This window comes from Sphingobacterium siyangense, from assembly GCF_007830445.1.
GTDB lineage: Bacteria > Bacteroidota > Bacteroidia > Sphingobacteriales > Sphingobacteriaceae > Sphingobacterium > Sphingobacterium siyangense.
Genome location: NZ_VLKR01000038.1, coordinates 1 through 53698 on the forward strand (window position 1 = coordinate 1; position 53698 = coordinate 53698).

The following is a 53698-nucleotide window of genomic DNA, read 5'->3' on the forward strand; positions in this document are numbered from 1 at the left end:
GGTTGGTTGGTTGGTTGGTTGGTTGGTTGGTTGGTTGGTTGGTTGGTTGGTTGGTTGGTTGGTTGGTTGGTTGGTTGGTTGGTTGGTTGGTTGGTGCACAAAAGAAATAGATGTTGGATTAAAGAAAATTACAGGAGCTGCCTTTTTTGAGACAGCTCCTGTAAAATGCTTATTACCAGATTTTGATTCTTTCTTCCGGTGACTTGTACAGTTTGTCTCCTTGTTTAACATCGAAAGCTTTATAAAAAGCGTCAACATTGATCAATGGACCAAAACTTCTGAAATATCCTGGAGAGTGTGGATCAGTTTTAACTTGGTTGACCATATATTTTTCACTGGATAGGGTTCTCCATACAGTTGCCCAGCTTAGGAAAAAGCGTTGATCTTGCGTGTATCCACTTATTTCACCTGGGTTTCCCTTATCTTTTAAATATAGTTGAAGTGCATCGTAAGCAATGTTTACACCTCCTAAATCCGCGATATTTTCACCGTTTGTAAATGTTCCGTTGACGAAAGTGCCTTTTACAGGTTCATATTTATCGTATTGAGCTGCGAGTGTTTTTGTTGCTTTTTCAAAATTGGCTTTATCTTCTGGTGTCCACCAGTCTACCAAGTTTCCGTCCGCATCAAATTGTGCGCCCGAATCGTCAAATCCGTGGCTCATTTCGTGGCCAATTACCGCACCTATACCACCGAAATTGACAGCTGCGTCGGCTTGTGGGTTGAAAAATGGCGGTTGAAGAATAGCTGCCGGAAACACGATCTCATTGTTTACGGGATTGTAATAGGCATTTACTGTTTGTGGAGTCATTCCCCATTCTGATTTGTCAACAGCCTTACCAATTTTAGCCAGATCCTTTTCATATCGCCATGTGGTGATATTTTGGAGGTTAGCATACAGATTGCCGCCTTTATTTTCAGATAGAATACTCAATTTAGAATAATCTTTCCATTTGTCCGGATAGGCAACTTTTACAGTAAATTTGTTTAATTTTTCAAGCGCTTTTCCTTTTGTAGCCGAAGACATCCAGCTTAAATCGTTGATATGGACTGCAAAACTTTTCTTTAAATAGTCGATCAATTCGACCATTTGTGCTTTAGCCTCAGCTGGAAAATATTTTTCGACATATAATTTTCCGAAAGCTTCACCTAATGTGGAATTGATCAGTTCAAATCCTCTTTTATTTAATGCTCTTTGTTCTTGTTGACCTCTTAAATACTTACCATAAAAAGCAAATCGCATGTCTCCTAATTTTTCGCTTAAATAAGAGGCACTACCGTTGATCATATGGAATTTTAAGTAATCTTTAATAACAGGAAGGTTTTGTGCACTGACCAATTTATCGAAGTTCTTGTAATAACCTAATTCCCCAATGATTACTTTTTCTGTATTGACACCTACTTTTTTAAGGTACTCAGGTAGATTTACATTTTTAACCAAGGCGGTTAACTCTGCCATGGTCTGTGGATTGTACTGTAACGTATTATCACGGCTTTGTTCATTGGTCAAGTAGGTCTTCGCAATGCTTTTTTCGTAGTCAACGATTCCTTTTGCGGCAGCATCAGCATTTTTATAGCCCAATTCTGTTAACATGGAAGCTACATATTTTTGATACTCGGCAATAGCTTCGGTATTTTTTTCATTTTCTTTCTGATAATAATCTCTTCCTAGCCCTAAGGAGGCATCTCCTAAGTAGACCGCGTTCATTTTTGAATCTTTTAAATCAGCGTAGACACCCCAGCCATAGAAATTATTCTCACCTTCTTTTGTTACGGAAGTTAAATAATTCTGAAGATCTTTTAGGTTTTTAATCGCGTCAATTTTGTTTAAATTTCCCTGAATCGGCTTAATACCGTCTGCATTTCTTTTCTTTAAGTTCATGTAAGAAGCGTACAGGTCCTGTATTTTTTTTCCCTCACTTCCTTCAGGAAATTTATCTTTTAAAAGTGAGTTCAGAATTTTCATCGAATTGTTGTCCGTATCTTCTGCCAATTTATTGAAGCTTCCCCAAGTGGGTTTGTCGGAAGGAATTTTAGCCGTTTTCATCCAGGTTCCGCTTACGTAGTTGTAAAAGTCATCCTGTGGACGTACAGATTTGTCCATTAAGCTCAGATCAAGTCCTTTGTCGGGTCCTGTACCTGCTGTCTGTGCTTCCGCATGCTGTGTGTAGACTCCAGCCAAGAAAATTAGGGCGAGTGTTAATTTTTTCATTGTTGTTTTAATGTTGTATGATTTTCAATAATTCAATCTGGGAGTACGCACAAATTACGGATAAAATAGGTTATGTTATTTGCTCCGTGTAATTCGATTTGTAGCAGCCATGTCAATAATTAGCTGTGATTTTTTTAAAGCTAAAAAAATCATTTACACAAATGACGGAAAATTCTAATTCAGCAACAAGTAAATTTGATCATTATCTGTCATTTTATTAAACTAATCGGGTAAATTAACATGTTATTCGTTTGTTAACGAATAACATGGATATACTTTTTAAAGTACATCCTTTGATGTGTTGGTGAACGCTCCGCTATCTGACTTAGCTAAGCTATTTTAGGACAAAAAGAAATACTAAACTTAATATGGAAATACTAAACTTAATATGAATTTAGTTTAGTATTAATAAACGATGTTTAATATTGCTTACATTTTCATCTATAAGTAAGCGATTATGTTCAAACTATCCTATTCAATTTCACCTAAAGTTACTGGCCTAACATTGTCATTGGCCATGCTGGCTGCACAGGGGTTTAGCCAGACCCGATCGTTCCAGGGGAGACTGGTCGATTCATTGAGTCAAGGCGCTATTCATGGCGCAACAATTCGTAATTCTCATTTAGCTAAGCTTGTTTCATCGGATCATTCCGGTAAGTTTGTGATCGATGCACATATCGGTGATACGCTAAGAATTGGCTACATGGGGTATCTTCCCAAGGTTTTCATTGTTGGTAATCAACCTTCATCCGTTATTTCGCTTATACCGAACCAACAATCCCTCAATGAGGTGGTTGTAACTGCGCTTGGTATCAAAAAAGAAAAGCAGGCTATTGGCTATTCAGTGCAGGAAGTAAAAGGTAAAGACATGGTTAAAGCTCGGGAACCAAATGCTATTTCTGGTTTAGCTGGACGCGTGTCTGGCTTAACAATTACACCGAGTACAAACTTATTTGGAGACCCGGGTATCACGTTACGTGGTCGGAGCAATATTCTTATTGTGGTCGATGGCATGCCGATTAATACCGATTCATGGAATCTTAGTCCGGATGATATCGAATCCTATTCTGTCTTAAAAGGGGCAAATGCTGCGGCATTATATGGGAACAGAGGTCAAAATGGAGCGATTGTGATAACGACAAAACGAGCAAAATCACAGGATAAGGGCTTCCAGGTTGAATTTAACTCAAGTACACAATTGCAGACGGGGTATAATGCCATACCAAAAATTCAAACCGAATATGGCCCGGGTTCAAATTATCAATATGCTTTTAAAGATGGTCGTGGGGGTGGAATCAATGACAACGATTACAACATTTGGGGACCCCGATTTGAAGGACAACTTATTCCGCAATATAACAGCCCGATAGATCCAAAAACAGGACAGCTTATTCCCTTACCTTGGGAGGCCAGAGGAAAAGATAATTTGAAGAAATTTCTTCAGAATGGTCTTTTGAGTACAAACAATATTGCTATATCGACCAAAAATGATCATGGTGATCTACGCTTATCTGCGTCTCAGATGTTTCAACGGGGAACTACGCCTAACACGAAATTGGGAAGCACCAATATAAATCTTACCGGAGGCATTAACGCTGGTAGTAAGCTCCGTTTCGATGCGAGCATAAATTACAATAAGCAGTCTTCACCAAATTATCCAAATATTGCTTATGGACCAAATAGTCCTATTTACATTCTTACGTTATGGGGAGCGGCAGATTATGATATTGATGATCTTCGCAACTATTGGCAGCCTGGGAAAGAAAATGTACAGCAGTACAATCGTGAATACACCATTTATGACAATCCTTGGATGACGGCTTATGAAAATTTGAGGACTTATGATAAGGATGATATCTACGGTTACGTGTCGGCTAATTACAAGTTTAATGATAAATTGTCATTAAATGCACGTACCAGTGCTAGTACCTGGAATCGGAATAGAACGATTAAAATTCCAATTTCTGCCAACCTATATAATTATACTATCGGTGGAAGCCGTGTTGGTGGTTATCAGGAAACCTATGATACTTTTTGGGAAAATAATACAGAGGTTTCCTTAAAATACCAAAATCGTATTGCCGAGGACATAGGCTTCTCAGGCTCAGTATTTGGTAATTTAAGAACCGTCAGTGTCAAATCGCTGTTTGCACGTACAGATCGTGGATTGACTGTGCCCGGTGTTTATGACTTAAGTAATTCGATCATGCCCACGGTGTCTACTAACGATCGCGCCCTGCGCCAGGTCGGAAGTGTTTATGGATTCATGGATATAGACTATAAAAGCATGTTATTCTTAAATCTAACGGGGCGATTTGATAAATCTTCGACGATGCCGGTAAAGAATAACACCTACTTCTACCCATCGGCTTCACTAAGCGCTGTGATTTCACAGATGGTCACTTTGCCCAAGGTTATTTCCGCATTAAAAATCCGTGGAGCATATGCTAACGTTGCGAGTGATTTCGTCAATGAATCGGCCCAGTACGATATTTATAAACTTTTGCCGGCATACAGTAACTATGGACGTTGGGCCAATTCAATGACCGGCGTAACATATACCGATGTATTACCTAACCCAGATCTCGTGGCAGAGCGTGTGAAGACGGCGGAAATAGGTTTGGAAACTCGTTTATTTAACAACCGTCTGGGTTTCGATTTTGCTTTTTTTAGAAACCTGGAAGGTCCCAGGATTATCGAATTGGCTACGTCGGTTACTTCGGGTGTAAGAGCCAGACAAACCAATGGGTTGACTTTATTGCGTAAAGGTATCGAGCTGAGTATCGATGGGACTTTGATTCAACAGAAAGATTTTAGCTGGAATGTAATGGTCAATGCATCAACAAATCATGCCTGGCTACATGACATCGATGGGCATCAAACGCGATCGGGGAATGTTCGTGTTGGTGAACGATGGGACGGATATTACGTGAATGATTTTCAGCGTGATGAAAAAGGAATGCCAATTGTGGGTACAAACGGTTTACCAGCTTACAATCCTTATGTGAGCAGAATAGGTTATAGCGATAATAAATTTACGGCCAGTATCAGCAATAGTTTCCGATACCGTGATTTCAGTTTTAGTTTTCTTGTGGATGGCCGCTTTGGCGGTTTAATAAAAAATGTGCAGGATGCCAAACAGTGGGGATCGGGAACACATCCCGAATCAGCAAATGAATATCGTCTAAAGGACTGGGAAAATAGGGACGTCAAAGGTTATAAAGGAACTGTCATGACCAATGGGTTAAAAGTAGTCAAGGGGCAGCTCAATACAGATCAGGATGGTAAGATAATCTCCGATACAAGAGAATTTGCCCCAAATGACATTGCTGTGTTGTGGCAAAATTGGGCCACTAATTACTATCAGTCGGGACCAATGACAGCCAAAAGCCGAACCTTTGTCAAATTACGGGAGATCGTTTTCAGTTATAATGTGCCTGCCAACTTGTTGAAAAATTCCAGATTCTTCCGCAGTGCAAGTGTTTCAGTGGTCGGTAGGAATTTGCTGTATTTCACTGGAAAAGGTACCCGAAATATGGATTTGGATCAATTCACCAGTGCTAGCTCAGACTACCAGACACCATCAGTAAAGAGCTTTGGCCTAAATCTCAATGCATCCTTCTAAAAACTTAGTCAAAATTTTTAAAAATGAAGTACTTTAAATCCACTCTCATTCTTCTCCTGTTCGGGTGTTCTTTCAGTTCCTGTAAAAAGATAACGGATCTACAAAAAGACCCTGCGGCTGTATATAATCCTGCTCCAAAACTTTTGTTTACGGGAATACTCATGCGTTCTTATGATGCGCCATGGAGTGAAGATCATCGACATAATCAGTATATGACACAAAATGAAGCCTATTATGCGGGGCAGCCTTATGGATGGACTACAGGCTCTTTTGAAACGCCCTATGGTATAATGCGTGATGTGTACCGTATGGAAATCGAAGCTGCGAAAACTCCTGAATTGAGTGCTGCTTATATGACCATGGCCAAATTTTTCAAGGCTTATTTCTTTGCTCGAACGACTGAAATGTTTGGTGATATTCCATTGACAGAGGCTCTGCAAGGTGAATCAGCTGGCAATTTTGCCCCCAAATACAATACCCAGTTGGAGGTATACCAGCAGGTGCTTAGCTGGCTTGAGGAGGCGAATAATGAACTGGCAAATCTAAAAGAAAAAGGCAATACATTAGATGGCGATTTCTTTTACAATGGCAAGCCTGAGCAGTGGCAGAAACTGGTCAACTCATTTAAGCTACGTGTTTTAATTAGCCTCAGCAAACGTGCCGATGATAGTCCCGCATTGCGGGTGAAGGAACGCTTTGCTGAAGTTTTGGCGAATCCAACCAAATACCCACTGATTCTTGAAAATCGGGATAATTTTCAACTCCTTTACAATAATATTAACACCTATCCGCTGTGGCCAACAGACGGTGTGATTATAAAAAAGGATGTGCGCAACACATTGGGAGCAACCTACCTGAATATTTTAAAGACTTTACAGGACCCAAGATTGTTGATTCAGGCACTGCCGGCTTCGGCGATGCCTTCTGATCCTACGCGCCCCTTCGACGCATACAATGGCGGGAAAACAGGCGACCTACAGAGTACCTTGCTAAAACAAGCTGCGGATGGACAGCTATCTATGATCAATTTCGATTATTGGCTCGCTTCGCCGTCTGGGGTTCCGTCTATTCAACTTGGTGCCTCCGAAGTCCAATTTGCCCTGGCAGAAGGTATCAATCGCGGTTGGGCTAGCGGAGATGCTGCGGTAAGATTTCAGTCAGGGATAAGTCAGTCGATGCTGTTCTACGGAATTTCTCAAGACAAGATCAATTTGTTCTTACAGGCAAATCCTTACAAAGGGAACAATATGGAAGGGTTAAAGCAGATCCTAACACAAAAGTATGTGGCATTTTTTGAAAACTCAGGAAAACAGGCATTTTTTGAGCAGCGCCGGACAGGAGTGCCAGTTTTTGATATAGGACCTTCGAATGCCAATAATAACCAGATACCGAAACGGTGGGCATACCCTAAGACCGAATACAGTACCAACGAAACTTACTTGAAAGAAGCTTTGCAACGTCAGTTTAATGGATCAGATACCCAAAATGACATTATTTGGCTTATTAAATAAAATACAAAGTAAGCGTAATTAGTTATGGAAAGACCTCTTGGATTTGTGTCCGAGAGGTCTTTTTACGTAGACAATTGTTTCTATAAATCGTTTATTGCTTCTCTTTGATGGTCAACATACGTATCAGGAGATCTTGTATGGAGAGACTATCAAGCTCTTTTCCAATAAATACCAGTGTATTCATTTTTCTTTCATCCTTTTTCCAATGGTTACCATAGTCCATATCGACACGTGAACCGACGGTCTGTATAATGATTTTTTTGTTTTCATCTTTTTTATAACCAATTCCCTTCATTCGGTAAATTTTGTTTGGATATTTGCCGACGAGTTTGCTCAAACCGAGAAATAGGTTTACGAAATTAAATTCTTCAGCAAAAGTATAGACGCGCGTTGCAATATCGCTCAGATGTTGTTTTGCCAGACTTGATTTGCCAAGTATCAGTGAACTGCTTAGATTAACGTTCTTCAGAAAAGAAAAGGCTTCTATTTTTTTTGTGTACTTTATTTCCTCAATTATTTCGAAAGGAAACCCCTCCGTTACTGTTGACTGGAGAGTTTTCGCTAATGGGTTTACATGTGCTAAGTAGTTGCTTAAATAGCTCAAATATGCTGAATGTACCGCTTCGGTTTTGTTGATGACAATGACGTCGGCAGCTGTGATTTGCCGTAACACTTCATCCCTTTCCTTGATCTGATCTTCAATAAGTGCAGCATCAACCAAGCAAATAATCTTTTTTAATGGGAAGTAGCTCTTAAACACTGGATGCCTTGTAAAAGGTTCTGTTATAGCATCGGGTATGGCAAGACCTGTACATTCAATAACGAGTTCATCAAAGCTGTCTTGTTTTTGATAGAGCGATTCGAGTGCGGTGTAAAGTTCATCGTTCAGCGTACAACAGATGCACCCCTCTTGGAGCGCTACCAATTGTCCATAGTTTTCATTGAGCAAGGAACTATCTATATTTAGTTGTCCTATCTCATTTTCAATGATAGCAAAACGTTTTTTCGGATAGGATTTCATTAAGGCATTTAGAAAAGTCGTTTTTCCTGCACCTAAAAAGCCAGTTAAAATGGTTACTGGGCGAGCATGGGCTGTATTCATTTGCGATGATTATACATTTAATCTGCTTCTGGTATCATCCCAACGAAAGTCGGGGAAAAGCAGATCTTATTTCAATAAATTGAAAAATTCGTTTCGTTTACTTTCTGATAAGAATATACCGCTGTATTCCAGCGTTGTTGTACAGCTGCTGGTGTCTTTGACACCCCGGGCGGAGACACAGAGATGATCGGCATCAATCACAACAATGATATCATCTGTTGCTAAGGTGGATCTGAGCTCATTGTAAATCTGTAAAGTAAGGCGTTCCTGCACCTGTGGTCGATGCGCATAGTAGTCTACAATACGGTTTATTTTTGACAGTCCTATTACGCGGTCTTTGGGGATATAGCCTATATGTGCCCGCCCTACGATTGGTAAAAAATGATGTTCACAGGCTGAATTTACCCGTATGTCTTTTTCCATCAATAGCTTATTGTAGCCATAGCGATTTTCGAAGGTGGACAGCTTGGGCTTGTTAACCGGGTTAAGGCCATAGAACAATTCGTTGATATACATTTTTGCTACACGATGGGGCGTTCCGCTCAGACTGTCATCTTGGAGGTCGAGGCCAAGTTCATACATGATGTCCTTAAAAAGTTGAGATATCTTGCTGATTTTTTCTTCGTCTGTTCGATCAAATGCATCGGGTCGCAGGGGAGTATCCATTGAAGTCATCATGTGGTGGTCTCCTAAATCTTCCGGATTGGATGCTGTATCTTTTTTTAATAATGTGTTCATAAATTAATTTTTATCAAATCGTACTGATTATACCTCTTGTCTATTGTCAAATGGAGTTGCCATTTCATAGCGCTATTCGTGTTATAAATATAGTTAAAAAACATCAAATGCAATATAGTTGCTTTTACTGTTTTTTAACTATATTTGATAGGTAAATCTTTAATACGTTATGTTTAAGCAATTTATTCTAGTTTTTTTGTTTGTTATTGCAGGAAGTAAAACTAATCCAGTCTTTTCTCAAGGGGTAACGGAATCACAATATTTGGTAGATCATAAGCCTTTGATGAATGAGGTTTGGAAAACCTTTGACACCATGCTCTATAAAGTTAACAAGGTTAATGGCAAGACGGTTTACACTCCCTATTTTCCGAGTAAGCTGGTGAAACTGGATGGAACAAGTGTAGAGTTACAAGGCTATATGGTACCGTTAAAGGCCGGTCTTCGCCATAATAGGTTCCTTTTGTCGGTTTTGCCAGTGCAGCAGTGTATGTTTTGTGGACAAAATGGTATTCCACCCATGGTGGAGGTTACGCTGAGCGACAACAATAAAGTGTGGTTAAAAGAGAATCCTGTTATTGTAAAAGGCTATGTCAAATTAAATGAGAAAGATCGGAGCAGGGTTGAAATCTTTATCAGAGATGCAGCTCTTTTAAAACAGTAGGGATTATCAAAAGCTAACGATTCCGCCAGGTCCACCAAAGAATGATTCCATAGATAAGAACAGCGACCGCAAGCAGTAAAAATAGTTCGAAACTTGTCTCCGGAAAACTAGTCGATTGTGAAAGAAAGGCGGATATTAATAAAATGCCGAGTATGCCTGAGGTTATGCTCACAATGAGTTTTTGAGCTTTGTTTAACGCGGGTTTTGTTTGTTGTGCTACTTTCTTCTCGAGGATCTCATGTACAGGTTCGGTTTCCTTCAATAGTGCAATATCGAGATCAAGCTGCACTGCCATTAAATTGAGGGTATAAGCCCTTGGTAGAACTTCAGCTTTTTCGATGCGCTGTACAGATCGAAGATTCAGTTTGACAAGATCAGCAAGTTGCTGTTGGGAATATCCTTTACTGATACGGGCATTTTTGATCAAAAGCGCTATTTTCTCTTTGCTGGATTTATTGGTCATTTTATGACATTTTGCGGCGTATTCAAATGTCGTGAAATTAAATGATTTAAGGCTATAGCTTTGTGTAAAAAAAATCATGATCGCTATTGCTCTGGAATTGGTCATCTCCCAGTTTTTGCTGGGTTATTTTTGCAAGCGGAACCTCCAGGTTCTGGGGTTTTCCTCAAAGGTCGGATCTTTCCTCTTTTGTCTGTTTGGTCCCATAATATATGTTACTGCTCTCTATTTGAGTATTGCTTATTTAGTCGGAAACCCGTATCAACTAAATCCGAATTATACGGTATCTGATTTTTTTGGTAGTTTTTATTATGTATCAAAAGCAGTGGTATTTGAGGAATTGATCTTTAGGGGAGCCGTATTATATATTCTTATGAGACGCTGTGGTCAGGGGAAAGCTGCATTGATCACGGCGCTGGCTTTTGGCATTTATCACTGGTTTTCGTACGGTATCGTGGGGCAGATTTTTAATATGCTGGAAGTTCTTGTATCGACCGGTATAGTGGGGTATTTATTTGCACGAATTTGTATTAAAACAGGTAAAATAGTGCATCCGATCGTTTTACATTTTGGTTATAATTTTGCAACGATGATTCTATTTTCGAAAGAAAAAAATATCGGACTGCAGCTCCTGATAAAAACGTATGCGGTAGACCCAGTCAAACCCGAGGGGATTTTGCCTTTGTTCGTCCTCGTTAGTTATTATATCGGTTTTCCGCTGTTGTGCTATATTTTTCTTAAACAACTAAAAGCTGCAAATAATTTGTCCTGACTGCCTGCTAGTACCTATCATTTGCTCGCTTTATTACTTGCATATTGCGGAACGGGTTTCTTTTTTTGTGATTTATTTACATTGATTATCATCTAAATGCGTTTATTGTTTTGTTTTAATCATTTGATTAAAACAGTTGTTTGTTTTTAATTCTTTTTTCTATATTTGCATAATACAAGGAAGTTTAATCGGGATGAAAGAGAAGAAAATAGATCTGTCGACGGAAACGAAAATTAAGGAAGCGGCGAGGGTTGTATTCTATAAAAAAGGTTTCTCAGCAACCAGGACAAGGGATATTGCCGAAGAAGCAGGGATCAATCTTGCTTTGCTCAATTATTATTTTCGGAGCAAAGAGAAGCTTTTTGAAATTATTATGTTTGAAACCTTTTCGGCTTTCGTACAGAGTATGGCTGTTATCCTTAATGATGAAACAACCAATCTTGAAAGTAAAGTTGAATTGATAGCCAATAGATATATCGATTTTATCATCAGAGAACCGGAGGTGCCTACTTTTTTGATTTCGGAAATCAGAAACAATCCTCAGGAACTCCTCGAAAAGTTGCCAATCAAACAATTGCTAAACAATTCTGTTTTTTTTAAACAGCATCATGAAGCCGTAACACAGGGCTTTATTATGGAGCCACATCCTTTACATTTTTTAATGAATTTATTGGGGTTGGTTGTGTTTCCTTTTATCACAAAGCCTTTGATTATGGGGGTACAAGATCTCGATATCGAACAGTTTAATGCACTTATGATTGAGCGTAAGAAGCTTATACCGATATGGATAGGAGCGATGATGACAGCAAAATAATTTTTTTGTCCCAAACTTAATCAAATGATTAAATCTAAAGATTAAAAAATAATGCCACAATATATGAACAACGCAGTTATGAAGTATTGTTATTTAACGCATGTTATTCTTTTATTGATCCTGTTGCATTTTGCAAATAGGGCAACTGCACAAGGAGAAGCGCTTACTTTGGAGCGTTGTTATACGCTTGCCAAAGCAAATTATCCAGCAATTAAAAAAATGGATCTGATAACCAAAACGGGTGAGTATACCATCCAAAATGCCAATAAAAGGTTTCTCCCCCAAATCAGCTTCTCAGGTCAGGCAACCTATCAATCCCAAACAGTAAGTTTTGCGGATGCTGTAGGTTCATTGCCGGGTATTTCCCTACCTTCTATCAGTAAAGATCAGTATAAAATACAGGGTGAAATTAGTCAGCTCATTTACGATGCTGGCAATACAAAAATGCAGAAGGATTTAATCGCTGCAAATACGGCATTGGAGGAGCAGACCTTAGTATCCAGTCTCTATGGGATTAATCAACGTATCAATAGTCTTTATTTTGCTATTTTATTAATCGATGCCCAATTGAAGCAGAACGAGTTAAACAAGGCTAACTTACAGACTCAGGTACAAAAAGCTGAGGCTGCTTTTGACAATGGGGTAGCATTTCGTAGTAATGTGGAAGAGCTGAAAGCTGAAGTATTGAATATAGAAATGCAGACCACAGAATATACATCTAATCGTACAGCATATTTAAATATGCTTTCGCTCTTTATAGGAAAGAAGTTGCCCGAATCCATGCTATTGAAATTGCCTACCGCTCAGTATACGCTTTCCGCGATTAACAGACCTGAATTAAAAGCTTTTGATTTACAAAAAAACATCGTTGACCAACAGGAGAAACAATTGAAGTCCGATTATCTTCCACAGGTAAGTGGTTTTTTTCAAGGGGCATACGGAAGGCCAACCCTCAATATCATTGAAAATAAATTTGGTCCCTGGTACGTTACAGGGCTGCGTTTTTCTTGGTCGCTAAGTAGCTTTTATTCGCTGTCCAACAAACGAAATATCCTTCAGCTCAATCGTCAGTCTATTGATGCCGATAAGGAAACATTTTTGCTGAATGCCAAAGTTGACCTGAGCCAACAGGATGAGCAGGTCAATAAATATACCATCTTGATTCGACAGGATGATGCTGCGATTGCCTTGCGGACATCGGTAACTCAATCTGCTGAGGCGCAGTTGAGCAATGGAGTGATCACGACCCACGAGTATATTCAAAAATTAAATGCAGAACACTTGGCCAAGCAGCTCAAAATATTGCATGAGATCCAATTGTTACAAGCGATCTATAATTTAAAATTTATAGCCGGGAATTAACTGTAAACATCAAAAAATGAAAAGATTAATTGTATTTATTACTGCGCTCTCTTTGCTTAGTGGTTGTAAGCAACATAATGAATATGACGCTTCCGGGAACTTTGAGGCTGATGAAGTGATTGTCTCTGCGCAGCAAAACGGAATATTGATGCAATATGCTGTTGAAGAAGGAAAGCAATTGAAACCTGGAGATACTGTCGGAAAAATAGATGTCCGTACTGCTGAATTGCAAAAAGAACAAGTGCAGGCAAGTATCGAAGCTTTAGCTCAAAAGATGGTGAATCCTAAGGATCAGGTTGAACTGGTGCGGCGCCAACTGGTCGTTCAGGAAGCGCAATTAAAACAACAGCTGTACGAAAGGACCCGGACGGAAAATCTGGTAAAATCAGATGCCGCAACACGTAAACAGCTCGATGACATCAATGCGGCAATCGATCAATTGCGGAAACAAATAGCCGTGACCAAGCAACAACTCACCCTCAATACATACAATACAAATACCCAAAATCGGAGTATCCTAAGCGAGAAAAATCCGTTAGAGAAATCTGCTGCACAGATTCAGGAACAGATCAATAAGGGACAGGTGATTAATCCTATTGGTGGGACAGTTTTGGTAAACTATGCACTACAGGGTGAATTGCAGGTCGTAGGTAAGCCTTTATATAAAATTGCCAACACGGCGAAGCTTTATTTGAGGGCTTATATTACCGGAATTCAGTTGCCACAGATAAAAGTCGGACAGGCGGTGACTGTGCGCATTGATGATGGCAAGGAGAATTATAAGGAATATCCCGCAACAATTACATGGATTTCAGATAAATCTGAGTTTTCACCAAAGACAATTCAGACTAAGGATGAGCGCGCTAATCTTGTTTATGCGATCAAAGTAAGTGTGAAAAATGATGGTTATTTAAAAATAGGGATGTATGGTGAGGTCCTTTGGTCAAAGTAAGTTATTATGATCGCTGTCAGTGTAAAAAATATGGTCAAAACCTACGGTAATGTTAGAGCCGTAGATGACGTTTCTTTTGAGGTAAAGAAAGGTGAGTTGTTTGGGCTTATAGGGCCTGATGGCGCCGGTAAAACATCAATTTTCCGAATACTAACCACTTTACTGCTTGCGGATAGTGGTACTGCTGCTGTAGAGGGATTCGATGTTGTCAGAGAATATCAACAGATACGCAATCGGGTAGGGTATATGCCAGGACGTTTTTCATTATACCAGGACCTGACGGTAAAGGAGAATCTTACTTTCTTTGCGACAGTTTTTGGTACAACCATTCAGGAAAATTATCCACTTATCAAAGATATTTATGATCAGATACAACCCTTCAACGATCGTAGAGCAGGGAAATTGTCTGGCGGAATGAAGCAAAAGCTGGCCTTATGCTGTGCGCTGATCCATAAGCCCGACGTGCTTTTTCTGGATGAACCGACAACAGGTGTCGATGTTGTATCCAGAAAGGAATTTTGGGAAATGTTGACCAAACTCAAGGAACAGCAGATCACGATCGTGGTATCCACACCCTATATGGATGAAGCTCGACTGTGTGATCGTATTGCATTAATGCAGGGCGGAAGGATTATGTCAATCGATGAACCGTCAGGTATTATAAAAAGTTTTCCAAAGCCACTATATGCGGTTAAAGCGGATAATATATATAAACTGCTCCAGGATCTCCGTTCGGATCAGGCGGTAGAAAGCTGTTATGCATTTGGCGAATATTTGCACCTTACCCCAAAATCAGAAGTGGATGGTAGGGAAGGCATTATTGCCCTGGCAAATAAGTATAACCCACAACATCTCGTGGTTGAAAAAATAACTGCAACGATCGAAGATAGTTTTATCCGCCTGATGCAGGATCAAAATGGTATGGACGAATTCAAACAAGTCACAGATGGAGAATAAGGCAATAGTCTGTAAGGATCTGACCAAGCAATTTGGAGATTTTAAGGCCGTAGATAAAATTACGTTCGATGTTGACCAAGGCGAAATTTTTGGTTTTCTTGGTGCCAATGGTGCGGGGAAGACCACGGCCATGCGTATTCTTTGTGGTTTGTCCTACCCGACATCGGGTGAAGCAACTGTCGCTGGCTTCAATGTGTATAAAGAACAGGAGCAGATCAAAAAGAATATCGGTTATATGAGTCAGAAGTTCTCGTTGTACGATAACCTCACTATTTTGGAAAATATTGAGTTTTATGGAGGTGTGTATGGTGTTTCAAGGGCAGACATAAAGTCGCGAAGCAGTGATTTGGTCCACACCTTAGGTTTAGAGAAAGAAGCAAAAAAACTCGTGGGGGAATTACCTTTGGGCTGGAAACAGAAGTTGGCATTTTCTGTAGCGATTTTCCATCGACCTAAAATTGTTTTTTTGGACGAGCCAACAGGAGGCGTTGATCCGATTACCCGACGGCAGTTTTGGGATATGATTTATGAGGCTGCTGCCAATAACATAACGGTGTTTGTGACAACACACTATATGGATGAAGCCGAATACTGCAACCGTATCAGTATTATGGTAGATGGGAAAGTCGAAGCAATGGACAGTCCCACAAATCTGAAACAGCGGTTCGAAACCCATTCCATGGACGACGTATTTTATCAACTGGCACGTGGAGCTAAAAGATCGGGAGATTGATATGAAACAGTTGTTCGCTTTTATTCGCAAGGAGTTTTATCATGTTTTTAGGGATCGTAGAACACTGCTTATCCTTTTTGGGTTTCCCGTCGTTCAGATTCTCCTTTTTGGCTATGCATTGAGTAGCGAAGTTAAAAATATTGGAATTGCGATTCAGGATAATGCACGTGATGTCAACTCCAGTGAAATCGTAAACCGTATTAAAACAAGTTCATATTTTCAGGTGAAAGACGAAATTGTAAATTATAAAGATGTAGAAAGCCGATTTAAAGATGGAAGCATCAAATGTGCAATAATCTTTCCTGCCAATTTCGGGGAGGATCTATATCGAAAGGATGGTGCTCAAATTCAGCTATTAGCTGATGCTTCCGACCCGAATACTGCCACAATAGTCACCAATTATCTGACGGCTATAATTAAGGCATACCAGCAGGACCTAAATCCCGGAACAGCGTTATCCTATCAGATAGTGCCCCAACTGCGACAATTGTATAATGAAGAGCAGAACGGTTCCCTTAATTTTATCCCTGGAGTGATCGCATTGATTTTTATGATCGTTAGCACGGCACTGACCTCCGTGGCAGTTGTGCGCGAAAAAGAGCTGGGGACTATGGAAATTCTATTGGTATCGCCTTTCAAACCCATTATGGTTCTCATCGCCAAAGCGATTCCATATCTCGTGCTTTCACTCGTCAATTTTATCATTATTCTTCTACTTTCGGTGTTTGTACTTGATGTTGAGATCAGGGGAAGTCTGGTGTTGATTTTCGCGGAGAGTATTTTATTTATTATCACCTGTCTTTCTTTAGGCTTGTTGATTTCTAATGTCACCGATTCCCAGCAAACGGCCATGTTAATAGCGATGATGGGCATGATGCTGCCGACCTTATTATTGACTGGCTTTATGTTTCCTTTGGAAAATATGCCCTGGATATTTCAGGTTATTTCGCATATCGTGCCATCCCGCTATTACTATGCAATTATTAAAGCTGTCATGCTCAAAGGAATGGGCTTTAGTTATGTTTGGAAAGAAACATTGATTCTCGCCGGGATGTCAGTTGTGTTGTTGTCAATTGCATTGAAAAGATTTAAAATCAGGTTGTAATGGAGGTATTAAGATTCATATTACAGAAAGAGTTTCGGCAGATATTCAGAGACAAAATTATCTTGGCCATGATGTTTGTCATGCCGACAGTTCAACTGATCATCATGCCATTTGCAGCCAATTTTGAAGTGCAGAATATCAATATTGCTTATGTTGACAACGACCACAGTTCTTATTCAAGAACCTTAATCAATAAAATTGCATCTTCAGGATACTTTAAAATCGTAAGTAGTCCACTATCTTATAAAGTTGGATTGGAAATGATCGAAAAGGGAGACGCTGATCTTGTATTGGAGATACCGACAGGTTTTGAGCGCAATCTGGTGCGGGAAGGTACGCAGCAAGTCAATATCGCAGTGGATGCCATCAATGGTACAAAATCGTCCTTGGGTGGAGCTTATTTAACCAGTGTAATTACTGATTTTAACGGCGGTTTGGATGTAAATATCAAAGCCGCTAAAACAGGTATTTCAGAGCAGGTCGCAACCGTCAAAATAGCGAATTCCAATTGGTATAATCCCAAGGCTGAATACAAATACTATATGGTGCCGGGTATTTTGGTTTTGTTGCTTACGATGATTGGCGGATTTATTACAGCGCTCAATATTGTCAAAGAGAAGGAAATCGGAACAATCGAGCAGATCAATGTGACGCCCATCAAAAAATGGCAGTTTATCCTAGGGAAACTAATTCCATTTTGGATTGTGGGCATGATTGTTTTTACCGTTGGTATGATTGTAATGTATATTGTTTATGGTATTTTTCCGCAGGGAAGTTTACTGCTTTTATATCTCTTTGCTGCAGTGTACCTCATTGCACTATTGGGGTTGGGATTGTTTATTTCTACCCTTGCAGACACACAATTGCAGGCCATGTTCATCGCATATTTCTTTATGATGGTTTTTATGCTGATGAGTGGCTTTTTTACCAGCACAGATAGTATGCCGGCTTGGGCAAGAGCGATTTCGCAATGCACACCAGTTACCCATTTTATCAGTGTTGTACGGCTAATTGTCTTAAAAGGGAGTGGATTTCAGGAAGTGAAGAAAGAGCTTGTTTATCTTATTGGATTTGCTTTTTTGTTGAATGGTTTAGCCATCTATAATTATAGAAAGACCGTGTGAAAACATGGCGTAGTCATTCGTTCTTTGCTAATTGAACATAGCTCTTACGCTTGTTTAAACCGTCAGATCGTCGGCATAGAACGAGCTGACTCAAGTCTATTTACGTATAATTTCCACACTATCTTTCGGAAAATGATTTTGTAGCCATTGTTGTAGCTTTTCCTGTTGTGTTTGAGGTAGCGGAGTTTTGGTAGAATAAATAAATGCGACAAGGTTGGCTAAGCTATCTTTTTTGCTGTAATGTTGTTGTATACCAATGCTATAGGAGCTTAGCTCGGGAAACAATACCAAGATATCCCGATCGAGTTGTGGATTAGCCAATTGGTATTTGGTAAGTTCATTATTGAGAGCTCTTATGGTAAGGTCTTTTTCACTTACAGCAGCGGTACGCTTATCGATTTCGCTAAGAATACTTGATTTTAGGTCTAAACTGTCCTGATGAATAACCAGCGCGGTATTGGTAATCCCAAATGCTTCCATGCTGTGTTGTAGAGACTCAACTTCTTTTTTGCTGAATTTTTTTGATAAGAAAGCCAGTTCTAATTTCTTTGGATTACCATTCATCTCCAGTTTTTCATAAATGACCGTATAACCTTTATTGCTCAATTCCTGTTGAACGAACTGATTTACTTTGTTTGTGTATTTTTTTTCTTGCAGGAGATTGTAGGCAAAATATACGCTCGGCAATACAAGTATAATTGTGATGATGGTAATACTTTGTGTAATTCTTTTTTCCCGTTGCTGATCGACATAATGTGTTTTGGGGTATCGTAAATATTTGACAATCACAAAGGTCGAAATGCAGATAAAAACACAGTTTATTATATACAGGAATAATGCGCCGGCGAAAAAGCTGAAATTGCCTATTGCGAGTCCATAGCCCGCGGTACAGAGCGGAGGCATCAGGGCTGTTGCAATTGCTACTCCAGGAATTGGATTGCCCTTATCCACTCTTGTAATAGCAATGACACCGACCAGACCACCGAAGATTGCAATCATGACATCGTAAATATTCGGTGATGTGCGTGCTAGTAACTCAGATTGTGCCTCTTTAAAGGGGCTTAAAAGAAAATAGATAAACGATACGACCAAGCTGATCAATGTGGCGATCAGTAGATTTTTTAGCGATTTTTTTAATAACGGAAAGTCAAAAGTCCCTAAGGCGAATCCAGCTCCTACTATTGGCCCCATTAACGGAGATATCAGCATTGCTCCTATAATGACGGCAGTAGAATTTACGTTCAATCCAACAGACGCCACTACAATCGCGCAGGCTAGAATCCAGGCATTAGCTCCGCGAAAAGAAATATTACTGACAACATTTTCCAGAACAGCTTCCTTTTTTTCTTCACCTTGGTGTAGATCAAAAAATCGTAATATTTTATTCATAAATTTATTGTTGTACTAAAAAATATAAATATAGGGCCTAAACTATTCTTAACGTGCTAAAACTATGCCGCCTTTGGTAATTTGTTGTGCCTAGGCGATAAAATAAAGTAGCGATGCCGGATGGATCCAACTTTGATCGGATTGCCCGTGATCATAAATAGCGTTCCCTACAGATATAAAATGGCAAGAAGATTTTGTCGACTGCTCATAAAATATTATCTTTTAGTAATTTTAGAACTAAGAAACAAGAAATAGAAATGTCGTTAATAGATTTATCAAGACGCGTAGCGTTGGGAATAGATATCGGAGGGACCAATACGAAATTTGGGGTGGTCAATCATCGCGGTGAAGTACTTGAAAAGGAAAGCATAAAAACAGATGATTATGAGACAGTAGAGGATTTTATCGATGCGTTGTATGAAAAAGCATCTCCTTTAATTGAAAATTTTGGAGGTAAAGATAGCTTTGATGGAATTGGTGTTGGTGCTCCGGATGCGAATTATTATACTGGAACCATAGACCATGCGCCCAATCTTCCTTGGAAGGGTGTCATTCGATTCAGTGACTTAATGACCGCTAAGTTTAACATTCCCTGTACCATAACCAACGATGCTAATGCTGCAGCCTATGGTGAAATGCTTTTTGGTGCAGCGCGGGGAATGAAAGATTTTATTATGATTACCCTAGGGACAGGTGTCGGCAGCGGTATCGTCGCCGGCGGAAAGCTTATCTATGGTCATGACGGATTTGCTGGAGAATTAGGCCATACCATTGTTAAACCTGGAGGAAGGAAGCATTGGAGCACAGGTTCTGAAGGAAGTTTAGAAGCCTATGCGTCAGCGACAGGAATAACGATCACGGCAAAGAAAATGAGAGCTGAGTTTCCTGAGTCGATGCTAAATCAGTATCCAGAAGATGCTATAAATTCGAAGACTGTTCATGAGTGTGCTTTGAAAGGGGATGCAATTGCCATCGAAGTATTTAGATATACGGGGCAGAAGCTGGGTGAGGCCTTGGCCAATTTTGTGATGTTTTCATCTCCTGAAGCAATTCTCCTATTTGGTGGGGTAATTAAAGCTGGTGATTTTATCTTAAAACCTGCGAAGCTGCATATGGAAAGAAATCTTTTTCCTTTGTTTAGGAATAAAGTGAAACTTGTCTTTAGTGAATTGGAAGAAGCTGATGCTGCTATTCTTGGCGCAAGTGCATTGGTTTGGGAAAAATAAAATATTAATTTGTTCTCAAGATACTAACACCATCTATTAGGGATACCGTTTGTATCTTGAGAACAGGTTTTTTAAGTTGTTAATTTATAAATTTATGAGGTCTTTCTGTTAGGGTAAATCCAATACGCTGCCCAGAATTGGCAAAGAAATAACCGACTATTTCATACCTAAGGAAAGCTGTTGTTATTTTTCGTGTATCTAAAGGCATAGTCTTTGCTGATGAATTCTTTTAAACTTAAAACTATTTGTATGAAAAAGACCGTTTTTCTTCTTTTGTTGCTATGCACAGCCTTATTCTCAAAAGCCGACCAACTACAGGCCCTAACACAAAAACAAGCGGAAACCGCAGTAGCATATCTTAAGAAAGAGCCCATTGTTATTTTATGGTGTAGCTGCTGCGACAATCAAGCACCGAAAAAGATTACTGTAAACGAAGTATTTTTCAAGCAATATCCTGACGGGAAATATTATTCTGTTATCGTAAAAGGTAGAGATGAAAGCGGAGTGGAAGTTGAAGAATATGTAGATTTAGCGTATGTATTTGTGAAAAAAGGGAAAAAAGCCAAAAGTCTAGGCAAGGTTTTAAAATTTGAATGTGATCCTTGTACAAAACCATTTGACTGGTCGGTTTAAATCGTGTAGCTAAGAACTAATTTCTAAAAAAAACTCCCGAACTTATGAGCTCGGGAGTTTTTTTGTGCGGAAGAAGGGACTCGAACCCCCACGCCTCGCGGCGCCAGATCCTAAGTCTGGTGCGGCTACCAATTACGCCACTTCCGCATTAGGATTTCTTATGATGTCGCAAATATATAAACCAAAGTGATATCTTGCAAGTCGATAAGCTAGATTCCTTCTTTTAAATACGGATCATCCTGTTTATGAATGGAATATTTTTAATTAGGATACTTGTCTCTTTGATCACATGATCTACAGGCAGCTTGTTTACCCGATTTTTTGATGAAATGCTTGCTGTCCTAATCAAGTTTTGTTAGGGCCTTTGAATTGCGTAACAAAAATACATATTGAAAAAAGTCAGTTGTATGAGTCGTCTCAGCGGGTATGATATTTTCGCCAAAAAGCCGTGATTTTACAGTTATTAAATTTTGAGAAGTAGCATAGGGTGAATGTGCTGCATTGAGTTTAAACAATGATATACTATTTGGTCGACTTAATTCTTTTAGATCCTGAATGCCTTTCACGAGCATAAGTGGGCCATCTGCATTTACCCAATCTACTTTTTCATCTTCAGGGGTTGGAAATTGAGGATTCTTTGGAAGATACATTTCACTAGCAATGGTATAACTAACAAAGCTAGATACTTTATATCCTTTATTTTTCAAGCGTGTAGCAAAAGGATCATTGGTTGCATCCTTTCCTTTTTGTAAAACATGAAAAAAACCAAATAGTCCATATAGTTTTTGACCATCAATGTGGTGATTTTTAATATAATTTTCCAAATTTAACAGCATAGCTGAATCCCTGGATACGTCAGATTTATCCGCTGTAAAGCTTTTGTCTATGCCAATAACAGTGATTTTTGCCGAATCGGCAAGGTTGCGGTTATAATCATAAATTTCACCCCATTTTTGATATAGCTCTAAACTAGACTGTTGCGGAATACGTTTACGAATGGAGCTGACCACATCTTTCAGTAAGGTGTTATCTTTTAGGGGTTTGGATAAAAAGCTATTTAGTTTATTTGCATTTGTACTATCCATCTCAGCAATGTAATATTTAACACCGAGCTTTTTGTTCAAATAGAATAACAGCTCTTTGTCCAACTTTTGATTGTCTGCGTAGCCATGAATTTCCCCAAGTAAAAAAATATCCGAATTATAGAAGCTATTATCGAATAGAGAATCTACAATACGATCCTTAATCTCCGTTTTATGGAGCTTGAGATACGCTATATTTTCCGCATTGGTATTTCCTATAAATATCCGATTGGAAATGAAAAAATAGAGGAATAATAGCCCAATAATGGCCAGTATAGAAAAAAATGTGATCTTAATAAATTTAAAAAAAATTTTCATAAATGAGGTTTTGGCAAAGGTATTATTTTTCAAGGAATGAACCAATAAGTATCCAAGCATATAATTAAAATATATGTATTGGTATTTTAAAAAATTGAGTCATTCTTCAATAGAATTGGGTCATTCTTCAATGACAATTGCCATAGGACGATTGCTAGCGAACCGCTGCGGGCTTATTTTACAGTTTTTTGTACGATAACAGAGATTTTGTAGTTACCCCGTAGCGTTTGTGTCCCTTGTTCCTTGTTCGGATAAGGAGCGATATCTTGTAATGAAATGGTATATCCGTTGGTATTGGCAGTTCTTTGATAGCCTCTATCCTGTAAATCTATTGTAGCGAGCTTTATGATCGTGGGTTTGGTTGCTTTTTCTGCGATCTCAATTTCTGCTACTGCAACTCCAGACCAAATACAGTTGACGCCTTCAGGGCAACGGCTATCTTCTGAAATACCTTTAAATTTGATCTTGATCGGATATGCTCGCAATGATTTTCTTTGTCCCTCAGCTAAGGATACACTTTCTGTCTCTTTTTTATTTGCAATACTTTCCTTTTTCGTTGCACAACTTGCTAGTGAGCAAATTCCTAGTCCAATAATAATCGTTATATAATTCCTCATCTTTGCCGAAATAAAACTAGTGTATATGTTATCCGGTTATTACTACCAAAATTAAGCCATATTTAAGAGGTCACGCTAGTATTAATTGCCGTTTATACCACTGTTTGTTACGCTTAATAGTGCTAAAATCCTATTTGGATCATTGCTGTGGCTTTTGGGCAATTATTGCTGTGATCCATTTTCATAATGATATGATTTTTCAGGTTCGTCACAGCTCGTAAAGAATAAGCTGGTTTTAGCTAGTTTTGATTTATCGAATCTTTCATCTTGCAGAAAGGACAGACCCTGCCGGATGTACTTATTTAAATACCGATCGTCTTGCTCAGGATTTCCTGCAAAAAAAGCTTCATTGTCTGATGCAAACTTGCTGATATATCTTTTGGTGACAGGATCTAAAATGTACTGTTCGAGGTCAGGGTAAAATATTGTGTAATGTGCATTGCTAAATATTTCCGTGGGGTCGATATAGTTTGTCTGATCATAATCCTTCTTCATGGTCAATATTTCGTTCCAATGCTCTTGATTTGAACCGTCTTGATTTTCTCTTAAAAAACCTCTTTCACCACCATAATTGGAGAGCCTGATGGCTAATTTATTACCTTCAGCCAAATATAGGTAAGCGCTGAAATTTTGACGTGCACGTTGGGGCTTGTTATAAGCAGCTATAAAATCATTGAATTTTCCTTCATTGGTATACTGAAAGACTTGATAAGTGCTATCATCTTCCATATACTGACTTTGTACAATAAATTTAAGCGATTGAACTGGTTTGGATTCCTGATGAACAAAAGGGGGGCTGAAACAGTTTGCCTTGTCATTGAAAACCCGATGTGTACTGTCATTATCAAATTGTACATAGGTTTTCCCGCTTTCAAAACCTGCCAGATTGAAACAAGTACTGTCTTTGTAGTTAGCATTGTGACGCCCATACAGTTGAAATAAAGGGGCTTCATCCGGATAGAAAAGCAGGTAATCTTTTTCAAAAACATAGGACCCGAAAACAGATGTAGCATAACCATATAAGAGAAATTTGCCATCTTCAAAAAGACAAATTCCGCTATTACCACCATACTGTCCACTGATTGTCTTTGCCTTATCTTTTCCGCTTGGAAAATAGTGCGTGACTTGCTGTGCTTTACTATTTGTTACCATAAGGATAAGACTAATTAAGCCTAGAATTTTTTTAATGAATGACGTGCTTTTACTTTCTTTCCGCATATCTTTTGTTGTTTATCAAATTTAAACCATTGCAACACTGGTTCAATGGTGGTATTTACAATCCGTGCAGGCATTTTACGATTCGCCGAAACCTGTTGTTGTTTATCAAATTTAAACCATTGCAACACTGGTTCAATGGTGTTATTTACAATCCGTGCAGGGATTTTACGATTCGCCGAAACCTGCAAGGGGGCAAACTAACGCATATCCTTTCGCTTGGTAAATTAGTGGTTTTATCCGTCGTATTTTCAACCTACATTAACATTTTTTTCCACCTATTAGAACAAAATATACCCCCACTTAGACCGCTGGTTCGAATATCTTTGATTCTCGTCTGATGAACACTTCGCCTACTTTGAATGTTCATGGAAATTTATGACGATTTTATTATAGCCAATAAGATAAATAGATGTCAACACTAACCCGTATAAATGCATATGTGCATCTCAAAAAACATATTCGAATGAATGTAATTGCAGATCTTGATATGAGTATTTTCTATTTTAAGAAAAGACCTTTCATCGTGATGGATTTGTCAAATGAAAAGATATATTTCAATGATAGTGGATTAGAATGGTTGCGTTCAGAAAAACAAATAGAACAGCCCGTTCAATGGACCCGAAGTAAATATCTTCCCTCAAAAAATTGGGTGGGACTAGCTGTTAATAACGAAAGAGATGATTTGATTATCCAGCTAATTGATGAATTTTATCTGGCAACATGTGATATGCTGTTGATAAATCCAATTTCCAAGGGGAATTCTTCTTGTAAATTAAGCTATTAGATAAATTTTAGTAAATCTAACTGTGTATACCAGGTTAGCCGAAAATGAAAACTACAAGCTGATTATCTGGCCTAATTAAGTTAAATTGATCCCGTTCTAGTGGGACTACTAGTGGAATTAAATAACCAAAAACAGGAATTGAGCAATGTAAAACATTAGTAACAAATGCTATCCGCATAAATGCTATGGTATAGTAGGTATTTTAACCTGTTTTATAGGTACTTTAACTTATTTTATTTTAGTTGCTTTTTTTTCTGATTTTTAATATCCATCTTTAGATCATTATAAACGTGAAATTTGAGTCCATTACACAATCTTTCTGAAGAAACATTGATTCTTTTGTTGAAAAAGAAGAATCAGCAGGCTTTTAGTTATCTTTACGATCACTATGCCAATGCGCTCTTTGGTGTGGTTTGTCGTATAGTGGCTTCAACTGAGCATGCGGAAGAAGTCATACAAGACGTATTTGTCAAAATTTGGAGACACATCGATGTTTTCGATGCTGAAAAAGGCCGTCTTTATACCTGGATGATCAACATTGCCCGTAATACAGCCCTCGATCATCGAAAATCAAAAGCGATCGTAAACGAACAGAAAAACCAACCGCTTTCAAATATCGTAAATAGGGAGGAAGAACAAGATCAAAGTCAGGACGAACTACATACGAAAGCAGATTTTATTGGATTCAGAAATATTTTAGATAAATTGAAGCCTGAATGGCGTATCTTGATTGAGATGGCCTACTATGAAGGATATACACAACAAGAAATAGCTGAACAACTTGATGTCCCGCTGGGAACGGTAAAAACTCGTACCAGAGCGGCATTTATACAGTTACAACAATTACTAAAGGAGTATCGTTAATTTTGGATATTAGAGCATACATATCGTCGGGGATTATTGAATCGTACGTTTTGGGGCTGGCTTCTGAAGAGGAAGTGAGCATCTTGAATTGTATTCGAAAAAATAATGTCGAAGTGGAACAAGCCATCATCGAAGCAGAAATTGCACTCGAAGAGTTGGCTGATAGCCAAGCGATGGAGATGCCTATGCAGTTCAAACAAGAGATATGGAATAAACTCATAGCGGAAAATCTTGTGCCAAGCGAAGATCAGGAAGTCAACGAAGTACTCGCGCCCGCTTCGACAGGCGATAGCGAAGTAATTGCTATCGGTGCCGACAAGAAAACGCTCGGTGCTCGGTCTTATACGTGGACGGTTGCAGCGAGTCTATTGTTAGCTGTTAGTATTGGTGCTAATATTTTCTTATATCAACGCAAACAGGATACAGCAAATAAGTTAAATCAGACGACGTCCTTACTTGATGCTGAACAAGAAAAAGTAGCGACATTACAGAACAAATGGGCACTCGTTCAAAACCCAGCGATCAAAACAATCCCTCTTAAGGGCGTAGAAAGTAAACCCGATTACCGTGCCTTGGTATTTTGGGATCAGGCATCAAAGGCAGTTTATCTAAGCATTGAGCACATGCCAGTTGCACCTAAAGGAAAGCAATATCAGTTGTGGGCGATGGTTGACGGTAAACCTGTTAATGCAGGTGTTTTTCCATTGGATTCAAAAGGAGACACGGCAAGTAAGATGCTCGATATTCCCCAAGCTCAGGCTTTTGCCATTACACTGGAAGATGAAGGCGGAAAAGATGCGCCAACGCTCAGTGCATTATGTGTGATGGGGAGTATATAATATATAAAAAAATGCCCTGATGGGATAAACCGATCAGGACACGCTAAAACAGGTAAACTACGTCTTTTGTTAGGATTTTATAAATAAACCTGCAATATTAAGTACAGCTTCTGCAGTTAGAGGTTCGTCGAATGACTGGGTTGCCGCATTGGTCGAAATTTTCCCCGAGGCGCCTGGCAAAGTCGTAATATCCACTCCCGCTTGTGTCACATTATTTTCGCCTGCATATACCGGATCGACAACTGCTCCTATACCACTGTCATTGCCTCCCGTAATCCAAGGTTTTTGATTGGCGGCTCCACCTCCGCGGGCACGGCGCATTTGACGGATATGGGAGGCATGTCTTGCCTCAACCGAATGGATCTGCAGCGCAGCAGTCAGTACAACGCGATTGCCAAGTAAAATTCCCGCCTGGCCTTTATAAGCTCTTACACCAGTATCTTCAAATGCTTGTGCGACAGCTAAAAATGTATCATAGTCACTAAAAACATTGCCAAAAGTGCCACCAGCAGTAAAATCAAAGGTTGGTTTTGAAACAGCTTTACTTCCCAGTACCTGTTTAAGAAAATTCACATGTGCAACTTCATGGTCAAGAATGGTGGTTATCGCACCAAGTGGTTTACCTGTGGGGATAAGACCTGCTTTGGCAACACCCATTGTATAATATTCTGCTTCGAGATATTCCAATGTCAAGGCATAGTTGAGTACTCCATTTACATCTGTGGGCGCAGTGGCACCGTAGGCTTTTTTAAAGAGTTCACCTATCATAAAGGGCAGGGCAGCCAAGGTTACTTTTTTACTCATGGAAGCCAAACTTTTGATTGCTTCACGGCGAGGGCTGATACGATCGCTGAATTCAGGATCTACAGCATTTATTTGTTCAAAAACGTTTAAGAGATTCATGATAATCAGATTTTGGGTGAATTAATAGGTTGGTAGGTCACTAACATCAATCTTGGACTTAATAAATGGTGCAGCGGCACTAAGCACCACGCTTGGACTCTTTGCGAGATCAAGACCATTTGAATCCACTACTTCTTGATTGGCAAAACTGCCGTTGTCGATCATATCCCTGACCCAAGCAGCATGTCGTGCTTCAACGGAAACAATCTTACCTGCCAATAGTAAATAATTGACATCTTTGATTAGCCAACCAGCACCATTGTAGGCCGAAACACCAAGGTCTTCAAATGTTTTTGCTGTTGCCAGTACTGTTTCACGGCTACTGAAATTGACGCCAGCTAGGTTAAATTCTAGACTTGAAATGGCTTTTGCACCCAAGGCCACTTTGAAAAACTCACGGTGTGCAATTTCATGATCACGGATATCGGTGAAAAAAGATTTTTCCATATCCGTCATACCGCTATAGGGATTATTGACTAACTGGATGTAGAATGCGGCTTCAAGTTGTTCAAGTGCATAGGCATAATTTAGGATAGCAATGTCGCCGCTGCCAAAATACATGCCCTTGCCGCCGTTATCCATACCATCGTCGTGGTCTTTTTTACAGCTCGACATACCGAGTATGGCTAATGTCGCTGCGCTGGCTCCTGCATATTTTAAAAAGTCTCTTCGTCTGAGATCTCTTTTGTCCATGTCACTATTGGAGTTCAATAGTGTTTCGTTGTGGGAGGTTATCTTTTCCATAACAAAAGTCTTTTAGTTTATAATTTTTTCTCTGTACTTATACCCATTTACGACTTTTGGGAAAGCTTGGATTTCACAAGTTCAATTTTTTTTAAAATATTTTTTTCGCATTGAAAAACTGATATAATCTTCTCCTTTATGGGCGCCAAAGACAGAACAATCCTAAAAGATTTCGATGATTTCTATTTTCAATCGACTCAGGTATATATTATTCGTTACATTTATTGCATGTTCGTTTCAGATGGCGTGTTATTAGGAAAGGATAACAGTTGGCTTTGGATAATTTTAAGCGCAAAAGGTAGGCGGGAGTGGAGTACTTATTGTTGGTAGACTTTTAATCTAATAGTTTGTTTTTTTATTTAAAACTATTTTAACGTAGTGGTGTTCATGTTTATATTTATCATGCTATTAGCGCTGGTTTTCGATGTTTTACTATAGAATCAGGAGTGTTAATACAAAATATATTTTAGTTGGGCGTGGGAATGATTAAATCAATTGTTGGAAGATTAGTGAAATATTATTTATACGCTAGAGCAAGCTAGATATTAGAACCTATAAAGATTTCGAAGATAAAACTAACAACGAATACAGGCTTTTGTATGAATGCTAAATTGTCGCCTACAAATGAATCGGATCGAATACGCGTGTTGCATGAGTACGAAATTTTAAATACTGCAACAGAGGAAGAATTCGATCGCATTACAAAAATTGCATCGCTTGTATGTGGTACACCTATTTCATTGATCTCGTTGGTGGATAAAGACAGGCAGTGGTTTAAGTCGCGCGTTGGTTTGGAGACTGAAGAAACCAGACGGGATGTATCTTTCTGCCAGTATACCCTGGAAGAAGATCAACTGATGGAAGTTGAAGATGCTGAAAAAGACGAACGTTTCAAATCCAATGAACTCGTTACCCGAGAACCAAATATCCGTTATTATGCTGGTTTACCATTAATCGATCCCAATGGCTATGCCTTAGGTGCGCTATGTGTTATCGATCGTGTTCCAAGGCAACTCGACCAGCATCAAAAAGAAATTCTAACCCTTCTCCGGGATGAAGTTGTCGCGCTTATTGTCAACAGAAAGGAGAAAGAAAAATACAAGGAAAGTGAACAAAAGCTGAAAGCATTTTTCGATAATTCTCAAGGGCTTATGTGTACCCATGATCTGAAAGGGAATTTCATCACCGTCAATGATGCTGGAGCCAGGATCTTAGGCTATACGAGAGATGAGATTCAGGTATTATCACTTTTTGATATTGTTCCATCGGAGGGGCACAAAAATTTACAAAACTACCTGGATGCGATTGTTCGGCATGGAACAATCAAAGGAGAAATGCGTACCATGACTCGTTCGGGTGACATGCGTATCTGGATGTTTAACAATATTCTCCAGGCCAGTGAGAACAAAATACCTTATGTGATTGGTAATGCAGTCGATATTACAGAAGAACATTTTCTAGAAAAGAAACTTAAGCATGCACAGGCCACATTGATACGGACCGGCAGGGTAGCTAGAATTGGCGGCTGGGAATATACACCTGCTGATGGGAAGATAGTATGGTCCGAAATTACGAGAGAGATTCATGAAGCACCAGAAGACTATGAACCAGATCTGACAACTGCATTACAGTTCTATAAAGAGGGATCAAGTAGAAAAAAAATACAGACTGCAATTGAACACGCACTCGCTACGGGAGAAGCTTGGGATTTGGAACTTGAGATTGTCACCTTCACCGGTCATGAACTATGGATACGTGCCTTGGGAAATGCCGATTTTGAAAATGGTCATTGTGTCCGTTTATACGGTACTTTTCAGGATATTGATAAGCGTAAACGTATCGAAGCAGAGTCTTCCAATTCAAAAAAATTACTTGCAGAAGTGTTGGAAGCAACCTCTGCTGTCGGTATTATTGCGACCGACAATGCTGGTGTAATTACATTGTTTAATACAGGGGCCGAAAACCTCTTGGGATACCGTAGTGAAGAAGTGATTGGTAAATTTGGTCTTGCACACTTTCATCTAGAAGAGGAACTTGTTTTGAGGGCGAAAGAACTGGAGGTCGAATTGGGACATTCAGTAGATAAACTTCGGCTCTTTGTAGATATGGCAGAGCTGCACGGTGCTGAGCAGCGCGAGTGGACCTATTGTCGAAAAGATGGATCTCAATTATATGTTTCCTTAGCAGTTACTCATATTAGGGATATTAACGACAATGTCATCGGTTATCTTGCGATTGCGACAGATATTAGTCGGATTATTCATCAACGCGAGGAGCTGGAAAAGGCAAAATTAGTAGCCGAGCAGGCAAATGCAGCAAAATCACAATTTTTGGCAAATATGAGCCACGAACTTCGTACACCGCTGAATGGCATTGTTGGCTTTACCGATCTATTGCTTGGAACAGCATTGGAGGATACGCAACGGGAATACCTTACGATCGTTGATCAATCCGCTAATTTATTGCTTGGGATCGTAAACGACATTCTAGACTTCTCTAAAATTGAAGCCGGAAAGTTAGAACTGGAAATTGAACAGACCGATCTCCACGACCTGGTTATTCAGTTGACGAACTTTCTTAATCTGCAGATCAAAACCAAAAATCTAGCGTTTTATCTGAATATCGCGGCCGATGTACCACATTACATCTGGGTTGACGCTCTTCGCATCAAGCAAGTATTGATGAATTTATTAAGTAATGCCACAAAATTTACCGAGAAAGGAACCATTGAACTAAGCATTACAGTAGAATCACATGATGCTGACCAGGCTGTTCTGTGCTTTAGTGTCAAAGATACAGGTATAGGGATCAAAGCGGATAAATTGGAGCGGATATTTGATGCGTTTACGCAAGAAGATAACTCGATGACTAAACGTTATGGCGGAACTGGATTAGGATTGACTATATCCAATAAACTGCTTAAAATGATGGATAGTGAATTGAAATTGGAAAGCACTTTTGGTGCTGGCAGCCGTTTCTTTTTCAATATTCAGGTGCGTTCTATCTGGGAAATAAATGAGTGGGAGGAATTGAAAAAAATAAAGAATGTACTCGTTGTTGCCGAGGAAGAATCTGAACGAAATGCTTTGGCTCGGATGTTATCCTTAAAGAATATTGATTGCGTACAGGCAAAAACTGGATTTGAAGTATTACAGATGTTAAAAGGGGGGCGCTGTTTTGACGCTATCTTGATCGACAATCAACTGCCTATTATCAGTGGTATCGAAACAATAAAGAATATTCGCGAAAAAAAATTTAATAACAATTTTGAGCAGAACATCATTCCCATTTTTAGTGCTGAAGAGCAAGACATAGAACCGCTTTGTCATTCTCTGGCTATAAGTTATTGGTTAATCAAACCTGTTAAGCCTGAAGACCTGTATTCTGTTTTAATAAAGAGTATTTCCGTTTAACTTTAGGCACATGGATAATTTTAATCGTATGATACGAAGGAAGTTCAAGCTTTTCATAGCCTATTCAGAGAGCTGCGCAGGATGTTTAGTTCAATAGATTTAATAGCGATGAGTCCGATTGATTATCGTGCTCATCTCTATTAAATTTAATAAAAAAGGGCCGATCTTATTAGTTATTACAACTTAAAATACCCTTTTTTATTGATCTATAGTTTTTGGAATCGTTTAGCAAAATCAATGGCAAAATGATTTAATTGGATCTTACCATAGATAGGCTGACCCTGAATTTCAAAATCTTGTTGTAATTTTCCTGCACGGATTGCCTGCCCCATCTCTACATAGAGTGATGCAATTTCTGTTGGAAGTCCCGCCTTTAACATACCGTCCAAAGCTTGTTCGTCGGTAAATTCAATCCATGGCAGGTTTGGATTACCAATAGCATCTCCCAATGTGTGGGCAATTTCTGCTCCTGAAACATAATCGCTAACAATATAACGCACGTGATGTCCAACTTCTGAATTTTGGAGCGCATCGGCTGCGGCAGTAGCAATATCTAAAGGATCAACCAATGGAATTTTTAGCTCTGCAGGGAAGTTTGATCCTTCAATACCTGCGTTTTTGATTAATGGAATATCGTTATAAAAATTCGTGTAGAAATATCCGGCACGCAAAAAGGTGATATGAACATCGCGTAGTGTTTTGTATATCTCTTCAATTTGGTGCAAACCGCGAATTGGTCCTGTTCCAGCATCAAAATCAGCACCAACGCTGCTTAACATCACTATTTTTTTTAAGCCAGCCGACTTTATGGCTGTCGCGTAGGCTTTTCCTGCATTTGCGGTATTCTCAACAATATGTTGGCCACCTAAATTGGGAGGAGTCATCAGAAAAGCAGCATCTGCACCTGAAAAACTCGCGGTTAAAAAAGGACCATCTAAGATAGAACCAATAAGCGCTTTAGCGCCCAAATGTTCAATTTCGCTCGCTCTTTCAGGAGAACTGCTGATTACACTTACCTCATGACCTTGTTTGATAAGAATATCGACTAAATGTCTGCCTATATTTCCTAAAGAACCTGTTATTGTAATTTTCATCGTTTAATTTTTTATATGTGATAATACAAAAGTACATTTGTACTTTCTTTTAAGGAAGTACTTACCCTATAGTAAGTGTACTGAACGCAAAAACAAGACAATCATGACAGCAATTAAGGAGACATCGACGATTCAGGAAAACAAAAAAATTGCAGCGGAATTATGCCCTGTAACTTTCACAATGGATAAGATCGGCGGATATTGGAAACCAATTATTATTTATCATCTGTCTACGGATTGTAAGAGATATAGTGAACTTAAAAAATGTATCCCTGCAATTACAGAAAAAATGCTTATTCAGAGTTTAAAACAATTGGAAGCGGATGGATTGATCTTAAGGGAGGCAAGACCTGTTGTCCCACCTTTTGTGATCTACCGATTAAGTCCGGCAGGGGTAGGTTTATTTCCTGTTATTCAGGCAATGGCCAATTGGGCACTTGAAAATCAATAATCATTTACCGTTTTCCTATCGCTATTAAAGATAAGATGGTTTGACCAATGCAGGTGCTTTTCGCCAGGATATGGGTTTAATCTAATGTGATTTTTGTCATGTGTTTCCATTTCTCAGGTTTTATTATTTCCCTGTTTGGAAAATACGACCTATGTTGGAGGCAATGTTGAATACTGACTAATGTGTCAATTTTTTAATAGCCCCTATAAGCTAATTTTTAGAAACAAAAAACGCTTGAATCGGGGAAATTCAAGCGTTTTAACTAACCAATTATAAACCTAAATTATGAATCTATAGTATTACATTTTTTATGCCAGTTCAGTTAATATGACAAAATTGCAGTCCCACCTTGTTTAGTCTCCAAATCGGTAGCTCAGTGACAATAAGACTTTCCTGTTGTCCGGAAAGTCAGTATAAAATACCTTAAGATCTCCATATTCACTAACCAACTGCGGGTTCGCATTTCTGAGCAGGCCATTTGCGGTCAGTTTTATCATGCCGCGATCTCCAAACATTTTTTTCTCCGCGGCGACATCTATACCATACCTTTTATCCGTTCGGGAAGGTCCAGTAGTAATTCCCGATCGATAATAAAATGCAATTTCGCTGCGAAATCCATATTTAAATTGTAGCGTATGCCGGCTGTTCGCTGTCCAGCTTGAGCCTTTAGAATCTAGGTTTACATTTCCAATTTCTCCGGAATAGTTGTTGTAAAATGCATTTACATAGTGGCTTGCTGTCCACCATGTTCGTAACGTTTGGTTATACATTACACTTGCGCTATAGTTCATATAGCGCCCGATGTTCTCTGGTTTCGACAAGTTTTCACCAACTTTATCGCCTTGGCGGATAATCCAGTTGATCATGTCACGTCCGTATGAAATACCTAATGTGGTGAACAATTTGTTCCTATAGCCATGACCGATTTCCGTAATATAACTTTTTTCGGGTTTCAAGTCAGGATTTCCCTCATTGTAGCTATAGGCATCTTCGTAAATTCGAAATACGTTGATGTCATGATCACCCGGTCTTTCAATACGGCTGCTAAAGGATGTTCTTAGTGTATTTTTCTCATTTAGATGATATAGCAATGATCCACTTGGAAACAGATCAAAATAGCGCTGGTCATTTTTTTTGTCCAACGTGACCTGATTGGCATTTATAAATGTATATTCTCCCCGCAGGCCAGCCTGATATTCTATTCGTTTGTATTTGCCAGAGTAGATGGCATATAACGCTTCGATATGCTGCGTGTATTGAAAGCGATTGGAGGTAGCATTGTCTTGTATCCATTTGCCATTATCCAACAGCGTATTTATGACATCGTTGTTGATAAAAAAATGCGTTCCTTTCCAGCCGAGCTCAATTTTGCTTGAATCTGTTAACGGTTTACTGTAGTCAAGTCTTCCGGAATAGGTCGTATTACTCAAGTCCTGAATATTTGTCCTCCCTGTTGAAGATTGCGTGTTTGTTTGCAAATTAAACTGATCGGTTTCAAACCGGTTATTATAATCGTTTCCGTGTGGAGCAAAGTCAAAGTTGAATTTTAAAAAGTGATCTTCTCCTTCGTATTTATTAATATAATTGATATTAAATGTCCAGTTTTTAAACGACTCGTCAAAACGGTTGTTACTGATTGCATGCGCTGTCTGAATATTGGCTGGATAATCCCAGGTATCCATCTCGATAGATGCATAGGGTTTATAATTGCCCGTCATCCAGTGTACACTTCCATCCAAAACTCCACCATCCGAAAATTCATATTTTGCCCCAGCACGAACACTATGAAAACTGGCATCATCTAATTTCTTACGTTCGTGTTGTCTCTGAAAGGAGGTTAAATTACCCTGGTTAAAAAAACTTCTTTCTGTAAGATTATGGCTATTACCCCGATCATAGCTCTTATTTCCCTGCAAGTACATATCTAGCCCATTCACCTTGTAGTGTAATCCACCGCCCAAACCACCATAAAATTGTCGGCCCTGTCCAGCTCGAATGAAGGCATCACCCCCAAAGCCGGCCTTTGCATTTCGCTTGGTCACAATATTAATTATGCCGGCAGTTCCCGCGGCATCTTCACGTGCCGAAGGGTTACTGATCAGTTCAAGTTTGGATACTTCGGAGGCTTGCAGTCCGCGTAAAATACTGGCAAGCTGTTCACCGGAGACATACATATCACGGCCATTGATGCGTACGTTAGCACCTGCGCGACCCTGAATTGAAAAATTTCCTTTCCCATCCGAAACAAGACCCGGTGTTTTCTCCAATAATTCGAGGACATTGTTGCCTTCAGCTAATACACTTCCTTCGACATCAACTACCATTTTATCGGCATACTGACGTACACTAGCTTGCTTTCCAATAACATGTACGGTTTCCATCAGATGTTCAACTGGTTGTAAAAAAATGGGGGGCGCTGTGTGTTCGGTTCCAGCTAACTGGTATGCTCGACTATGTACTGTTGTGTAGCCGATTGAACTATAGCGTATAAGATAATTTCCATTTTTAGGCGTATGTAGTAGAAATGAGCCATCCTTAGCTGCATCTGCCTGCATGATCAGGGAAGAATCAGCTAAGTGTAAAAGACTGGCTGTGGCACTTTTGATTGGATGCCCGTCTTTGTCAAATATTTTTCCAGATAACTTTGTTTGCGCGACAAGTCCAGTGGCAGCGCCTGAAAGTAATATAGATAATAATGTAGATTTCGTCATAATAATCGTGTCCCTTGTCCTCTTCGAGAAAGAACCGGTTTAAGCATAAATTAAATAGTAGTGGTTCGAAAACCTAAAGGTTTGTGGATTTTGGAAGGAAACGAATCGGTGGTTTTCGTATTGTTGTTTGTATGTTCGTATTTGATACGTCCATTTCTTCCCCGCTATGCAATTCCCTGCCCAATTTATTGATGCCTTTTTTCTTTCCCCATTTGCGATTGTACCATATAATAAAGCCTGTAATAGGAAGCGTACCTGCTATAAAGGTGAGTACAAAAGCCAGCATTTTTGTGGGGAATCCCCAAATTGACCCCACATGAATATCGTAATTGAGTCTTCTGAATTTTTCACCTGCACTTAATTCGGCAAAATCCTTGTTGAATAAAGAAATGTTATTGGGTAGAAATGCCCCGGTATACTGATCGAATGAATAATAGCGATTGTTATACTGTCGATCCATGTCATTGCGAATATAGACCGAAATCGTAGCGTCCTTTTTTTCCTTGTCTGGATAGGTGATTGTCAAGTAGTGTGGATCTTTATATTGGGTTAAAATCGTCTCAATCTCGCGATCGAAAGCTGTCGAAAAAAGGGCTATTTGACCAATTTTTGTAGAATCCGATTGGACAGAAGTTCTTTCGGCTAGTGGCATTCCCCAGTTTGTTGACCAATACAAGGCTCTGTTAAACCACTCGATACCATAATACATTCCAGTTATGGCCAATAATAGAATCAAAATAAAAGAATAAAAGCCAACCACATTATGCAGATCCAAATTAATTCTTTTCCAACCAGCTTTCCATTTGATCCGAAAGCTTTTTTCCCGAGTTGATTTTGTCCATTTTTTTGGATACCACCAGACCAATCCTGTGATTAAAGTAATACTAAAGACCAAGGTTGCATAGTTTACAATGGGGCGACCAATTTCTCTGGGAAGCCACAGAAAACGGTGTCCACTCAGGTCCATGCAAAAAAGCTGTTCAATTTTTCTCTTAACTGCGCTTCCTTGGAATTGTCTTCTGTTTGCAAACCTAGATATTGGCCTGTATATGGGTGTAATAGATGCACCTGTGCGTTTGCTTTTGAATTAGCTTCTCTGCCTTTGCCCTCTTGCTCCTTTTTTTTGAGGGTAAAGGAAATGGGGTGATCCCGGGTATAGGTAATGCCTCTTACTACAGCACTAGGATAGAGTGAGTCTGCTATTCCGACGATCCTTGAGGGCGAAATCAAGGACTGGCTGGAAGCAAGGATATATTGCCTTTCTTTTTTCGGAATAACAAGATCGATAATCTCATGGTTAAAAACCCAAAGGCAGGCCATCAGGCAGATCACAAATACAATACTACCTGAAATTAATCCCAGCCAAAGGTGCAACCAATTATTGATCTGCCTGAACAGCGAATTATTTTTCTTCTTTCTTACGGCCATGTCCACATTAGTTTACGGCAAAGCTCATAGAGCTTGCGCGGCTATACTCTTCAAAGTCTTGTCCTGTAGCTTTTTCCCTTTTCGATACTTCCGCAAAGTATTTACCAGTCCATTCTGGCGTGAATTTGATTATACCCTGGTCATTTGTCTGCAGCCATTTAATCCATCCGCTGGGTGCAATGATCTGAACAGCTGTATTTGCTGCAGGTTTACCTTTTTCGAATAAAGTCAACGACAGCTCTTTTTTATTTTTGGAAACTATATTGTTCGTAAAGACAAACAAATCGTTGTCGATATGGGTTGCTGTATTTCCAATAGTGGAATTTCCGACTTGGATTGTCGCTATCGCATTGATCTGATACTGTGTTTTGGCTCCTTCTTTCCGATCTGTATCTTTTTTTAGGGTAATGTGGTATACGCCCTCTTGGTCAGGGGTGAATGAGGCCAATAAGTGATCTTCTTGAGCCGTTGTTATCAAGGCGGCTGTGCTTCCATCAGGTTTGATCAATGTCAACGTAATCTGCGTACCATCTTTATACCACCACCATTTTGAGATAAGTTCATGTTCATCGGGTTCACCATAAACGACCTTTACCGTATGGAGCTTTCCTTTGGTTCCTTTCAGCGAAGTTTCAATAAAGACAGCATGTGCCGAAGCTGACAGCACAATAAAAAATGTGAAGAGGTTAATGAGTATTGTTTTCATTTGATTTAAACTAGGAGTTATATTTTTAGAAATACCTAGATTCGATTTTGCACGTTTCATCATCGAGTACTCGAGTTTTGAAGGTGTCATCGACTAGGTATTTCCTAAACTTAGTGGCGTTTTATTTAAGCTTGTTCAAGTGATAAACCTGTGTAATTCCTGGATCGATCTCGGCACCGCGTTTTACCGAATTTTTTGTTGGATCGTATTCATAAACATACCATTTAGACTCATCTGTCTTGAATACATCGTACAATTTGCCATTTTCCATAAAGTTCATCGTTGTTTTAGATTCTCCACCACCAACTAAAATCCGAAGATCTGCAACAATCTTCTTATTTGCCGGATCGACCACAAATGGACTGATGTAAACCTTGCCATCGCCTAGTTTTTGAACTTGTGAAATGTTGTTGCTGAAAACGTTATAGTCTTTCAAGTCGAAGAAATAATCTGGATCGAACGTAGTCTGGCCTGCCTTGATACGCAGTAAACCATAGGTAGCAGCATCCGTCTTTTTGGTTACGATATATAGATCATTGTTATCATCTGTAAAAGTAAGTGTCTGTACTTCCCAGTGTCCCGCAGCAAAGCCTCCTCTGCCATCTTTTATAATTTTCCCATTCGCTAAACTCGGATAATCACACACATACATGTAGGCCGTGTCTATGATATCTTTACGAGTTTCATTGCTTCTGTATTTGTGTCCGACAAATAATTTGTCGCCTCTTTGTGTGAAGCTCGTCGGTACGATATATGGATTATGATCTTTTCCTTCCGGAGTTTTGGGATTAAAAGTGATCATTGGAATTTCTATACCAATTGTTTTATTGATTGTCATATTGTTGATGTTCATAAAATAAATCGGTTGTTCCAGTACATTTTTCACTTTATTGGTCGTACCAGCTGTTTTAGTCATGACCATTTCATCTTTTGTGCTAATATCTTTTAGTACTTTTCCCAGATAGAAATTTCCAGGGAAAGCGTAATTGTTCGTTTCTTTCCAAGATTTACTATTGACTACTTCAAATTGACTAAATCTTGTTCCATCATTTGACAGGTAATATTTACCTTCATAGGCATAAGCGTAAATGGCATAGAATGCTGCTGGTAGGTGAGAGGTAATATCGATTCCTTGATTGTTGTTCGGAGTGAGCAGGGTATCTTTCATTAAATTATTTGCGGTAAGCAGGTAAGATGAACCCGCTGCGGTCGTCACCCATACACTATATAAGCTATTTGAAGTCGGTGTAGTTTCATCAGGTGAAGTGGTGTCAGGTGATTTCTTGCAGGAAGAAAATAACACAGTCGCAGCAAATATTGCGATGGCGAATTTATTGATTTTCATAAAAATATATATTTATTTGTTTTTTACATAATGGATAATCTCAGCTTGACGTAGAATGCACGTCCAGGTCGTTGCAGTCGAAAATTGTCGTATGCTCTTTCATCTGTTAAATTTCTAGCCTCAAAGGATACATTGTATTTGTTCCGGTCCCAAGCGTAACTAAGTACCGCAGAATGGATATTTTGGGAAGGGATGAGATCTTTGGATTCAAGTGATCCCAAGTATGATTCTGTCAGATAAAACCAGTGCGTGTATTGATATAAGTAGGAGAGTTGCACTCTGCTTCCTTGCTGAAACCAGTTATTCTGGATCAGGCTTATATCAGCGTTTCCATAGATCCAAGGGCGATTAATGAGTTGTTTGCCATAAGTGAGGCTAATTTGTTTATTGTCTGAATCGTCTGTGTATTTTTTGTTGTAAGTAGCTTTATCGTAAGAACCATTCAGGGTAACTGCTAAAAGATCTTTAAAGCCATATTTGACTTCGGCCTCAAAGCCGTAGAGCTTTACTCCAGGTTCGTTATAGCTTTGAAAATAGGCATTTCCATTCTGCATGACCGCACGGCTGGTTATATAGTTATCTGCCAAGCGATAGAAACCTGTTAAATCGACATTCAGAAAGTGATTTTGATTAATATACGTATTGTAGTAAAACCCAGTGTTGATATTGTCACTCCGTTCGGGCTTTAAATCCCAGTTGGATGTTGTATTGATACCGTCACCATAAAGAGCCGTCATAGAAGGTAAGTTGTATGCTCTTTCATAAGATAGTTTCCAACCGCAATCCTTGGTTATCCTATACCGTGAGGCTAAACTCATGCTGTAGTAATTCCCTTGCTTTTTTTGACTGATTATCCCACCGCTGATCAAATTGTTGTTTGCATCAAAGGTGCGTTCGTCAATATCTTTTGAGGCATTCATGCGGTAATATTTTACGGCTAAAACATTTGATAGGCGCTTGTCAAACCATTGGTTTTGCCATGACAAACCCAAAATATGTCGGCCCAAGTAGGATGGCAAACCAGACCGGTCATAATTGCCAATCAGTTCATATTGTTTCTGATCGTTGCTATTGAAATTGTAATTGAAATTTAAACTCTGATTACGCGCTTCATCAAAGTCATAGTTTAGATTTACGCGCGCGAGATAATTTGACAAATTATACTTTGTATCTTTTTGGGGATTCGGGGTTGTGGCATTGTAATTCGAGATCCAGTTTCCAGACCAATCGTAATTGTACATAGCTGTATCCCGCACGTAGCGGGTATCGTAGCTATAGCTTGTAAAAATATCTGCGTATAGGCGATTGACCAGAAAATTGCTTTTTTTGTAGCTCAGGGTTGGCATCAGATATTTGCTTTCAGACCATGCTCCGCCAAACACTTTGCTAAGTGAGGCCCCAAGCTGGTTTTCTTTGTGATTTTGTGAATAGGTCAGACCTGCATAGAACTGATCAGCCCAGGATACGTCGCGAAAACCGACCTCCAATTGTCCCATGGCTGAAGTGTAAGCATCGTTAAAACGCTTGGCTTTGGGGATCGTGACATACTTGTTGTCGACAGTGTTCTCGATAAGAACGTTGTACTTTTCGTTAGTATACATGTTATAATCATTGTCGGAATGATTGTAAAATGCATTCATCCGGAAGGAAAGTTTGTTTTTGGGATTGGTAAATGTGCCGACTACGGCTGCCTGATGTGTATTGAATGAGCCGTAGGAATAACTCAGATCCAGATAAGGTCTTGCTCGGCGCTTTGTAATAATATTGACAGCACCCCCGAGCGCATCGGAACCCAAAAAAGCAGGAACAACACCTTTGTAAACTTCGACCCGATCAATCAGATTGACAGGAATATTATTTAAGGACATCGATGACCCAAAGTTTTCCATGGGAACACCGTCAATATAGATTTTTGCATCGAGCCCGTTGATACGGAATACAAAGTTGGAGCCTAATCCACCATCTTCACGAATAGTAACTCCTGTGGCGCGCTTTAAAACCTGTGTTAAATTGGCAGCTTCGTTGGCATGTTTATTCATGTCAATGACACTGACATTAAAGCCCGATCGCTTTATTTCCGCTACTTTCTGCTCATTTTCAGTTTTCCTATGTGCTGTTACGGTTACCTCGTCGATATAATTGCGATCCTCGATAAGTTGAAAGTCCTGAATATTTTTCCCGTTTAGAGGTCGCTCTTCGTAGTTATATCCCACCGCAGTGACACGTATGATGGCCTTGTTCGGGATATTCGTATGTAGCTTATAATATCCATCTACATCGGATGAGGTACCATTGACCTGATCTTTTAGAAGTATTGTTGCACCTGGGATTGGTCTTCCAAAATTATCTTTGACAAAACCTGAAATAACGTTCTTTTGGGAGGTCTGGGCCTGTGTAAATACGGTAAAAATTAATAAGAGTAAAAAAGTAGATGTTGACTTCAACATTTTTATTTAGATTAAGTATATACAAGAGAGTTGCCTATACCGATCACTTACCGAATGTTGATTTCAGCTATTTTTTTTGAAAAATATGCAAATAGTTGATTATGAGCTTTGTTTTTTTTGAAGAACTATAGATTATTTTTTCAAATAATCCATGCGTACAATAAAGTTTGTACTATTGGGGAGTTGGATCCCCTTGGAGATTTCTTTTGTCTGCAAATTATACTTCCATACACGATGCTCATCATTTGCATCATCTATCGCTATATAAACATCCTTTTTGTCACTCCAGACATTCTCTTTTTGGGTACCTTTATCCAATGGGAGCGGAATTCTTTCGATGGAACCAGATTTTAAATCCACCAGTCTATATTCGAACTGATAAACTGCGTGATAATTGGAAAAATCGGTGTATAAATTCTTCTGTTCATTGCGAACAATCGCCTTTCCGTTGCCCACATACCAGATCCCGTATGCATGATTACCAATTGCCTTGGAAATATTGATCATAAAGTGCTGATCGACGAGCTGCTGCCCTTTCTTCTTTCTAAAAATTGCTGTTGGAAGCCTTAAATTATTGCCCAGCGCTATGCCAGGATTGGTCATGAAATAATAGTCCCCTAATTCGTCTTTAAAACTATAGGATTGTATGATGTTGAAGCCACCGGGATAGGTCGAACGAGTTTCTTTCTGAATTTGTTGCAATGTAAAGCTAGGATAGTTTATTGTGGCGTAATAGGTCGTATCAGATGTGGTATGTCCATATTTCCCGCGTGATTTGAAGAAGGAATAAGCCAGCCAAAGGTTATTGTTTTCAATATCAACAAGCCCGAGGTGTAGTGCGTTATATTCTTTTGTTGCAAAGGGAAGTGTGATGGTATCTTCCTTAATAATTTTCATCTCTGCAACATTAATCTGATAGAGTCGAGCCTGGGCTTTTTTTGCAATAAGATCCTCTCGACATAGCGCAATTAAATTGTTGTCATCCTTCCAGGTGATGGTTTCAAAGTCGCGATTTTTTAATTGTATACTGTCAATAAGGACCAAGGACGACCCCTGTAATCGGTGTTTTGTAAATACACTGGTTTGGCTTGACAACCGATAAAAGAAGCCATTTTTATAGATATATTCCCGTTCCTGAATTCGTGAGCTGGACAAAGGAATTTGTAAAGTCGGTTGTCGGGTATCCTCCAAACTTTCGGAGAAAAACAAACTGGTTGGGCTTTCATCTTTGTTGAACAGACAAAAAACAAAATCAGGCTCTATGTTTTTGTTGGAAATTTGTTTACAAGAAAAAATAAAAGTTGCAAGGAAAGACAACAATACTAATCGCTTCATGTTTGCCTATTAAATGCTTTGAAATTGTTCTCTAATTTTAATCTGCATATTGGACGGGAGGAATGCCAAATCACTTTTTTGAAAAGCAACGATTTTACCAAAATCCGGAGAATCAGAAACAAAGTATTCTCGCCCGGCCTTAAATACAAGAACATTATGGTTGCTATCCACAAGCTCAAAGTCCCGTTTAGGTGTGATCATAAAGTCTCCGCTGAAGGTTAGTTTTTTATTGACCAGATCAATATTGGCCGTGCTATTTTTACTTAACTGTAAATCATAATGATCTTCGGTAAAGAGCTTGCTATTCTCAATTGATGTATTGGTAAAGGTATGATTATCCAGAGCAGGGGGAGATAGATAGAAAACAGAAAAACCGATTACAAGAACTGCGGCGGCGGCAGTAATTTTGGCCCAATGGAATTTTCTATATCGATATACATCGGCATTAATTTTATTCCACATGTCAGATCCAACTAGTTCATCGACATGGTTATTTTCCGCAATACTATCCCATGAATTATTATCCAACCATTTTTCAACCGCATGCTTTTCAGCTTCAGAGCATTCACCTGAAGCATATTTTTTAAGTATTTCTTGGTTGATTTCCATCTTTTGATAATCCACGTATATTCAAAAGTACAAAAAAGTAATTAATAGGAATCTCGCAATATTGATATTGCAATACTTTTTAAGTCTTATTTTGATAACTGACAATGCTTTACTGATATGATATTCGACTGCTCGCTCTGAAATAAGTAGATTTGTTGCAATCTCTTTGTTAGTTAACCCTTCGTCGCGACTCAGTTTATAGACATTTTTGCATTGTTTGGGTAAAGAATCAACAGCTTGATCCAAGTGATTTTTGAGTTCTTTGTAATAAATATAATTGTCTTCGTAAGATGCTGCTTTGCTATTTAAGATCAGCTCATGATGTCTCTCTTTATTTCCTTTATTCCGAAGAAATTCTAGTGATTTTAATTTAACCGAACGCAATAGATAACGCTCCGCATCCTGAAGTTCTAGCTGATATCTTCTTTCCCACAGAGATTTGAAGACATCTTGAACAATTTCTTTTGCATCATCTTCATTGTCTACACTTTTAAGCGCAAATGAAAACATTCTCTTCCAATACAGTTGAAAGAACTCTTCAAATTGTTGTTTGTTGATCTCTATTTTACGTACGGAGGTTTTCAAAGCACCCAAATATACACTCTATTTAGACTTGTTCCAAATAAAATGCGGTAATCTACTATCGCGCTACGTTGACTTAGTTGCTCTCGTGCTATCCAGCTGAAGCCGGTAACAGGTTAAAACTATAATTAAGAGCGATTGATTATTCCTTAGATTTTAGGTAGGGGATACGATATTGTTCGTCAAATCTTTTCTTGTCATCCCGATAACTACTGACTGCGCCGAGTTTATGCATCATTTTGATATAACACCAAGCGAGGTCAATCTGATAAGGTTTAAAACCACTCCGCGCACTCTTAGGATATAAATGATGGTTGTTGTGCCATTCACCGGCTACAATGCCGGGCCATAACTGATTTATTGATTTGTCTTTCTCATTGAAATCAATACCTTCACGTTGCTTGTCTTCACCTTTTGCATGGCCTTCATAGTTGAATGTCCGTACACCGATTGCCCAGAAACCGGCCGCGCCAAAGAGTGTACAGGCAAGCGCGTGGCCACCGATCAAATAGAAAATGGCATACCAAAAAGCCCAGTTTAGTATCCAGGATCCGATAGCATGAGAAGGATTTACGTACGACCCCCATTTTCGATATTGTGCATAACTATTGGCGGTTACACCTGTATGTCGCATCAGTAATTTGACACGGTTATATGAATTTTCCGTAAGGTCCTTAGCAATAGGCTGATGATTTACATCGGCTAAAAAACAGTATAGAAAACCAGCCTGGGCATTATAAGGGTCACCAGGGGTGTCAGATTTTGCGTGATGAACATGATGTGAAATCACATATATTTCTTCTGGAATTACATTAATAGTCAGATTCTGTGTGAAAAAACGCCAGAATCCGTTCCGGAATTTAAATGCGCCGTGTGTTGCAAATCGATGGTGCCATATCGTACCATGGGTTCCCATTACAATCATACTGTAGATAAATGCTGCCAAGACAGTCCACCAACTGAAGTGGTACACCAAAAAGATGAAAAAAAAGGGGATGAGGCAAGCTACTTTTAGCCAGCTAAAAAAGGGTAACCAATTTCTTTTATCTTTAAAAATATTGAGGCGTTTGAAGAATTCGCTGAAAATTTCTTTTTTGCTTGGCTTTACGAGGTTTCCATCGTTGTCTTTCCATCCGTAGGTAGGAACTTGCAGAACATGGTCTAAAAAGGGCATTTGTGGTTGATGTAAATTATAATATTTGCTAAAGCTACCATTTAACATCGTTAAAAAGTGTTAATACGAAAAGTTTAACATATCCTTAAGATGTATCAGGCTATTTGGAAAAATAAAATACTGTAGGGAAAGCGAATCCCATACGCGGTAAGTTTAATCTTATATAGTTTTCGATATTCATTCATACAATCGACGTTTTTTCCTCGGAGCTTAGTCGCTATTTATTCGCTCTGAACCGAAGAAGCACCGAAGAAGTTCCGAACAAGCACCGAACAAGCACCGAGTAATCTCCGAACATAATAGCTATCATCCTGGTTGGTATTGAGTTCTAAATTTCTTCTAAATTGTTTTTGAATTTTATGAAATCATTAATAAAAAGAACATGAAAAGATTAATTTTTATTTTGGCTCTGATGGTAAGCGTATCATTGGTCAAAGCTCAAGAAGTCTCAGAAAAGAAAGTTCCATCAGTAATTAAGCTGGCGTTTCAACAGAAATACCCTAATGTAAAGTCTGTAAAATGGGAAAAAGAAAAGGGAAATTATGAAGCTGGATTTAAGGTTGGAAAAATTAATTATTCCGTCCTTATAAATGCCGCAGGACATATTATTGAAACCGAGGTTGGAATTCCCGTCGGAGAGCTTCCTGCAGACGCTAAAGCTTATATAATCAAAAACTATTCCCATAAAAATATCAAAGAAGCAGCCAAAATTACTGATGCTAGAAATAATGTTAGCTCTGAGGCCGAAGTCGATGGTAGGGACTTAATTTTTGATGATAAGGGTAAATTTCTAAAGGAGGTTAGGGATTAGATTATGGTTCAATTACGATTATTTTTTATTTTTATTTTAGTCATAGTTTCTTCGGTTGTTTCGGCACAGGTATCGTCTGTTACCGTTTCAGGTATTATAAAAAATAAGGCGGATAAATTGGCTATTCAATACGTTAACGTTGTGGTCAAATCTGATAAAGACAGCGCTTTTATCGCCGGAACGATGACAAACGATGAAGGCCGGTTTACCATTTCCAAAATTAAGCCAGGAAATTACCAATTAAACATTTCATTTACAGGGTTTGAGGATAAGAAGCAATCCCTATTTGTTGGTAGTCTTTCGGAGTTTTTGGATATCCCAACGATCGAGTTGGAGGAGCGTTCCATCGCATTGGAAGGGGTTACCGTGACTGCTCAGGCAGGTCATGTAAGTAATAAACTGGATAAGAAAATCTATTCCGTTGCCGATAATATAAGTCAGACCGGCGGTTCTGTTTTGCAGACGATGCAAAATTTGCCCGGAATCGCGGTTCAGGATGGCAAAGTTCAACTGAGAGGCAACGACAAAGTCACTGTGCTTATCGATGGAAAACAAACCGCCTTGACGGGTTTTGGTAGCCAATCTGGGTTGGATAATATTCCGTCATCAGCGATAGATAAAATAGAGATCATCAATAATCCTTCTTCGAAGTATGATGCCAATGGGAATGCAGGTATTATTAATATCATTATGAAGAAAAGTAATCAAAATGGATTTAATGGTAAAGTAGGTTTCAGTTCCGGATTGGGCTCATTATGGATACGGAAGGAAAATCTACCAACCATAAGACCACAATATACTTTAACACCTAAAATCAATCCCAGTGTATCATTAAATTACAGAAAAGATAAGGTCAATATTTTCATACAGGCCGATAATCTCTATACACAGACACTGAACAAGAATGAATTTGTAACTCGTAAATATGAAGATGGTACAATTATTAACTCACAGCTGAAACGAAATCGGAATACGAATTTTCTAACGACCAAAGCAGGGATAGATTGGCATATTGATGAACAGAATAATCTGACTATTTCGGGGATGTATGGAAGTGAGAAGATTATTGACCGGGGCGATCAACCTTTTTTCGATGCTGATATTTCAACACGCTTGCGTCTTTGGCAATTTTTGGAAGATGAATTGAAGACAACAGCCATGGCGACAACTTCTTATCAGCACAAATTTAAAGATGCCGGGCATTTGCTCAATGTTGGTTTTAATTATACATTTCATCGCGAAGACGAAAAGTACTTCTATGACAATTATCTACCTTCTTCGAAGGGAACAGACTCTTTTAAGCTGCTATCCGACGAACAGGTTTATGATGTTAATGTAGATTATATCAAACCGCTGAAATATGGACGTATTGAAACCGGAATAAAGGTGAGAAACCGGAATATTCCAACTAATATGGAGTTTAAACCGGGCGCCAACTCTGTTCTTGATATGAATGCTGGCGGCTGGGCAAATTACAAAGAATTTATACCAGCAGTGTATGGGAATTATGTTTTCGAAAATGAAAAATGGGAGGCTGAATTAGGCTTGCGTCTAGAATATGTGAAAATTCAATATGATGTAAATCCAAATCATAACACCTATAAAAGCGATGGGTACAATTATACGCAACCCTTTCCCAATGTGAGATTGGCCTACAAACTTAACGACAATAACAAGCTTTCGGCTTTTTATAATCGGCGGGTGGACCGACCTAATGAAGTTGACATTCGTATTTTTCCCAAGTATGATGATGCTGAAATTATCAAGGTTGGAAATCCAGGCTTGCGTCCTCAGTTCACCAATTCTGTCGAACTGGGATATAAGAATACCTGGAGCAATGGTTACTTTTACGCCGCAATGTATCACCGTTTCGCTGATGGAACTATTACACGGATATCGAGTACTGTTCCGGACAGTAAATTAATTTATGCTGTGTTCCAAAATGCAGGAAAGAGCTTCAATACGGGGATTGAAACAATCTTGAATCAAAAAGTATCTTCAATTTACTCCTTTAGTATTAATGGTAATCTCTATCGAAACCAAATCAATGCCTTTACAGTAGAAAACCTTTATCCCGAACCCAATACTTTTTCAGCAGATCGGCAGACTGCACTTTCAGGTAACTTGAAGTTTAACAATATGTTTCGTTTTGCAAGAGGATGGGATGGGCAGATTACAGCAATCTATTTGGCACCGGATATTATACCGCAGGGAAAAATCCAATCGAGGTTTTCAATAGATGCCGGACTAAAAAAATCCGTTCAAAAAGGAAAAGGCGAGCTTTTCTTTAATGCTACGGATTTATTAAATACGATGGTTATTAAGCGAAAAATAGATGGTATTGGTTTTAATTATACAAGCCATGATTATTACGAAACGCAGGTGCTGAGACTAGGATATAATTATAAATTTTAAAGAAGCAAGATTCTTTACACCTTCTCTTTAAGCTCCTGAGTAGAATAAAGTTTGCGAAATGTTGAAAGGTAATGGTTAAAAGGCATAACCACAATTGAAAAAAATCAGGATGGCACTGTAGGTAATTTGATAGGTTGTTGACTTACAGTGAGATCAGAGTAGCTTTAAATAAATATAATTGCTAAATTTAAGTATCTTTCACAAATACATACTGATATGCATCATCCATTAGAAAAACACTATGTCAACCGGGTTGGGTGGCTTCGCGCTGCTGTGTTAGGTGCCAATGATGGCTTATTATCGACGACGAGTATTGTGATTGGAGTTGCAGCGGCGAGCCCTGAACGCAATACCATTGTCTTGGCAGCATTAGCGGGCATGATTGCGGGAGCAATGTCTATGGCAGCAGGAGAATATGTTTCCGTAAGCTCGCAGGAAGATACCGAAAAGGCCGATCTCCTACGTGAGAAAAAGGAACTTGAAGAAATGCCTGAAATCGAGCTACAGGAATTAGCCAAAGTTTATGAAAGAAGAGGCGTCAGTAAAGAAACCGCCTTACAGGTTGCACGCGAACTAACTGCACATGATGCATTGGGCGCCCATGCACATGATGAATTGGGTATCAATGAGATTACACAAGCTAAACCTCTACAAGCTGCACTGGCATCTCTGGGCTCATTTGCGTTAGGAGCGCTACTTCCATTTATGGTTTCATTGCTTGCACCAATTAGGCAGATGGTCTATCTGCAGTATGGTTTTACGATTATTTTTTTAGTGGTTCTTGGAGCGATTGCGGCCAAGACTGGAGGCTCGAGTATCGGAATTGCAGTAGGCAGAATATGTTTCTGGGGGACGATAGCGATGGGAGTGACCGCGTTAATAGGACATTTCTTCGGCGTTACGGTTGCTTAAATTTTTGAAGATAATACGCACTTCATAACTCAAGCTATGAAAAGCAAAGCATTTTCAATAATTCAGGATATCGGGTTCATCCTATTTCTTGTCGTATTTCCGCATGCTGTGCCATTACCTTTTTATTCTTATGCAGTGATTTGTTTTTTAGCAATTTTTCTTGTTTTAAGAAGAGAAGGCAGGTCATTGAAGGATTTGGGATTAAATAAGAAAAACCTTTCTTCGCGTGTTATTCTTTTAGGAATTCTCTCTGCATTAGCCTGGGTAATATTTATGCAGATAATATATATTCCAGTTATCAAACATCTATTTAATGTTCCCGATTATATGGAGTATAATTTTATCAGGAGTAGTATGGCAAGATTGATCATGACAATTGTTGCAGCTTGGATTATTGGTGGATTTTATGAGGAAGTTGTATTTCGGGGCTGTATCCAGAATATACTCGAAAAAAGATTGTTTAAAGGAATGGGACGTTGGTTGCCTATCGTGATAACCAGTATTCTTTTCGGTCTCTATCATCTGCAGCAAGATATATTTGCTGTTATAGCTGCTTGTTTGGGAGGATTCTACTGGGGTATTTTATATAAAAAATGGAATAATAATCTTTGGGTTTCAATCATTTCACATGCGCTATTCGATATGATTACCCTTATCCTAATCTATACTGGGAAATTTGGAAAACTTATATAGATTTTGTTGTTTTTTGAGACTTGTTTCATATGCTTTGTAAGCTCAGACAAGAATCTGGCGATAGAAAAACAGCCGACTAAATATGGCAAAAGTATTACCCTTATTTATTGATAGTGGACGAATATTAAGGAGATCAAAGCGATAATTATATTATGTGGGAGATTCATTTGCTTTTAACTATTTTGGTGTATTAAATCAATTTTTTATAATTAGTATGAAAATCAATCTATCACAGCGTACACTTATTTTTTATGGTGTCTTGGCGCCCTTTATTATTTTCGGATCAATCTATAATCTTTTGGGAATTATCTCAGGTACAAGTACGGTTATATCTTTTGGGGCCTTCGCTCTCTTTGGATTTGTTCTTTTACCCGCCTTACTTGTTTCCACCTATCGGCAAAACCGCTGTACGTTATTCAGTGACCGGATAAGCATTGGAAAAAAAGAATATGTTTTCGATAGTTACGCAGTTTCTATTGTTGAAAAGTATCTACCGCTAAAGGAAAGGCCACTTTTTTCATTATTTAGAACACAATATGCTAATTTAATTATTCGGGAAAAATCAAGTGGACAAATCGTGCTCAATAAAGATTTAGATATTTCCTTGCAAGCAATAAATAAAATGAAGGCATTTTTATCGGTGTAGATCAATAACTAAAGTGCCGTCTTGCTGTTTTATTGAAGTTGATTGAGAAGAAATTCGAAAGTATACTGCGGAGTGTAACCAAGTAATATCATAAATATCACGAGGTTGGGCTATAAGTTCCTCTGTAACCCACACCGCTTTTTCCGCATCAACAAGTGCATTGCCGTATATGGAGGTTGTAGAGGTAAAAAGAAAACGCTTTATTCCGTTCTTTACACAGGCATTTAACAGATTTAATGTTCCTGTTATATTGGTATCTATAAAACTTTGTCGGCTATAATTCAAATCCATATGTCTACCATGCAGCGCTGCAGTATGGATAATGGCTTCATAACCACTTGTGAATTCAATAACTGCCTCAGTTCGCTGTACATCTAAACAATGATCAGTGGTATCGCTTTCTAATAAATCAACTCCCGTAACATCGTGTCCAGCAAGACGTAGATTCCGAACTGTTACACTTCCTAATTTTCCCGAAGATCCTGTTACCAATATGCGCATGTATACAAAATAAAGGAAAATTTAAGATATAGGTATTTATATGCAAATTTTTTATGCGGTATTGGTATGAGGTAATAAGGCCGCTCGAAGCAGTAAAGATAGTCATACGGTAATTGTACACGACAGAGACATTGATAAAAAAAATGATACAAATTGTATAACAATTGATACGCCCTGTCAATAAATACAAACGCGTATGCAGTATCTTTCATATGGATATTTATAAACTAATTATAAAGCTTTGGCTACGTGGCTAGTTATGCCTACGCTGGTGTAAAAAAAAAACTAGAAACAAGTCTATCCTGACGGTTTCGGATAATCGAAATAAATCAACTATGAAAAGAAGAACATTTATTCAGGCGCTGAATTTTGGCATTGCCTCAGCCACGTTGTATAAAGGTTACGCAAATGAAATTTTATTTTCCTCTGATGCTGAACCAGGAAACAAGGTATTGTCCTATCACAAGATAAAAGATATCAGATTTTCTACCGTAAAGATGAATTATCCGAGACTTGTGGGGAAAAATGCCCGTCTCGACCTACATGGTTATGGACCTGATGTGGAAATATGTGTTATAAGGACAGATCAGGGAGCAATGGGCTGGACCTCACTCCGTGGCTCAAGACGTGAAGCTGAACAAATTTCGGGAGAATTGATAGGCAAGAAAATGTCAGATCTTTTTTCTCCCAAAGTCGGTACACTGCTGCAGACACATATTCCCTTTGATATGGCTCTTCATGATCTCGCAGGAGTCATTTTAAATAAACCTGTTTATGAAATACTTGGTCGAAAAGATCCGATCATAACAGATTATTATAGTGGTATGATCTATTTCGATGACTTAGAACCAGCGGATAGACCATCAGGAATTGACCGTATTCTTGAGGAATGCCAATATGATTATGGAGTGGGTTACAGGCAATTCAAGTTAAAAATTGGAAGGGGGCATAAATGGATGCCTTTTTCCAAAGGACTTCAACGGGATATTGAGGTTACAAAAGCAGTGGCAGAAGCATTTCCCGACTGCAGAATTTTAGTTGATGGAAATAACGGTTTTACATCAGACCAGTTTATTCAGTATTTAAAAGGTATCCCAATGGTAAATCTCTTTTGGATAGAAGAACCTTTTCATGAAACGGTGGTGGATTATCAAAAGCTTAGTGGCTTTATAAAATCAGAAGGCATAAATACTTTGCTGGCGGATGGCGAAGCAGATCCTGATCAGAACTTGCTGAGAACCTTATTTGAAAAGAAACTGCTGGATGTCCACCTTACGGATATTGAAGGCCTTGGATTTACGAATTGGAGGAATTTAATGCCAAAGTGGAATTGCAACTTAAAAGTGGAGACTTTTTATGCTGCTAATTTCTGTTTTGATCGGTAGAACATTTCCATTTCATTTGGCGTTCTATATCCAATTGCAGAATGTATCCTTTTGGCGTGGTAAAATCCTTCAATGTACCTGAAGACCTCTAGCTTTGCAAGCTCCCTATTAGGAAATTTATGCTGGTATATGCATTCTGTTTTCAGTGTTTTGAAAAAGCTTTCAGCTACAGCGTTATCCCAGCAGTTACCTTTACGGCTCATGCTCTGTTTTATACCGTTTTTATTTAGCATAAGCTTAAACTCATCACATGCATATTGAATCCCCCTGTCGGAATGAAATATCAGTCCCGGTT

Annotated in this window: 47 protein-coding genes and 1 tRNA gene; 24 read left to right on the forward strand and 24 right to left on the reverse strand. The window is 38.9% G+C overall.

Annotation, left to right across the window (positions count from 1 at the left end; genetic code table 11):
- Positions 1 to 172: 172 nt before the first annotated feature.
- On the reverse strand, positions 173 to 2212 hold the full coding sequence (locus IQ31_RS23400) for a M13 family metallopeptidase (protein ID WP_145330442.1): 2040 nt from the start codon (positions 2210 to 2212) through the stop codon (positions 173 to 175).
- 457 nt (positions 2213 to 2669) lie between these two features.
- On the opposite strand from IQ31_RS23400, the gene IQ31_RS23405 reads away from it, so the two are divergent.
- On the forward strand, positions 2670 to 5837 hold the full coding sequence (locus IQ31_RS23405) for a SusC/RagA family TonB-linked outer membrane protein (protein ID WP_145330444.1): 3168 nt from the start codon (positions 2670 to 2672) through the stop codon (positions 5835 to 5837).
- Positions 5838 to 5860: 23 nt separating this feature from the next.
- A complete protein-coding gene (locus IQ31_RS23410) occupies positions 5861 to 7348 on the forward strand; it encodes a SusD/RagB family nutrient-binding outer membrane lipoprotein (RefSeq protein ID WP_145330447.1) in 1488 nt (495 codons plus the stop codon).
- A gap of 91 nt (positions 7349 to 7439) precedes the next feature.
- Here the strand turns inward: IQ31_RS23410 and IQ31_RS23415 are convergent, their stop codons facing one another.
- Entirely contained in the window at positions 7440 to 8450 is a 1011-nt protein-coding gene (locus tag IQ31_RS23415) for a CobW family GTP-binding protein (protein ID WP_145330449.1), read from the reverse strand.
- Between the two features lie 66 nt (positions 8451 to 8516).
- The gene (gene folE, locus IQ31_RS23420) at positions 8517 to 9188 is read right to left on the reverse strand and encodes a GTP cyclohydrolase I FolE (protein ID WP_145330451.1); all 672 of its coding nucleotides are present in this window, start codon (positions 9186 to 9188) and stop codon (positions 8517 to 8519) included.
- A 169-nt stretch (positions 9189 to 9357) separates the two neighbouring features.
- Here folE and IQ31_RS23425 point away from each other — a divergent pair, with 169 nt between their 5' ends.
- The gene (locus tag IQ31_RS23425; RefSeq protein WP_145330453.1) at positions 9358 to 9849 is read left to right on the forward strand and encodes a hypothetical protein; all 492 of its coding nucleotides are present in this window, start codon (positions 9358 to 9360) and stop codon (positions 9847 to 9849) included.
- Between the two features lie 13 nt (positions 9850 to 9862).
- Here IQ31_RS23425 and IQ31_RS23430 read toward each other — a convergent pair whose 3' ends face one another.
- Positions 9863 to 10312, reverse strand: a complete 450-nt coding sequence (locus tag IQ31_RS23430) for a helix-turn-helix domain-containing protein (RefSeq protein ID WP_158638962.1) — start codon at positions 10310 to 10312, stop codon at positions 9863 to 9865.
- A 76-nt stretch (positions 10313 to 10388) separates the two neighbouring features.
- Between IQ31_RS23430 and IQ31_RS23435 the strand changes: the two genes are divergently transcribed.
- The 8 genes from IQ31_RS23435 (at position 10389) to IQ31_RS23470 (ending at position 18128) form a co-directional block, all read left to right on the forward strand.
- Positions 10389 to 11081 (forward strand): CPBP family intramembrane glutamic endopeptidase, encoded by a 693-nt coding sequence (locus IQ31_RS23435; protein WP_088162516.1) that lies wholly within the window; start codon positions 10389 to 10391, stop codon positions 11079 to 11081.
- 193 nt (positions 11082 to 11274) lie between these two features.
- Positions 11275 to 11895, forward strand: coding sequence for a TetR/AcrR family transcriptional regulator (locus IQ31_RS23440; protein ID WP_145330455.1), 621 nt, complete (start codon positions 11275 to 11277; stop codon positions 11893 to 11895).
- Positions 11896 to 11958: 63 nt separating this feature from the next.
- Complete coding sequence (locus IQ31_RS23445; RefSeq protein ID WP_208734366.1) at positions 11959 to 13257, forward strand: TolC family protein; 1299 nt, start codon at positions 11959 to 11961, stop codon at positions 13255 to 13257.
- A gap of 16 nt (positions 13258 to 13273) precedes the next feature.
- The gene (locus IQ31_RS23450; RefSeq protein WP_145330458.1) at positions 13274 to 14209 is read left to right on the forward strand and encodes an HlyD family secretion protein; all 936 of its coding nucleotides are present in this window, start codon (positions 13274 to 13276) and stop codon (positions 14207 to 14209) included.
- 6 nt (positions 14210 to 14215) lie between these two features.
- Entirely contained in the window at positions 14216 to 15166 is a 951-nt protein-coding gene (locus IQ31_RS23455) for an ABC transporter ATP-binding protein (protein ID WP_145330460.1), read from the forward strand.
- Positions 15156 to 15899, forward strand: a complete 744-nt coding sequence (locus IQ31_RS23460; RefSeq protein ID WP_088163713.1) for an ABC transporter ATP-binding protein — start codon at positions 15156 to 15158, stop codon at positions 15897 to 15899. The genes IQ31_RS23455 and IQ31_RS23460 overlap by 11 nt, the downstream gene beginning before the upstream one ends.
- A 1-nt stretch (position 15900) precedes the next feature.
- Positions 15901 to 17004, forward strand: coding sequence for an ABC transporter permease (locus IQ31_RS23465; protein ID WP_088162512.1), 1104 nt, complete (start codon positions 15901 to 15903; stop codon positions 17002 to 17004).
- Positions 17004 to 18128 (forward strand): ABC transporter permease, encoded by a 1125-nt coding sequence (locus IQ31_RS23470; protein ID WP_088162511.1) that lies wholly within the window; start codon positions 17004 to 17006, stop codon positions 18126 to 18128. Before IQ31_RS23465 ends, IQ31_RS23470 begins: the two co-directional genes overlap by 1 nt.
- Before the next feature lie 96 nt (positions 18129 to 18224).
- Here IQ31_RS23470 and IQ31_RS23475 read toward each other — a convergent pair whose 3' ends face one another.
- Positions 18225 to 19517: a TIGR00341 family protein gene (locus tag IQ31_RS23475; protein ID WP_145330462.1), complete on the reverse strand. Its 1293-nt coding sequence runs from the start codon at positions 19515 to 19517 to the stop codon at positions 18225 to 18227.
- A gap of 257 nt (positions 19518 to 19774) precedes the next feature.
- Here IQ31_RS23475 and IQ31_RS23480 point away from each other — a divergent pair, with 257 nt between their 5' ends.
- Both IQ31_RS23480 and IQ31_RS23485 read left to right on the forward strand, forming a co-directional pair.
- Positions 19775 to 20743: an ROK family protein gene (locus tag IQ31_RS23480; protein WP_145330464.1), complete on the forward strand. Its 969-nt coding sequence runs from the start codon at positions 19775 to 19777 to the stop codon at positions 20741 to 20743.
- A gap of 249 nt (positions 20744 to 20992) precedes the next feature.
- Positions 20993 to 21376, forward strand: a complete 384-nt coding sequence (locus tag IQ31_RS23485; RefSeq protein ID WP_145330466.1) for a hypothetical protein — start codon at positions 20993 to 20995, stop codon at positions 21374 to 21376.
- A 65-nt stretch (positions 21377 to 21441) separates the two neighbouring features.
- Here IQ31_RS23485 and IQ31_RS23490 read toward each other — a convergent pair.
- From IQ31_RS23490 to IQ31_RS23505, 4 genes are all read right to left on the reverse strand, one after another.
- Positions 21442 to 21523 (reverse strand) — tRNA-Leu (locus IQ31_RS23490).
- Between the two features lie 194 nt (positions 21524 to 21717).
- The gene (locus IQ31_RS23495) at positions 21718 to 22776 is read right to left on the reverse strand and encodes a hypothetical protein (protein ID WP_145330468.1); all 1059 of its coding nucleotides are present in this window, start codon (positions 22774 to 22776) and stop codon (positions 21718 to 21720) included.
- Between the two features lie 173 nt (positions 22777 to 22949).
- Positions 22950 to 23393 (reverse strand): hypothetical protein, encoded by a 444-nt coding sequence (locus IQ31_RS23500; protein ID WP_145330470.1) that lies wholly within the window; start codon positions 23391 to 23393, stop codon positions 22950 to 22952.
- A gap of 162 nt (positions 23394 to 23555) precedes the next feature.
- On the reverse strand, positions 23556 to 24545 hold the full coding sequence (locus tag IQ31_RS23505; RefSeq protein ID WP_158638963.1) for a preprotein translocase subunit SecD: 990 nt from the start codon (positions 24543 to 24545) through the stop codon (positions 23556 to 23558).
- A 475-nt stretch (positions 24546 to 25020) separates the two neighbouring features.
- On the opposite strand from IQ31_RS23505, the gene IQ31_RS23510 reads away from it, so the two are divergent.
- The 3 genes from IQ31_RS23510 (at position 25021) to IQ31_RS23520 (ending at position 27098) form a co-directional block, all read left to right on the forward strand.
- Entirely contained in the window at positions 25021 to 25395 is a 375-nt protein-coding gene (locus IQ31_RS23510) for a hypothetical protein (RefSeq protein WP_075993774.1), read from the forward strand.
- A 297-nt stretch (positions 25396 to 25692) separates the two neighbouring features.
- Entirely contained in the window at positions 25693 to 26259 is a 567-nt protein-coding gene (locus IQ31_RS23515; RefSeq protein ID WP_075993773.1) for an RNA polymerase sigma factor, read from the forward strand.
- Between the two features lie 2 nt (positions 26260 to 26261).
- The gene (locus tag IQ31_RS23520) at positions 26262 to 27098 is read left to right on the forward strand and encodes an anti-sigma factor (RefSeq protein WP_075993772.1); all 837 of its coding nucleotides are present in this window, start codon (positions 26262 to 26264) and stop codon (positions 27096 to 27098) included.
- 69 nt (positions 27099 to 27167) lie between these two features.
- Here the strand turns inward: IQ31_RS23520 and IQ31_RS23525 are convergent, their stop codons facing one another.
- Both IQ31_RS23525 and IQ31_RS23530 read right to left on the reverse strand, forming a co-directional pair.
- Positions 27168 to 28001: a ferritin-like domain-containing protein gene (locus IQ31_RS23525; RefSeq protein ID WP_145330474.1), complete on the reverse strand. Its 834-nt coding sequence runs from the start codon at positions 27999 to 28001 to the stop codon at positions 27168 to 27170.
- A 21-nt stretch (positions 28002 to 28022) separates the two neighbouring features.
- The gene (locus IQ31_RS23530) at positions 28023 to 28745 is read right to left on the reverse strand and encodes a ferritin-like domain-containing protein (RefSeq protein WP_075993770.1); all 723 of its coding nucleotides are present in this window, start codon (positions 28743 to 28745) and stop codon (positions 28023 to 28025) included.
- A 599-nt stretch (positions 28746 to 29344) separates the two neighbouring features.
- On the opposite strand from IQ31_RS23530, the gene IQ31_RS23535 reads away from it, so the two are divergent.
- On the forward strand, positions 29345 to 32158 hold the full coding sequence (locus IQ31_RS23535; RefSeq protein WP_145330476.1) for a PAS domain S-box protein: 2814 nt from the start codon (positions 29345 to 29347) through the stop codon (positions 32156 to 32158).
- 206 nt (positions 32159 to 32364) lie between these two features.
- On the opposite strand, the gene IQ31_RS23540 is transcribed toward IQ31_RS23535, so the two are convergent.
- Positions 32365 to 33252: an NmrA family NAD(P)-binding protein gene (locus tag IQ31_RS23540; protein ID WP_075993766.1), complete on the reverse strand. Its 888-nt coding sequence runs from the start codon at positions 33250 to 33252 to the stop codon at positions 32365 to 32367.
- 103 nt (positions 33253 to 33355) lie between these two features.
- Between IQ31_RS23540 and IQ31_RS23545 the strand changes: the two genes are divergently transcribed.
- On the forward strand, positions 33356 to 33703 hold the full coding sequence (locus IQ31_RS23545) for a winged helix-turn-helix transcriptional regulator (RefSeq protein WP_145330478.1): 348 nt from the start codon (positions 33356 to 33358) through the stop codon (positions 33701 to 33703).
- 353 nt (positions 33704 to 34056) lie between these two features.
- Here the strand turns inward: IQ31_RS23545 and IQ31_RS23550 are convergent, their stop codons facing one another.
- From IQ31_RS23550 to IQ31_RS23595, 10 genes are all read right to left on the reverse strand, one after another.
- Positions 34057 to 36414, reverse strand: coding sequence for a TonB-dependent receptor domain-containing protein (locus tag IQ31_RS23550; protein WP_145330480.1), 2358 nt, complete (start codon positions 36412 to 36414; stop codon positions 34057 to 34059).
- A gap of 73 nt (positions 36415 to 36487) precedes the next feature.
- Positions 36488 to 37381, reverse strand: coding sequence for a PepSY-associated TM helix domain-containing protein (locus tag IQ31_RS23555; protein ID WP_145330482.1), 894 nt, complete (start codon positions 37379 to 37381; stop codon positions 36488 to 36490).
- Entirely contained in the window at positions 37372 to 37842 is a 471-nt protein-coding gene (locus tag IQ31_RS28125) for a PepSY domain-containing protein (RefSeq protein WP_145330484.1), read from the reverse strand. Before IQ31_RS28125 ends, IQ31_RS23555 begins: the two co-directional genes overlap by 10 nt.
- Positions 37843 to 37849: 7 nt before the next feature.
- Positions 37850 to 38548, reverse strand: a complete 699-nt coding sequence (locus IQ31_RS23565; RefSeq protein ID WP_145330486.1) for a DUF4198 domain-containing protein — start codon at positions 38546 to 38548, stop codon at positions 37850 to 37852.
- Positions 38549 to 38669: 121 nt separating this feature from the next.
- Positions 38670 to 39893, reverse strand: coding sequence for a DUF4374 domain-containing protein (locus tag IQ31_RS23570; protein WP_145330488.1), 1224 nt, complete (start codon positions 39891 to 39893; stop codon positions 38670 to 38672).
- A gap of 23 nt (positions 39894 to 39916) precedes the next feature.
- Positions 39917 to 42340, reverse strand: coding sequence for a TonB-dependent receptor (locus IQ31_RS23575; protein WP_145330490.1), 2424 nt, complete (start codon positions 42338 to 42340; stop codon positions 39917 to 39919).
- A gap of 132 nt (positions 42341 to 42472) precedes the next feature.
- The gene (locus IQ31_RS23580) at positions 42473 to 43675 is read right to left on the reverse strand and encodes a hypothetical protein (RefSeq protein ID WP_145330492.1); all 1203 of its coding nucleotides are present in this window, start codon (positions 43673 to 43675) and stop codon (positions 42473 to 42475) included.
- A gap of 9 nt (positions 43676 to 43684) precedes the next feature.
- Positions 43685 to 44284 (reverse strand): hypothetical protein, encoded by a 600-nt coding sequence (locus tag IQ31_RS23585; protein ID WP_145330494.1) that lies wholly within the window; start codon positions 44282 to 44284, stop codon positions 43685 to 43687.
- Positions 44285 to 44305: 21 nt separating this feature from the next.
- Positions 44306 to 44869 carry an RNA polymerase sigma-70 factor gene (locus IQ31_RS23590; RefSeq protein ID WP_237241782.1) on the reverse strand — a complete coding sequence of 188 codons (564 nt, stop codon included), beginning with the start codon at positions 44867 to 44869 and terminating at the stop codon, positions 44306 to 44308.
- Positions 44870 to 45008: 139 nt separating this feature from the next.
- Positions 45009 to 46088, reverse strand: coding sequence for a fatty acid desaturase (locus IQ31_RS23595; protein WP_237241780.1), 1080 nt, complete (start codon positions 46086 to 46088; stop codon positions 45009 to 45011).
- A 334-nt stretch (positions 46089 to 46422) separates the two neighbouring features.
- Here IQ31_RS23595 and IQ31_RS23600 point away from each other — a divergent pair, with 334 nt between their 5' ends.
- The 5 genes from IQ31_RS23600 to IQ31_RS23620 all read left to right on the forward strand — a co-directional run bounded on the left by IQ31_RS23600 (position 46423) and on the right by IQ31_RS23620 (position 51517).
- Complete coding sequence (locus IQ31_RS23600; protein ID WP_145330496.1) at positions 46423 to 46851, forward strand: PepSY-like domain-containing protein; 429 nt, start codon at positions 46423 to 46425, stop codon at positions 46849 to 46851.
- A gap of 3 nt (positions 46852 to 46854) precedes the next feature.
- Entirely contained in the window at positions 46855 to 49266 is a 2412-nt protein-coding gene (locus tag IQ31_RS23605; protein WP_145330498.1) for a TonB-dependent receptor, read from the forward strand.
- Between the two features lie 216 nt (positions 49267 to 49482).
- Positions 49483 to 50178 (forward strand): VIT1/CCC1 transporter family protein, encoded by a 696-nt coding sequence (locus IQ31_RS23610; RefSeq protein ID WP_145330500.1) that lies wholly within the window; start codon positions 49483 to 49485, stop codon positions 50176 to 50178.
- 36 nt (positions 50179 to 50214) lie between these two features.
- On the forward strand, positions 50215 to 50871 hold the full coding sequence (locus IQ31_RS23615) for a CPBP family intramembrane glutamic endopeptidase (RefSeq protein WP_075993753.1): 657 nt from the start codon (positions 50215 to 50217) through the stop codon (positions 50869 to 50871).
- 214 nt (positions 50872 to 51085) lie between these two features.
- Positions 51086 to 51517 (forward strand): hypothetical protein, encoded by a 432-nt coding sequence (locus IQ31_RS23620; protein WP_145330502.1) that lies wholly within the window; start codon positions 51086 to 51088, stop codon positions 51515 to 51517.
- Here the strand turns inward: IQ31_RS23620 and IQ31_RS23625 are convergent.
- Complete coding sequence (locus IQ31_RS23625) at positions 51506 to 52018, reverse strand: NAD-dependent epimerase/dehydratase family protein (RefSeq protein WP_145330504.1); 513 nt, start codon at positions 52016 to 52018, stop codon at positions 51506 to 51508. The two genes, IQ31_RS23620 and IQ31_RS23625, sit on opposite strands and share 12 nt — an antisense overlap.
- Before the next feature lie 335 nt (positions 52019 to 52353).
- On the opposite strand from IQ31_RS23625, the gene IQ31_RS23630 reads away from it, so the two are divergent.
- A complete protein-coding gene (locus IQ31_RS23630) occupies positions 52354 to 53403 on the forward strand; it encodes an enolase C-terminal domain-like protein (protein WP_145330506.1) in 1050 nt (349 codons plus the stop codon).
- On the opposite strand, the gene IQ31_RS23635 is transcribed toward IQ31_RS23630, so the two are convergent.
- The coding region (locus tag IQ31_RS23635; protein WP_145330508.1) for an integrase core domain-containing protein at positions 53373 to 53698 on the reverse strand (326 nt) is incomplete at its 5' end. The two genes, IQ31_RS23630 and IQ31_RS23635, sit on opposite strands and share 31 nt — an antisense overlap.

Coding starts and splice junctions, on each gene's coding strand:
- IQ31_RS23400 (WP_145330442.1), bottom strand. CDS start 2,212: ATGAAAAAATTAACACTCGCCCTAATTTTCTTGGCTGGAGTCTACACA.
- IQ31_RS23405 (WP_145330444.1), top strand. CDS start 2,670: ATGTTCAAACTATCCTATTCAATTTCACCTAAAGTTACTGGCCTAACA.
- IQ31_RS23410 (WP_145330447.1), top strand. CDS start 5,861: ATGAAGTACTTTAAATCCACTCTCATTCTTCTCCTGTTCGGGTGTTCT.
- IQ31_RS23415 (WP_145330449.1), bottom strand. CDS start 8,450: ATGAATACAGCCCATGCTCGCCCAGTAACCATTTTAACTGGCTTTTTA.
- folE (WP_145330451.1), bottom strand. CDS start 9,188: ATGAACACATTATTAAAAAAAGATACAGCATCCAATCCGGAAGATTTA.
- IQ31_RS23425 (WP_145330453.1), top strand. CDS start 9,358: ATGTTTAAGCAATTTATTCTAGTTTTTTTGTTTGTTATTGCAGGAAGT.
- IQ31_RS23430 (WP_158638962.1), bottom strand. CDS start 10,312: ATGACCAATAAATCCAGCAAAGAGAAAATAGCGCTTTTGATCAAAAAT.
- IQ31_RS23435 (WP_088162516.1), top strand. CDS start 10,389: ATGATCGCTATTGCTCTGGAATTGGTCATCTCCCAGTTTTTGCTGGGT.
- IQ31_RS23440 (WP_145330455.1), top strand. CDS start 11,275: ATGAAAGAGAAGAAAATAGATCTGTCGACGGAAACGAAAATTAAGGAA.
- IQ31_RS23445 (WP_208734366.1), top strand. CDS start 11,959: ATGAACAACGCAGTTATGAAGTATTGTTATTTAACGCATGTTATTCTT.
- IQ31_RS23450 (WP_145330458.1), top strand. CDS start 13,274: ATGAAAAGATTAATTGTATTTATTACTGCGCTCTCTTTGCTTAGTGGT.
- IQ31_RS23455 (WP_145330460.1), top strand. CDS start 14,216: ATGATCGCTGTCAGTGTAAAAAATATGGTCAAAACCTACGGTAATGTT.
- IQ31_RS23460 (WP_088163713.1), top strand. CDS start 15,156: ATGGAGAATAAGGCAATAGTCTGTAAGGATCTGACCAAGCAATTTGGA.
- IQ31_RS23465 (WP_088162512.1), top strand. CDS start 15,901: ATGAAACAGTTGTTCGCTTTTATTCGCAAGGAGTTTTATCATGTTTTT.
- IQ31_RS23470 (WP_088162511.1), top strand. CDS start 17,004: ATGGAGGTATTAAGATTCATATTACAGAAAGAGTTTCGGCAGATATTC.
- IQ31_RS23475 (WP_145330462.1), bottom strand. CDS start 19,517: ATGAATAAAATATTACGATTTTTTGATCTACACCAAGGTGAAGAAAAA.
- IQ31_RS23480 (WP_145330464.1), top strand. CDS start 19,775: ATGTCGTTAATAGATTTATCAAGACGCGTAGCGTTGGGAATAGATATC.
- IQ31_RS23485 (WP_145330466.1), top strand. CDS start 20,993: ATGAAAAAGACCGTTTTTCTTCTTTTGTTGCTATGCACAGCCTTATTC.
- IQ31_RS23495 (WP_145330468.1), bottom strand. CDS start 22,776: ATGAAAATTTTTTTTAAATTTATTAAGATCACATTTTTTTCTATACTG.
- IQ31_RS23500 (WP_145330470.1), bottom strand. CDS start 23,393: ATGAGGAATTATATAACGATTATTATTGGACTAGGAATTTGCTCACTA.
- IQ31_RS23505 (WP_158638963.1), bottom strand. CDS start 24,545: ATGGTAACAAATAGTAAAGCACAGCAAGTCACGCACTATTTTCCAAGC.
- IQ31_RS23510 (WP_075993774.1), top strand. CDS start 25,021: ATGTCAACACTAACCCGTATAAATGCATATGTGCATCTCAAAAAACAT.
- IQ31_RS23525 (WP_145330474.1), bottom strand. CDS start 28,001: ATGAATCTCTTAAACGTTTTTGAACAAATAAATGCTGTAGATCCTGAA.
- IQ31_RS23530 (WP_075993770.1), bottom strand. CDS start 28,745: ATGGAAAAGATAACCTCCCACAACGAAACACTATTGAACTCCAATAGT.
- IQ31_RS23535 (WP_145330476.1), top strand. CDS start 29,345: ATGAATGCTAAATTGTCGCCTACAAATGAATCGGATCGAATACGCGTG.
- IQ31_RS23540 (WP_075993766.1), bottom strand. CDS start 33,252: ATGAAAATTACAATAACAGGTTCTTTAGGAAATATAGGCAGACATTTA.
- IQ31_RS23545 (WP_145330478.1), top strand. CDS start 33,356: ATGACAGCAATTAAGGAGACATCGACGATTCAGGAAAACAAAAAAATT.
- IQ31_RS23550 (WP_145330480.1), bottom strand. CDS start 36,414: ATGACGAAATCTACATTATTATCTATATTACTTTCAGGCGCTGCCACT.
- IQ31_RS23555 (WP_145330482.1), bottom strand. CDS start 37,381: ATGGACCTGAGTGGACACCGTTTTCTGTGGCTTCCCAGAGAAATTGGT.
- IQ31_RS28125 (WP_145330484.1), bottom strand. CDS start 37,842: ATGGCCGTAAGAAAGAAGAAAAATAATTCGCTGTTCAGGCAGATCAAT.
- IQ31_RS23565 (WP_145330486.1), bottom strand. CDS start 38,548: ATGAAAACAATACTCATTAACCTCTTCACATTTTTTATTGTGCTGTCA.
- IQ31_RS23570 (WP_145330488.1), bottom strand. CDS start 39,893: ATGAAAATCAATAAATTCGCCATCGCAATATTTGCTGCGACTGTGTTA.
- IQ31_RS23575 (WP_145330490.1), bottom strand. CDS start 42,340: ATGTTGAAGTCAACATCTACTTTTTTACTCTTATTAATTTTTACCGTA.
- IQ31_RS23580 (WP_145330492.1), bottom strand. CDS start 43,675: ATGAAGCGATTAGTATTGTTGTCTTTCCTTGCAACTTTTATTTTTTCT.
- IQ31_RS23585 (WP_145330494.1), bottom strand. CDS start 44,284: ATGGAAATCAACCAAGAAATACTTAAAAAATATGCTTCAGGTGAATGC.
- IQ31_RS23595 (WP_237241780.1), bottom strand. CDS start 46,088: ATGTTAAATGGTAGCTTTAGCAAATATTATAATTTACATCAACCACAA.
- IQ31_RS23600 (WP_145330496.1), top strand. CDS start 46,423: ATGAAAAGATTAATTTTTATTTTGGCTCTGATGGTAAGCGTATCATTG.
- IQ31_RS23605 (WP_145330498.1), top strand. CDS start 46,855: ATGGTTCAATTACGATTATTTTTTATTTTTATTTTAGTCATAGTTTCT.
- IQ31_RS23610 (WP_145330500.1), top strand. CDS start 49,483: ATGCATCATCCATTAGAAAAACACTATGTCAACCGGGTTGGGTGGCTT.
- IQ31_RS23615 (WP_075993753.1), top strand. CDS start 50,215: ATGAAAAGCAAAGCATTTTCAATAATTCAGGATATCGGGTTCATCCTA.
- IQ31_RS23620 (WP_145330502.1), top strand. CDS start 51,086: ATGAAAATCAATCTATCACAGCGTACACTTATTTTTTATGGTGTCTTG.
- IQ31_RS23625 (WP_145330504.1), bottom strand. CDS start 52,018: ATGCGCATATTGGTAACAGGATCTTCGGGAAAATTAGGAAGTGTAACA.
- IQ31_RS23630 (WP_145330506.1), top strand. CDS start 52,354: ATGAAAAGAAGAACATTTATTCAGGCGCTGAATTTTGGCATTGCCTCA.